Origin of the sequence: Streptomyces griseus subsp. griseus (genome assembly GCF_000720255.1) — a bacterium.
GTDB lineage: Bacteria > Actinomycetota > Actinomycetes > Streptomycetales > Streptomycetaceae > Streptomyces > Streptomyces griseus_I.
On sequence record NZ_JOJE01000007.1, the window covers coordinates 229,390 to 287,060 of the forward strand.

The following is a 57,671-nucleotide window of genomic DNA, read 5'->3' on the forward strand; positions in this document are numbered from 1 at the left end:
ACTGCTCGTGCCGGGGATCCCGGGGGCCGTCCTCGGCGTGGTCTGCGTCCAGATGTACCTGCTGCTGGACTGCGTCGACGGCGAGATCGCGCGCTGGAAGCAGCAGTACTCGCTGAACGGGGTCTACCTCGACCGGGTCGGCGCCTACCTGACCGACGCGGCCGTGCTCGTCGGCTTCGGCCTGCGCGCCGCCGACCTGTGGGGCAGCGGGCGGATCGACTGGCTGTGGGCCTTCCTCGGCACCCTGGCCGCCCTCGGCGCCATCCTGATCAAGGCCGAGACCGACCTGGTCGGCGTCGCCCGCCATCAGGCCGGCAAGCCGCCGGTCCAGGAGGCCGCCGCCGAGATGCGCTCCTCCGGCATGGCGCTGGCGCGCCGGGCCGCCGCCGCCTTCAAGTTCCACCGGCTGATCCTCGGCATCGAGGCGTCCCTGCTGATCCTGGTCCTCGCGATCGTGGACCAGTCGCGCGGCGACCTCTTCTTCACCCGGCTCGGCGTCGCCGTGCTGGCCGGCATCGCGCTCCTGCAGACCCTGCTGCACCTCGTGTCCATCCTGGCTTCGAGCAGGCTGAAGTGAACGCGCCCCTGAAGGTCGGCGCGGTCGTCATCACCATGGGCAACCGCCCCGACGAACTGCGCGCCCTGCTCGACTCGGTCGCCAAGCAGGACGGCGACCGCATCGAGGTGGTCGTCGTCGGCAACGGCTCGCCCGTCCCGGACGTCCCCGCGGGCGTCCGCACCGTCGAGCTGCCCGAGAACCTCGGCATCCCCGGCGGCCGCAACGTCGGCATCGAGGCCTTCGGCCCCGGCGGCCGCGACGTGGACATCCTGCTCTTCCTCGACGACGACGGGCTGCTCGCGCACCACGACACCGCCGAGCTGTGCCGCGCGGCCTTCGCCGCCGACCCGGAGCTCGGCATCATCAGCTTCCGCATCGCCGACCCGGACACCGGCGTCACCCAGCGCCGCCACGTCCCCCGGCTGCGGGCCTCCGACCCGATGCGCTCCTCGCGGGTCACCACCTTCCTCGGCGGCGCCAACGCGGTCCGTACGAAGGTCCTCGGGGAAGTCGGCGGGCTTCCGGACGCATTCTTCTACGCGCACGAGGAAACCGACCTGGCATGGCGGGCCCTCGACGCGGGCTGGATGATCGACTACCGGTCCGACATGGTGCTGTTCCACCCCACGACCGCGCCCTCACGGCACGCGGTCTACCACCGGATGGTCGCCCGCAACCGGGTGTGGCTGGCCCGCCGCAACCTGCCCGCGCCGCTCGTCCCCGTCTACCTCGGGGTCTGGCTGCTGCTCACACTGGCGCGCCGCCCCTCGCGGCCCGCGCTGCGGGCGTGGTTCGGCGGCTTCAAGGAGGGCTGGACCACGCCGTGCGGACCCCGCAGGCCCATGAAGTGGCGTACGGTGTGGCGGCTGACACGGCTGGGACGGCCCCCGGTCATCTGACAAGCTCGTTCCTGAGAGCATGCGGGACGGGGAGCGTGTGGGACCGTACCCCGGTCCCCGGCTCATGCCAGGCCCGCAGGCTGTGCATCTCGAAGACGAAAGTTTCCACTTGTGAGTGAGACAACGCATGACGGTGGAGTCGCGGTGAGTGCGCCTCCGTCGCCCCACGAGGGCCTCCCGGCGCGGCAGCTCGCCGCCAAGTACGGGCTGTCCGTGAGCGGCGCGCGGCCCGGGCTGGGGGAGTACGTCCGCCAGCTGTGGGGGCGCCGGCACTTCATCCTGGCCTTCTCGCAGGCGAAGCTGACCGCCCAGTACAGCCAGGCCAAGCTCGGACAGCTGTGGCAGGTGGTCACGCCGCTGCTGAACGCCGCCGTGTACTTCTTCATCTTCGGCGTGATCCTGGAGGCCGACCGGGGCATGCCGCGCGAGGTGTACATCCCGTTCCTGGTGACGGGTGTGTTCGTCTTCACCTTCACGCAGAGCTCGGTGATGGCGGGTGTCCGCGCGATCTCCGGCAACCTCGGACTGGTCCGCGCCCTGCACTTCCCGCGCGCCTCCCTGCCGATCTCCTTCTCATTGCAGCAGCTGCAGCAGCTGCTGTTCTCGATGGTCGTGCTGTTCGCGGTGTCGGCCGGCTTCGGCAGCTACCCGGACCTGTCCTGGCTGCTGATCGTGCCGGTGCTGGCCCTGCAGTTCCTCTTCAACACCGGCCTCGCCCTGATCATGGCCCGGGCCGGGTCGAAGACCCCGGACCTGGCGCAGCTGATGCCGTTCGTGATGCGCACCTGGATGTACGCGTCGGGCGTGATGTTCTCCATCCCGATCATGCTGGAGGGCAAGCCGCAGTGGGTGGCGAACGTCCTGCAGTGGAACCCGGCCGCGATCTTCATGGACCTGATGCGCTTCGCGCTCATCGACGGCTACGGCTCCGAGAACCTGCCCGACCACGTGTGGGCGGCCGCGGGCGGCTGGGCCGCGTTGTTCGCCGTCGGCGGTTTCGTGTACTTCTGGAAGGCGGAGGAGAGGTACGGCCGTGGCTGAGCAGCAGACCGAACTGGTTCCCACCGTCATCGCGGACGAGCTGCACATCGTCTACCGCGTCAACGGCGCCAAGACCGGCAAGGGCAGCGCCACCGCCGCCCTCAGCCGGATCGTCAAGCGAGGCTCCGACGACGCGGCGCGCGGCGTGCGCAAGGTGCACGCGGTGCGAGGCGTCTCCTTCGTCGCCTACCGGGGCGAGGCCATCGGCCTGATCGGCTCCAACGGCTCCGGCAAGTCCACACTGCTGCGGGCCATCGCCGGCCTGCTGCCCGCCGAGAAGGGCAAGGTCTACACCGACGGTCAGCCCTCGCTCCTCGGTGTGAACGCGGCCCTGATGAACGACCTCACCGGCGAGCGCAACGTCATATTGGGCGGGCTCGCCATGGGCATGTCCCGTGAGGAGATCAAGGAGCGCTACCAGGACATCGTCGACTTCTCCGGCATCAACGAGAAGGGTGACTTCATCACCCTGCCGATGCGCACGTACTCCTCCGGCATGGCGGCCCGGCTGCGTTTCTCCATCGCCGCCGCCAAGGACCACGACGTGCTGATGATCGACGAGGCCCTGGCCACCGGTGACCGCAAGTTCCAGAAGCGCTCCGAGGAGCGCATCCGGGAGCTGCGCAAGGAGGCCGGCACGGTCTTCCTGGTCAGCCACAACAACAAGTCGATCCGTGACACCTGCAACCGTGTGCTCTGGCTGGAGCGCGGCGAGCTGCGCATGGACGGCCCGACCGAAGAGGTCCTCAAGGAGTACGAGAAGTTCACGGGCAAGTAGCCCATTCGGCAAGGGCCCCGCCGGAACTGCTCCGGCGGGGCCCTTCGTCTGCAAAGGAAACGTCAACTCCGGTCAGGCTTAGGAATCTTGACGCCAATCGGTGTGTTCTTGTGATGCGCGGGACACCCCCTCGGACCTCGGCGCGTTGTACAACGTAAGCTGTACCGGTGCCGAAACGCGGCAAGTGGGGCGATAGTGCGCGACACCCTTCGACAGGGCCACCGCGCGGACGGCTGGGCGGCGTGTCCGAAATAGTGTGTATTGGGTCGGCAGTGTAGAACGGGAGATGTGACGGCGATGGCTACGGAAACTCCCCAGCTCAACGCAGCACGTGCCGTCCCCGCCCCGGGCAGCCCGCGGTGACGGGATCCGGCACGGCGCGCGCCGGCGCCGCGGAGCGCGGCACGCTCGACAAGGCCGCGGACGAGAACTTCCCCGTGGCGCCCTTCTTCCTGCCCCGCGCCTGGCGCACCGACCTCATGGCCGTCTACGGTTTCGCCCGCCTCGTCGACGACATCGGCGACGGAGACCTCGCCCGCGGCGGGGCCGACGCGGAGCTGCTCGGCGTGTCGCCGCGGGACGCCGAGGACCGGCTGGTCCTCCTGGATGCCTTCGAGGCCGACCTGCGCCGCGTCTTCGACGGCATCCCGCGCCACCCCCTGCTGCGCCGCCTCCAGCCCACCGTGCACCTGCGCTCGCTCACCCCCGAGCCGTTCCTCGGACTGATCGCCGCCAACCGCCAGGACCAACTCGTCGGACGCTATGAGACCTACGACGACCTCCTCGCCTACTGCGAACTGTCCGCCAACCCCGTCGGCCGGCTCGTCCTCGCCGTCACCGGCACCGCCACCCCGGAGCGGATCCGCCGCTCCGACGCGATCTGCACGGCCCTGCAGATCGTCGAACACCTCCAGGACGTGGCCGAGGACCTCGGCCGCGACCGCATCTACCTGCCCGCCGCGGACATGAAGCGCTTTCACGTCCAGGAGGCGGATCTCGCCACGGACACCGCGAGCGCGTCGGTGCGCGCACTGGTCGCGTACGAAGCGCAACGCGCCCGCGACCTCCTGAATGAAGGCGCCCCCTTGATGGGTAGCGTCCACGGCAGACTCAAGCTGCTGCTCGCGGGGTTCGTGGCGGGGGGAAGGGCGGCGATCCGAGCGATCACCGCCGCCGAATTCGATGTACTTCCCGGTCCGCCCAAGCCCGGCAAGCTCCGGTTGCTGCGCGAGGTGGGCCTGACTCTGCGAGGAGAGGGGTGATCCGGACCGTGGAGTCCGCACCGGACCTGTCCGCACCGGTACTCGCCGCCTACAGCTACTGCGAGGCCGTCACCGGACAGCAGGCCCGTAACTTCGCGTACGGCATCAGACTGCTGCCCACACCCAAGCGCCGGGCGATGTCGGCGCTCTACGCGTTCTCCCGGCGTGTCGACGACATCGGCGACGGCGCGCTGGGCGACGACGTCAAGGCCGCGCGGCTGGAGGACACCAGGGCGCTGCTCACCCGGATCCGCGAGGACGAGGTCGACGAGGACGACACCGACCCGGTCGCCGTCGCCCTCACCCACGCCGCCCGTGCCTTCCCGATCCCGCTGGGCGGCCTGGACGAACTCATCGACGGCGTGCTGATGGACGTACGCGGTGAGGCCTACGAGACCTGGGACGACCTGAAGGTGTACTGCCGCTGCGTGGCCGGCGCGATCGGGCGGCTCTCGCTCGGGGTGTTCGGCACCGAGCCGGGGGCGCGCGGCGCCGAGCGCGCGCCGGAGTATGCCGACACGCTCGGCCTCGCGCTGCAACTCACCAACATCCTCAGGGACATCCGTGAGGACGCCGAGGGCGGCCGTACCTATCTGCCCGCCGACGACCTCGCCAAGTTCGGCTGCTCGGCAGGGTTCCACGGGCCGACGCCACCGGAGGGCTCCGACTTCGCCGGCCTCGTGCACTTCGAGGTACGCCGGGCCCGCGCCCTCTTCGCGGAGGGCTACCGGCTGCTGCCCATGCTCGACCGGCGCAGCGGCGCCTGTGTCGCCGCCATGGCCGGCATCTACCGCCGTCTCCTCGACCGCATCGAACGTCACCCCGAGGCCGTCCTGCGCGGCCGGGTCTCACTGCCCGGCCGCGAGAAGGCCTACGTCGCCGTACGCGGGCTGTCCGGCCTGGACACCCGGCATGTCTCCCGGCAGACCGTCAGGAGGCGCGTGTGAAGAGCGCCCTGCGCCAGGGCGACGCCGGCGCCGAACCGTGCCGAGGTCGCCATAGCGGCGTCCGGCGTCGGGGCGGCCCTGCCCGGGGCTCGCACCGCGGCGGCCCGGCCGGGGCCGAACCGTGCCGAGACCACCGCACCGGTGTCCCGTGCCGAGGCGGCTGCGCCGCGGTACCGCACGGCGCGGGCCCGGTTGGCGCCGGGCCGGGTTGCCATGGCGGAGTCCTGTGCCGGCGCGGTTCCACCGAGGCCTCGCACGGCGCCGGGCCGATCGGCGCCGAGCCGGGTTGTCATGACGGAGTCCTGTGCCGGCGCGGTTCCACCGAGGCCTCGCACGGCGCCGGGCCGATCGGCGCCGAGCCGGGCCCCGGTCACCGCACCGGCGTCCCGGCCCGACGTACCTCCGCCGACGCCCCGCGCCCCGCGGGCCCGGTCGGCGGCATCCGGCACGCAACCCTCCGGCACGGCGCGGCGTCCCTGACTGCGACGGGTCGCCGCGCACGTTCGTCGCGGCTCGACGGGTCCGCAGGGGAGGGCGCACGATGACCGACGGCACGCGGCCCGACGGGCTGCACCCGGACACCTCCGGAGACGGTGTCCAGGAGCGCGGTACGCGTGGTGGGCGGCACGCCGTCGTCATCGGTGGCGGGCTCGCCGGCATCACCGCCGCGCTCGCGCTCGCCGACGCCGGTGTGCGCGTCACCCTGCTCGAAGGCCGGCCGCGACTGGGCGGCCTCGCCTTCTCCTTCCAGCGCGGCGAACTCACCGTCGACAACGGCCAGCACGTCTACCTGCGTTGCTGCACCGCGTACCGCTGGTTCCTCGACCGGATCGAGGGCACGGCGCTGGCACCGCTGCAGGACCGCCTCGACGTCCCCGTCCTCGACGTCACCAAGCCCGAGGGGCGGCGCCTTGGCAGACTGCGGCGCGACGCGCTCCCCGTGCCCCTGCACCTGGGCCGCAGCCTCGCCACGTATCCGCATCTCTCGCTCGCCGAACGCGCCAAGGTCGGCCGTGCCGCGCTCGCGCTCAAGGGGCTCGACCTCGCCGATCCGGCCCTGGACGCACAGGACTTCGGCAGCTGGCTGACCGCGCACGGTCAGTCGGCACGCGCCGTCGAGGCCTTGTGGGACCTGGTCGGGGTCGCCACCCTCAACGCGGTCGCGGGCGACGCCTCACTGGGGCTCGCCGCGATGGTGTTCAAGACCGGTCTGCTGTCCGACCCGGGCGCGGCCGACATCGGCTGGGCGCGGGTCCCGCTGGGTGAACTGCACGACCGGCTGGCCCGCAAGGCGCTCGACTCCGCCGGTGTGCGCACCGAAGTCCGTACACGAGTCACCTCCATCTCCTATGACGAGAACGGGACATGGAGCGTTCAGGTTCCCGGCGAGACACTGCGCGCGGACGCGGTCGTGCTCGCCGTACCGCAGCGCGAGGCGCACGGACTGCTGCCCGACGGAGCCCTCGACGCGCCCGAACACCTGCTGGAGATCGGCACCGCGCCGATCCTCAACGTGCACGTCGTCTACGACCGCACGGTGCTCGCGCGGCCCTTCTTCACCGCCCTCGGCACGCCCGTGCAGTGGGTCTTCGACCGCACCGAGGCGTCGGGCCTGCGCGAGGGCCAGTACCTCGCCCTGTCGCAGTCGGCCGCCCAGGACGAGATCGAGGAGCCCGTCGCCGTGCTGCGCGAGCGCTACCTCCCCGAACTCGAGCGGTTGCTGCCCGGCGCGCGCGGTGCCGAGGTGCGGGACTTCTTCGTGACCCGGGAGCGGACGGCAACGTTCGCCCCCACCCCCGGCGTCGGACGGCTCAGGCCCGGCGCCCGTACCAAGGCCCCCGGCCTCTACCTGGCCGGAGCGTGGACCGCCACCGGGTGGCCCGCGACCATGGAGAGCGCGGTCCGCAGCGGTGTGAGCGCGGCGGACGCCGCGCTGAACGCCCTGGGCCGCCCCCGCCCCCGCCACCTCTTCGACTTCGAGGAGGCGGCCTGATGATCGAACAGCACGGCTCGGCAGGTCGACGCACCTCCGGTACCGCAACAAGAGGAGAGACTGTGCCCACTGTGCCCCCGGCCCCGACGGCCGATCGGAGGACCGCGGTCGACGTGACCGCGTTGCTGGAGCGCGGGCGGACCCTTGCCACACCGGTCCTGAAATCGGCCGTCGATCGTCTGGCGCCCCCCATGGACACGGTGGCCGCCTACCACTTCGGCTGGATCGACGCCGCCGGGAACCCGGCGTCCGGTGACGGCGGCAAGGCCGTGCGCCCCGCCCTGGCCTTGCTGTCCGCGGAGGTCACCGGAGCCGCCCCCGAGGTCGGCGTGCCCGGAGCGGTCGCCGTCGAACTGGTCCACAACTTCTCGCTCCTGCACGACGACCTGATGGACGGCGACGAGCAGCGCCGCCACCGCGACACCGTCTGGAAGGTGCACGGCCCCGCCCAGGCGATCCTCGTCGGCGACGCCCTGTTCGCACTGGCCAACGAGGTCCTGCTGGAACTCGGCACGGTGGAGGCCGGCCGGGCCACCCGCCGCCTCACCACCGCCACCCGCGCCCTGATCGACGGCCAGGCGCAGGACATCTCCTACGAGCACCGCGACCGCGTCAGCGTCGAGGAGTGCCTGGAGATGGAGGGCAACAAGACCGGTGCCCTGCTCGCCTGCGCCAGCTCCATCGGCGCCGTACTCGGCGGCGCCGACGAGCGCACCGCCGACACGCTGGAGAAGTACGGCTACCACCTCGGCCTCGCCTTCCAGGCCGTCGACGACCTCCTCGGCATCTGGGGCGACCCCGAGGCCACCGGCAAGCAGACCTGGAGCGACCTGCGCCAGCGCAAGAAGTCCCTGCCGGTCGTGGCCGCGCTCGCGGCAAGCGGCAGCGCCTCCGAACGGCTCGGCGAGATGCTCGCCGACGACGCCAAGAGCAGTGACTTCGAGAACTTTTCCGAGGAGGAATTCGCGGCCCGCGCCGCCCTCATCGAGGAGGCCGGCGGCCGCGAATGGACCGCCGAGGAAGCACGTCGTCAGCACACCATCGCCATCGAAGCACTCGACGCCGTCGACATGCCCGACCCCGTGCGGGCCCGGTTCACTGCGCTCGCGGACTTCGTCGTCGTACGAAAGAGATGATCACTATCGGTCGAATACTCCTCGCGTAGTCGCCGGCCGGTGACGCGGACAGCCGCGCACCGGCCGACGGCGGACCCACAGCAGACAGCACCACTTGCACACTGCACGAAGGGGAAGCCATGACAGCGACGACCGACGGAAGCACCGGGGCCCTGCCGCCCCGCGCTGCCGCGGCCAGCGAAACCGACAGCACCGTTCCCGAGGCGGCCGGGATCCACGAAGCCGCCGCGCGCGCGGTCCGGCGCGCCACCGACTTCCTGCTCGCCCGGCAGGACGCCGAGGGCTGGTGGAAGGGCGACCTCGAGACGAACGTCACGATGGACGCCGAGGACCTGCTGCTCCGTCAGTTCCTGGGCATTCGCGACGAGTCGACCACCCGGGCCGCCGCACTCTTCGTCCGCGGCGAACAGCGCGAGGACGGCACCTGGGCCTCCTTCTACGGCGGGCCCGGCGAACTCTCCACCACCATCGAGGCGTACGTCGCCCTGCGCCTGGCCGGCGACGCGCCCGACGACCCGCACATGGCGAAGGCCTCGGCCTGGATCCGCGACCGGGGAGGCATCGCCGCGGCCCGTGTCTTCACCCGGATCTGGCTGGCCCTGTTCGGCTGGTGGAAGTGGGAGGACCTGCCCGAACTCCCGCCCGAGCTCATCTACTTCCCGAAGTGGATGCCGCTCAACATCTACGACTTCGGCTGCTGGGCCCGGCAGACCATCGTGCCGCTCACCATCGTCTCCGCGAAGCGCCCGGTCCGGCCCGCGCCCTTCCCTCTGGACGAGCTGCACACCGACCCGGCCCACCCCAACCCGATCAAGCCCCTGGCACCGGTCGCCAGTTGGGACGGCGCCTTCCAGCGCCTCGACAAGGCGCTGCACGCCCTGCGCAAGGTGGCCCCCCGCAGACTGCGCAGGGCCGCGATGAACACCGCGGCCCGCTGGATCATCGAACGCCAGGAGAACGACGGCTGCTGGGGCGGCATCCAGCCCCCGGCCGTGTACTCCCTCATCGCGCTGCACCTGCTCGGCTACGACCTCCAACACCCCGTGATGCGGGAGGGACTCGCTTCACTCGACCGGTTCGCCGTCTGGCGCGAGGACGGGGCGCGGATGGTCGAGGCCTGCCAGTCGCCGGTGTGGGACACCTGCCTGGCGACCATCGCGCTCGTCGACGCCGGGGTGCCCGCCGACCACCCCCAACTCGTCAAGGCCGCGGACTGGATGCTCGGCGAGGAGATCGTCCGGCCCGGCGACTGGGCCGTCAAACGCCCCCAACTGCCTCCCGGTGGCTGGGCGTTCGAGTTCCACAACGACAACTACCCCGACATCGACGACACCGCCGAGGTCGCCCTCGCGCTGCGCCGCGTCAAGCATCCGGACCAGGACAGTGTCGACCGGGCCATCGGGCGCGGGGTGCGCTGGAACCTCGGCATGCAGTCGAAGAACGGCGCGTGGGGCGCGTTCGACGTCGACAACACCAGCCCGTTCCCCAACCGGCTGCCGTTCTGCGACTTCGGGGAGGTCATCGACCCGCCGTCCGCGGACGTCACCGCGCACGTCGTGGAGATGCTCGCCGTCGAGGGCCTCGCCCGCGATCCGCGCACCCGGCGCGGCATCGACTGGCTGCTCGCCGAACAGGAGCCGGACGGTTCGTGGTTCGGGCGCTGGGGCGTCAACTACGTCTACGGCACCGGGTCGGTGGTGCCCGCCCTGACCGCCGCCGGACTGCCCGGCTCGCATCCGGCGATCCGGCGGGCGGTGGCCTGGCTGGAGCGCGTCCAGAACGACGACGGCGGCTGGGGCGAGGACCTGCGCTCCTACCGGCATGCCGAGGAGTGGAGCGGCCGGGGTGCCTCGACCGCGTCCCAGACGGCCTGGGCGCTGATGGCGCTGCTGGCGGCGGGGGAGCGGGACTCCGCAGTCGTCGAGCGGGGCGTCGCCTGGCTCGCGGAGACCCAGCGGGCGGACGGCTCCTGGGACGAGCCCCACTTCACCGGCACCGGCTTCCCGTGGGACTTCTCCATCAACTACCACCTCTACCGCCAGGTCTTCCCCCTCACCGCGCTCGGCCGCTATCTGCACGGGGAACCGTTCGCCGACCGGCACATCGGCACCGGGCAGCAGAACACGACCGGACAGCCGCTCGCCGAGGCCAAGGGGAGCTGATGACCGCCAAGCCCGCTCCGGCCCCGCTGCTGATCGCCTGCGCGCTCGGCATCGAGCACCTCGCGCTGCGCATGGGTGACCGTAGCGGGGCCGGCGGGCCGGTCACCGTCCTGCGCACGGGTATGGGCCCCCGGGCGGCCGAACGCTCCGTCGGCCGGGTGCTCGCCGACCCGGCGCTCAGCGAGGCCGCCGTGCTGGCCACCGGCTTCTGTGCGGGACTCGCCCCCGGCATGCACCCCGGGGACCTGGTCGTCGCCGAGGAGACCCGCGAGCCCCGCGGACACGTGCCCTGCGTGGCGACCGAGCTGCTCGTGAAGGAACTGGTGCGTACCCTGCCCGGGCGTACCGTCCACACCGGCCCGCTGACGGGCTCCGACCACGTCGTGCGCGGACACGAACGGTCCGCCCTGCGCGCGACCGGCGCGATCGCGGTCGACATGGAGTCCGCCGCCACGCTCCTGAGCGCCGTGCATGTGGGCGAGCGCCCGGTTGCGGCCGTCCGGGTGGTCGTGGACGCTCCAGAACATGAACTCGTCCGGATCGGCACGGTGCGCGGTGGAATATCAGCCTTCCGCGTCCTTCGCTCCGTCCTGCCTACTTTCTTCGAATGGCACCGTAATGTGCTGCTCCCCCGGAGGTGAGCCCCATGGCCATGCCGCTGCGCCAGTCCATCAAGGTCGCTACATACCTGGCCGAACAGAAACTGCGTAAGCGGGAGAAGTTCCCGCTGATCGTGGAGCTCGAACCACTCTTCGCCTGCAACCTGAAGTGCGAGGGCTGCGGCAAGATCCAGCACCCGGCGGGAGTGCTGAAGCAGCGCATGCCCGTGGCCCAGGCCGTCGGCGCGGTGCTCGAATCCGGGGCCCCGATGGTGTCCATCGCCGGCGGCGAACCCCTGATGCACCCTCAGATCGACGAAATCGTGCGCCAGTTGGTGGCCAAGCGGAAGTACGTCTTCCTCTGCACCAACGCCATGCTGCTGCGCAAGAAGATGGACAAGTTCAAGCCCTCCCCGTATTTCGCCTTCGCCGTGCACATCGACGGGCTGCGCGAGCGGCACGACGAGTCCGTGGCGAAGGAGGGGGTGTTCGACGAGGCGGTGGCGGCCATCAAGGAGGCCAAGCGGCGCGGCTTCCGGGTGACCACCAACTCGACCTTCTTCAACACCGACACCCCGCAGACGGTCGTCGAGGTGCTCAACTTCCTCAACGACGAGCTGAAGGTCGACGAGATGATGATCTCGCCCGCCTATGCCTACGAGAAGGCACCCGACCAGGAGCACTTCCTGGGCGTGGAGCAGACCCGTGAGCTGTTCAAGAAGGCCTTCTCGGGAGGCAACCGGCTGCGCTGGCGGCTCAACCACTCCCCGCTCTTCCTGGACTTCCTGGAGGGCAAGGTCGACTTCCCGTGCACCGCGTGGGCGATCCCGAACTACTCCCTCTTCGGCTGGCAGCGGCCCTGCTACCTGATGAGCGACGGGTACGTGCCGACGTACCGCGAGCTCATCGAGGACACCGACTGGGACAAGTACGGCCGGGGCAAGGACCCGCGTTGCGCCAACTGCATGGCGCACTGCGGTTACGAACCCACCGCCGTCCTCGCCACCATGGGCTCCCTCAAGGAGTCCCTGCGGGCCATGCGCGAGACCGTCTCCGGAAACCGCGAGTGACGTCGTGACGGCCGTCCCCCTGGGCGTTCCCGAGGTACCGGTCCGGCCGATCGCCGAGCGACGCCTGTCGCGGCGGATCCAGGTCGGGCCGGTGGCCGTCGGGGGCGGGGCCCCCGTGTCGGTGCAGTCGATGGCGACGACCCGTACGTCGGACATCGGCGCCACGTTGCAGCAGATCGCCGAACTCACCGCGTCCGGCTGCCAGATCGTCCGGGTCGCCTGCCCGACGCAGGACGACGCGGACGCCCTCGCGACCATCGCCCGCAAGTCGCAGATCCCGGTGATCGCCGACATCCACTTCCAGCCGAAGTACGTGTTCGCGGCGATCGAGGCGGGCTGTGCGGCCGTACGGGTGAATCCCGGCAACATCAAGCAGTTCGACGACCGGGTGAAGGAGATCGCGCGCGCCGCCACGGACCACGGCACCCCGATCCGCATCGGTGTCAACGCCGGATCGCTGGACCGGCGGCTGCTGCAGAAGTACGGCAGGGCGACCCCGGAGGCCCTCGTCGAGTCGGCGCTGTGGGAGGCGTCCCTCTTCGAGGAGCACGACTTCCGGGACATCAAGATCTCCGTCAAGCACAACGACCCGGTCGTGATGATCGAGGCGTACCGGCAGCTCGCCGCCCAGTGCGACTACCCGCTCCACCTCGGTGTGACGGAGGCGGGCCCGGCCTTCCAGGGCACCATCAAGTCCGCGGTGGCCTTCGGCGCGCTGCTGAGCGAGGGCATCGGCGACACCATCCGGGTGTCGCTGTCCGCGCCGCCCGCCGAGGAGGTCAAGGTCGGCATCCAGATCCTCGAGTCCCTGGGGCTCAGGCAGCGACGGCTGGAGATCGTCTCCTGTCCGTCCTGCGGGCGCGCCCAGGTCGACGTCTACAAGCTGGCCGACGAGGTCACCGCGGGCCTGGAGGGTATGGAGGTCCCGCTGCGGGTCGCGGTCATGGGGTGCGTGGTCAACGGCCCCGGCGAGGCGCGGGAGGCGGATCTGGGGGTCGCCTCCGGCAACGGCAAGGGCCAGATCTTCGTCAAGGGCGAGGTCATCAAGACCGTACCCGAGTCGAAGATCGTGGAGACCCTCATCGAGGAGGCGATGAGGATCGCCGAACAGATGGAGCAGGGCGGCGCCGCGTCGGGCGAACCGACCGTCACCGTGAGTTGAACGGCACGGACCGAGAGGGGGCCCGAGCGTGACGATTCTGGAGAACATCCGGCAACCACGCGACCTGAAGGCGCTGTCCGAGGCGGAACTCGGTGAACTGTCCGAGGAAATCAGGGAGTTCCTGGTGCACGCGGTCGCCAGAACCGGCGGCCACCTGGGCCCCAACCTGGGTGTGGTGGAACTGACCATCGCGCTCCACCGGGTCTTCGAGTCGCCGGTCGACCGCATCCTGTGGGACACCGGCCACCAGAGCTACGTCCACAAACTCCTGACCGGGCGTCAGGACTTCTCCAAGCTGCGCGGCAAGGGCGGCCTGTCCGGCTATCCCTCCCGGGAGGAGTCCGAGCACGACGTCATCGAGAACAGCCACGCCTCCACCGCGCTCGGCTGGGCCGACGGACTGGCCAAGGCCCGTCAGGTGCAGGGCGAGAAGGGGCACGTCGTCGCGGTGATCGGCGACGGTGCGCTCACCGGCGGCATGGCCTGGGAGGCGCTCAACAACATCGCGGCCGCCAGGGACCGCCCGCTGATCATCGTCGTCAACGACAACGAACGCTCCTACGCGCCGACCATCGGCGGCCTCGCCAACCACCTGGCCACCCTGCGCACCACGGACAGCTACGAGAGGGTCCTGGCCTGGGGCAAGGACGCGCTGCTGCGGACCCCCCTGGTGGGCGGCACGCTGTACGAGTCGCTGCACGGCGCGAAGAAGGGCTTCAAGGACGCCTTCGCCCCGCAGGGCATGTTCGAGGACCTCGGCCTGAAGTACGTCGGCCCGATCGACGGCCACGACATCAAGGCCGTGGAGTCGGCGCTGCGCCGCGCCAAGCGCTTCCACGGGCCGGTCCTCGTGCACTGCCTCACCGAGAAGGGGCGTGGCTACGAGCCCGCCCTCGCCCACGAGGAGGACCACTTCCACGCCGTCGGCGCCATGGACCCGCTCACCTGCGCGCCGCTCGTCCCCGCCGGCGGGCCGTCCTGGACGTCGGTGTTCGGCGACGAGATCGTCAGGATCGGCGAGGAGCGCGACGACGTCGTGGCGATCACGGCCGCCATGCTGCACCCGGTGGGCCTCGGCGCCTTCGCCGAACGCTTCCCGGACCGGGTGTGGGACGTGGGCATCGCCGAGCAGCACGCGGCGGTGAGCGCGGCCGGGCTCGCGACCGGCGGACTGCACCCCGTCGTCGCCGTCTACGCCACCTTCCTCAACCGGGCCTTCGACCAGCTGCTCATGGATGTCGCCCTGCACCGCTGCGGGGTCACCTTCGTGCTGGACCGGGCCGGAGTGACCGGCGTCGACGGCGCGTCCCACAACGGCATGTGGGACATGTCGGTCCTCCAGGTCGTGCCGGGCCTGCGGATCGCCGCCCCGCGCGACGCCGAGCGACTGCGCGCGCAACTGCGCGAGGCCGTCGCGGTGGACGACGCGCCGACCCTGGTCCGCTTCCCGAAGGAGTCGGTGGGGCCGGAGATCCCGGCGATCGACCACGTCGGCGGCATGGACGTACTGCACCGCGCTCAGCGGCCCGAGGTGCTGCTCGTCGCGGTCGGCGTGATGGCGCCGGTCTGCCTCCAGGCCGCCGACCTGCTTCAGGCGCGCGGGATCGGCTGCACCGTCGTCGACCCCCGCTGGGTCAAACCCGTCGACCCGGCTCTGCCGGGCCTCGCCGCCCGGCACCGGCTGGTGGCCGTCGTCGAGGACAACAGCCGCGCGGCCGGCGTGGGCTCCGCCGTCGCGCTCGCGCTCGGCGACGCCGAGATCGACGTGCCCGTACGGCGGTTCGGCATCCCGGAGCAGTTCCTCGCGCACGCCAAGCGTGGCGAGGTGCTGGCCGACATCGGCCTCACACCCGTCGAGGTCGCCGGCCGGATCAGCGCGAGCCTGGCCACGCAGGACGCCGGCCGGGCCGTCGAGGACGAGCCGTCCAAGGAGAAACAGGAATGACAACCGCCAAATCCGCGTCGCAGTCGTCGGGCCCGGCCGGGGACTTCGACCTCGGCGCCCTGCTCGCCGCGCGCGGGGCCGAGCGCTATGAGCTGCACGCCAAGCACCTCAATCACCAGCTCCCGCGCATGCTGCACACCATCGGCTTCGACAAGGTCTACGAGCGCGGCGAGGGCGCCTACTTCTGGGACGCGGACGGCGACGACTACCTCGACATGCTCGCCGGGTTCGGGGTGATGGGCCTCGGCCGCCACCACCCCGTCGTCCGCAAGGCGCTGCACGACGTCCTCGACGCGCAGCTCGCCGACCTCACCCGCTTCGACTGTCAGCCGCTGCCCGGGCTGCTCGCCGAGCGGCTGCTCACCCACAGCCCCTACCTGGACCGGGTGTTCTTCGGCAACAGCGGCACGGAGGCGGTCGAGACGGCGCTGAAGTTCGCCCGGTACGCCACCGCCAAGCCCCGGATCCTGTACTGCTACCACGCCTTCCACGGGCTGACCACGGGCTCGCTGTCCGTCAACGGCGAGTCCGGCTTCCGTGACGGCTTCGCACCCCTGCTGCCCGACACAGCCGTCCCGCTCGGCGACCTCGACGCACTGGCGAAGGAACTCAAGAAGGGCGACGTGGCCGCCCTGGTCGTCGAACCGATCCAGGGGAAGGGCGTCCTCGAGGCCCCGCCCGGCTACCTGCGCGCCGCGCAGGAACTGCTGCACCGGCACAAGGCGCTGCTGATCGCCGACGAGGTGCAGACCGGGCTCGGCCGCACCGGCGACTTCTACGCCCACCAGCACGAGGACGGCGTGGAGCCGGACCTGGTGTGCGTGGCCAAGGCGCTCTCCGGCGGCTATGTCCCGGTCGGCGCCACGCTCGGCAAGGACTGGATCTTCAAGAAGGTCTACTCGTCGATGGACCGGGTGCTGGTCCACTCGGCGAGCTTCGGATCCAACGCGCAGGCCATGGCGGCGGGTCTCGCCGTGCTGTCGGTCATGGAGAACGAGCAGGTCGTCGCCAACGCGCGAATGACGGGCGATCGCCTGAAGTCCCGTCTCGCGGCGCTGGTCGACAAGTACGAGCTGCTCGCCGATGTCCGCGGCCGGGGCCTGATGATCGGGATCGAGTTCGGCAGGCCGAAGTCGCTGAAGCTGCGCAGCCGCTGGACGATGCTGCAGGCCGCCCGCAAGGGGCTCTTCGCCCAGATGGTGGTCGTCCCGCTGCTCCAGCGGCACAGGATCCTGACCCAGGTCTCCGGCGACCACCTGGAGGTCATCAAACTGATCCCGCCGCTCATCATCGGCGAGCGCGAGGTGGACCGGTTCGTCGACGCCTTCACGGAGGTGATGGACGACGCGCACAGTGGGGGCGGACTGATGTGGGACTTCGGCAAGACATTGATCAAGCAGGCGGTGGCGAACCGATAGGCGCCGCCGGGCCCGCCGCTGCGGCCGGCCTGCCCCCCTCAAACGGAGTTTGCCTCTGAGGCAAGAGATTTGCCTCTGAGGCAAGCACCCGGCTCAATGGAGGCATGACCTCCTCCGAACCCGAGCCCACCGAGCCCGGCCCTGGAGCCGAGGCCGGTGCCGGCGGACCCGGCGTCGAAGCCGTCGTCGCTCCCCAACTGCGCGCCCTGCGCCGACGGGCCTCCCTCACCCTGGAGGCCGCGGCCCGGGCCGCCGGGCTGTCGCCCGCTCACCTCTCCCGGCTGGAGACCGGGCAGCGCCAGCCCTCCCTGCCCATGCTGCTCGCGCTCGCCCGCATCTACGGTACGACCGTTTCGGACCTGCTGGGTGAGAGCGCCGCCGACCGGGACGCCGTCGTCCGCGCCGCCGACATGGAGCCGACGGCGGCGGGCGGGTGGACGTACTGGCAGGCCGGTGCCCCCGGGCGCGGTATGCAGGCGCTGCGCGTCCATGTGCCGTACGGCTCGCAGGGTGACATCGTGCGGGTGCACCCCGGGGAGGAGTGGCTGCACGTCCTCAAGGGGCGGCTGCTGCTGCGCCTCGGCGACACCGCGCACCGGCTCGGGCCCGGGGACAGCGCGCACTTCGACTCGCTGACCCCGCACCGCATCGCCGCCCAGGACCCCGACGGGGTCGAGCTCCTCTTCGTCCACACGCTGCTGCAGAGCCCCACGACGACGCTCTGCCTGGGTTCACTTTCCGGAGACACACATGAGTGACATCGAGCAGAAGTTCCCCCGCGCCCTCTGGGTCCGGCTGATCATCTACATCGCCGTGGGACACGCCCTCGCGGCCTTCATCTGGCTGCTGTTCGAGGCGGGGGCCCGGCAGTAGGAGGGGTGCCCGATCAGTCCAGGAGCCGCTTGCGCAGGCGGTCCCGGGTCTCCGGGGTGAGGTTCAGGCCATGTTCCAGGTAGGGGTCGACGCCGCCCCAAGTCTGTTCGATGGTCTCGAAGGCCGCCGTCAGGTACTCGGCGCGGGCGTCGAACAGCGGGGTGAGGAGCTCCATGACCTCAGGGGTGTAGGCACCGGCGGAGGAGCCGCCGCGGTGCACCTTGTAGCGGCGGTGCTTGGCGTTCGACTCCAGGTAGTCGGCGACGATCGCGTCGCGTTCCACACCCAGGGCCAGCAGCGTCACGGCTATGGACAGGCCCGCGCGGTCCTTGCCGGCCGCGCAGTGCATCAGGGCCGGGACGCTGTCCTCGGCGAGGGTGTGCAGCACCCGGGAGTGCTCGGCCGTGCGCTCCTTGATGATCTTGCGGTACGAGGTGATCATCCGGTTCGCGGCCCTGCCGTCGCCGAGGATCTCGCGCAGCTGGTCGACATGTCCGTCGCGGACCATCTTCCAGAACTCGGCACCGTCGGCCGGGTCGGACAGCGGCAGGTTCACATTGCGCACGCCCGGCAGCTCGACGTCCTGCCCCTCCAGCTTCTGGTCCGCCGCGTTGCGGAAGTCGAAGATCGTGTGCAGGCCCAGGGAGGCGAGGAACGCGGCGTCCTCGTCCGTCGCGTGCGCGAGGTGGCCGCTGCGGAACAGCACCCCGTACCGCACCCGCCGTCCGTCCGCCGTCGGCAGTCCCCCCACATCGCGGAAGTTGCGCACTCCGGCCAGCTCGGGTTCGGTCGACGGGACCTGCTGCGTCACGGGGGCTCCTCCCAATCGGCCCCGCCGGCGCGGCTCGTCGAATGGCCGACGGGGTGTGGTCTCGACCATACGACACGGCTTCAGGGGCCAACGAGTTGTCCACAGGCCGATTCCGGGGCGGGTACCTGCGGCAATGAGTTGTCCACAGGCGTTGCCGGGAACGCCTCCGGGACTCGATGATGTTGGTGCTTGATCGCACCTGTTCGGATCTGTGAGGCCCTCATGCTGGAGATCGCGGAAAACGGCCGTACGTGGCTGCTCTCGGGAACCACGAGCAGCTACGCCGTTCATGTCACCGAGGACCACGAGTTCCTCCATCTGCATTGGGGCCCCCTCATCGCCCTGCCGGACGCCGAGGCCCTCGCCGTCCGCCCGCTGCCCGACTACCGGGGCTTCGAGTCCCCGCTCGACGGCCGCGAGGAGTACCCGGTCGAGGGTGGCCCCCGCTTCACCCGGCCGGCCCTGTCCGTGCGCACCGACGAGCGGCGCGGTACCGAGTGGCGCTTCGAGGCGTACGACACCGAGGGCGACCTCCTGCGGCTCCGCTTCCGGGACGCGGAGGCCGGGCTCGGCATCGCGCTGCACTACCGGATGCGGGGCGACGTGCTCGAGCGCTGGGTCACCCTCGACAACCAGGGGCCCGCCCCCTTGGAGCTGCTGCGCGCCGACTCCGCCACCTGGACCCTGCCCGACCGCGAGGGCTGGCGCCTGTCCCACCTGCACGGCCGCTGGGCCGCCGAGTCCCGGTTGGTCTCCGCCCCGCTCACCTACGGTGAGAAGGTCATCGGCAGCCGTCGCGGCCACACCGGCCACCAGCACCTGCCCTGGGTCGCCCTCGACACCGACGCGACCGAGGAACACGGCGAGGTCTACGGCTGCGCGCTCGGCTGGTCCGGCTCGTGGCGGATCGCCGTCGCCCAACTTCCGGACGCGCGCGTGCAGATCACCGGCGGCGCCGGACACGACGACTCGGGACTGCTGCGGCTCGCGGCGGGGGAGTCGTACACCACGCCGGTCTTCGCGGGACTGTGGAGCGATCAGGGCTTCGGCGGTGCCAGCCGGGCCTGGCACGCCTACCAGCGGACGTACGTCGTCCCGGACGCCGAGCGGGACCGGCCCGTGCTGTTCAACTCCTGGGAGGCCACCGAGTTCGACATCTCCGAGGAGCAGCAGGCCACACTCGCGCGGCGGGCCGCGGCCATCGGTGTCGAACTGTTCGTGGTCGACGACGGCTGGTTCGGGGCGCGCACCAGCGACCGTGCCGGGCTCGGCGACTGGCGGCCCAACCCGGACCGCTTCCCCGGCGGCCTGAAGCCGCTGGCCGACTACGTCCACGCGCTCGGGATGCAGTTCGGCATCTGGGTCGAGCCGGAGATGGTGAACCCGGACAGCGAGCTGTACCGGGCACACCCCGACTGGGTGCAGTATCAAACGGGACGAAATCGGACGGAATTCCGCAATCAACTCGTGTTGAACCTCGCCCGCCCGGACGTCCAGGACTACCTCTGGGAGCAGCTCGACACCCTCCTGTCCAGCGCCCCGATCGACTACGTGAAGTGGGACTTCAATCGCTGCTTCACCGACGCCGGCTGGCCCGGCGAGGGCTATCCGCAGCGCCTCTGGGTCGACCACGTGAACGCCCTGTACGGCCTGCTGGACCGGCTGCGGGCGGCGCACCCCGGTGTCGCCTTCGAGTCCTGCTCGGGCGGCGGCGGCCGGATCGACCTCGGCGTCCTCAGTCGCACGGACCAGGTGTGGACCTCCGACAACACCGACCCTCTCGACCGGCTCGCCATCCAGCACGGCTTCACTCAGATCCACCCCGCGCGGGTCATGGCCGCCTGGGTCACCGACAGCCCCAACACTCAGCTCAACGGCCGGGTCAGCTCGCTGCGCTTCCGGTTCGTCAGCGCCATGGCGGGCGTGCTCGGAGTCGGTGGCGACCTCGCCCAGTGGACCGAGGAGGAACTCGCCGAGGCCGGCGAGTGGGTGGAGCTCTACAAGAAGATCCGCCCGCTGGTCCAGCACGGCGACCTCTATCGACTGCGGCCGCCGCGGGGCGGACTCAGCGCCGTGCAGTACGTCCGCGGGGACGAGTCCGTCGTCCTGGCCTGGCTCCAGGCGCAGCACTACGGCGAGCCCGTACCGGCGCTGCGCTTGCGCGGGCTTGACCCGACGGCATCGTACGAATGTCTCGAAACGGGCGAAATTCATCGCGGGGCGGTGCTGTTGCATCACGGTCTGCGCACCGGTCTGCGTGGCGACCTGGATGCGGCAGTTCTCCGGCTGCGTCGCATCTGAGTGTTCTGTCCGAATTGCAGCATTGATTCCAAGTCGCTCCGAAAGAAAAGGGTCTGGAGCGGCGTCACGTGATTAGCGTCATATCCGTGACGATGCGTGGCCCGTCATGTCCATGTAATTCGCGTGGTTCTCAAGGGATTTCATGGAAAGCGATGCCTTCGTACTGCACGGAGTGTCACCGGGAATTCCCGCGGCGGATCACGAAAAAGGCATTCCCGCGCAACCCTCTGCTTGTCCCTTCGCGTCTTGGTCGCTTACGTTCGCCACCAATCCGGACGGACGCCCAATCCTGCCGCCGCCCGGAGATCCGCACACACTGACCCGTGCACGGCAGGAGCGGGGGACCCACAGGTAAGACCGCCTGTTCCGGTTCCCGGAACGGCTTGGGGTTAAGCCGCGCCTCGGCGCGACCGGGCATCTCCAGCCCGCACCCGACAGCTCACCTCGCAGGCGCCGGAGAGGAATTCGCCATGCCCGCGAAGGGTAAGCACCGCCGCCCGAAGTCTTCCCGTTTCACCCGCTCCATCGCCGTCGCCGGAACCGGCGGCGCCGCCCTCGCCCTTCCCCTTCTCGGGGCCACGGGCGCGCACGCCGCCCCGTATCGGTCCGCCCCGGAAAAGGCCGTACAGTCCGCTCCGGTGGCGGAGCAAAAGGCTGCAGAGAAGAAGTCCGCCGCGGACAACGCGGCCACCCGGATCTACACGGTGAAGGCCGGCGACTACCTCTCGAAGATCGCGGAGGACCAGCACGTCGCCGGCGGCTGGAAGAAGCTCTACGCCGACAACCGCGCGGTCATCGGCTCCGACCCGTCGCTCATCCACCCCGGTCTGAAGCTGTCGATCGGCAAGAAGGCCGCGTCGAGCGCGTCGTCCTCCCCGAAGCCCTCGAAGACCGCCACGTCCTCGAAGGCCTCCGCCGCCCAGGCCACGACGGCGACCCAGTCCGCCGGTGCCTCTACCGGCAGTGGTTACACGCTCCCCGTGGCCGGCGCCACCATCGGCACGCCGTACCACATGGCGGGCAGCATGTGGTCCAGCGGCTACCACACGGGCGTCGACTTCGTCGTCCCGACCGGCACGTCCCTCAAGGCCGTGGCCGCGGGCACGGTCGTCTCCGCGGGCTGGGGCGGCGCGTACGGCAACCAGGTCGTCATCAAGCTCGGCGACGGCTACTACGCCCAGTACGCCCACCTGTCCTCGATCTCCGTCTCCGCGGGTCAGACCGTGACCGAGGGGCAGCAGATCGGCCTCTCCGGCGCTACCGGCAACGTGACCGGACCGCACCTGCACTTCGAGATCCGGACCACGCCGGACTACGGCTCGGACGTGGACCCGGTCGCCTACCTCCGCTCGCACGGCGTCACCGTCGGCTGACGGACACCCACCCCCGCCTGACACGCTGCCGAAGGCCGGACCTCGATCCCCGGGTCCGGCCTTCGTTTTCGGTATGGCCGGGTCCGGCCATCGGCATGTGCGGGTCCGGCGTTCGCATGCGCGGACCCGGCCCCGCGGCGGCGCCGCCCGTGGGTGATCGGCCGCGTTGCGGTCCTGTGGCAGGGGTGCCCGGGGTGTCGACAGCGGGCGGGGAGCCGGGGGAGAGTGATCTCCGTCAGATGGCAAGCGCTTTCCATCCCGAAAGCCCAGCCCCCGCTGAGGAGTTGTTTCCCGTGACGACCACGCGCAGAGCGTTCGGTGCCCTGGCCGCCGGCGCCGCCCTGGCCACCCTCGCCCCCGCCGCCACCGCGAGCGCCGCGCCCCGCCACCGCCGTCTCATCACCCACGACGACTTCCGCCACGGCCTGCGCCGGTGGGCCGTCGAACTCGAGCGGGGCGGCACCGTCACCGCCTCCCGCGGGGTTCTGGACGTCGACGTCCCGGCCGGGGCGACGATCTGGTTCCGGCGACCGCTCGTAGGTGCGTACCTCCTGGAGTACACCGCCACTCCCGTCTCCGCCGGCGGCGCCAACGACCGTGTCTCGGACCTGAACAACTTCTGGAACGCCGTCGACGTCCGCTCCCCCGACGACCTCTTCGCCACCGCGCGCGGCGGCGCGCTCGCCGAGTACGACTATCTCCGGACCTACTACGTCGGCTACGGCGCCAACACCAACACCACCACCAGACTGCGCCGTTACGTCGGCGAGCCCGGAGTTCGGCCACTGGTCCACGACTACACCGAGCCCCTGCTCGTCGCGAACGAGCCGAACCGCGTCCGCATCGTCTCCGACGGCTCGACCGTGCGCTGGTGGAACAACGGCCGGCTGGTCTTCGACTACAGCGACCCCGAGCCCTACACCGGCGGCCACTTCGCGTTCCGCACCACGTGGAGCCACTTCCGCATCAGCGACTTCCGGGTGTGGTCCCTATTCCCTGATTGGCAAACTCTTTAAGAGTGGCCTTTCTCACCGCACGTCAACCCCTGCCTACGGTCGCGTAGGTCACATTCGGGGGTGAATCATGAACTGCTGTGGCAGACGATTCGAAGAATGACAGCAGATCAGTGATCGGGTCGTACGTGGCGGTGGGGGACAGCTTCACCGAAGGCGTCGGCGACCCCGGCCCCGACGGGGCGTTCGTCGGTTGGGCCGACCGGTTCGCGGTGTTGCTCGCGGACCGGCGACCCGAGGGCGACTTCGAGTACACCAACCTCGCGGTCCGCGGAAAACTCCTCGACCAGATCGTGGCGGACCAACTCCCGCAGGCCGTCGCGCTCGCGCCGGACCTGGTCTCCTTCTGTGCGGGCGGCAACGACATCCTGCGCCCGGGCACCGATCCGGACGAGGTCGCCGAGCGCTTCGAGCGGGCGATCACCGCGCTGACCGCCGTGGCCGGCACGGTGATGGTGACGACCGGCTTCGACACCCGTGGCATGCCCGTGCTCAAGCACCTGCGCGGCAAGATCGCCACCTACAACGGCCATGTCCGCGCCATCGCGGACCGCTACGGCTGTCCGGTGCTCGACCTGTGGTCCCTCAAGTCCGTCCAGGACCGCCGGGCCTGGGACCACGACCGGCTGCATCTCTCCCCGGAGGGACACACGCGCGTGGCGCTGCGCGCCGGACAGGCCCTCGGCCTGGAGATCCCCGCCGATCCGGAGCAGCCCTGGCCTCAGCTCCCGACGCGCGGCACGCTCGAGGTGCGGCGCGACGACGTCCACTGGGCGCGCGAGTACCTGGTGCCGTGGATCGGCCGCCGACTGCGCGGAGAGTCCTCCGGCGACCATGTGACCGCCAAGGGCACCCTGTCGCCGGACGACATCAGGATGCGGATCTCCGCGGTGGCGTGAAGGTCGGGAGGCCTGGCGGGACGAGTGCCGCGCGGGGTGCCGCTCAGCGCTCGGGCGCCGTCAATGCCTCCCGCTCCACGCCGAGTTCCCGGGCGAGCGCGTCGTCGACCCACTCCAGCGCGCGCGCCCGGGGCACCGCACCCTCGTACGACGTCATCTGTACGGCGAGCCCGTCGAGCAGGGCGGTCAGGCGCAGGGCGGCACCGGCGGGGTCGGGGCACACGAACTCGCCGGCTGCCACGCCCTCCGCGACGACCTCGGTGAGCGCCGCCTTCCACTGCCGGTCGAGGTCCTGGGTGACCTCCCGCAGGGCCGGCTCGCGCAGCGCCACCGCCCAGCCCTCGATCCACAGCCGCCAGCCCTCGGCCTGGCCCGTCGGGGCGTACCAGCGCACGGCCGCCCGCAGCCGCCGCAGCGCCGTCGTGCGGCGGCCGAGCAGCTTGCGCAGATGCGCGAGGTCGTCCTCGGCCGCCTGCGTGAACGCGGCGGCTACCAGCTTCTCCTTCGTCGAGAAGTGGTAGAGCACCAGCGCGTTGCTCACTCCGAGCACCGAGGCCACATCGGCGATCCGCACCGCCGCCACGCCCCGCGCCTCGATCTGTTCGACGGCCGCCCGCAACAACTCCTCGCGCCGCTCCGCCACGCTCAACCGCACTCTCGCCACCCGGTCACCCTAGCCCGACCTGCGCAGGTCCGCCCTCGGCGGGCGGAACCGACCGGAGCGCTCGACCGCCCTCAGCGGTACCAGCCGAACCGCTCCGCGATCACTGGCAGCCGGTCCGCGGCGATGGCGTGGGCGGCGGCCCTCGGAGTCGTTCCGTCGCTCTGCGCGCGGGTCAGCATCAGGTCGACCAGGGCCCGCATGGAGCGGCGCGTGTGGGCGAACGCCTCCTCCGCGTCCGCGCCGATGTCCCCGAACAGGGTCCACCACCACCAGGCGTTCGTCCCGGAGTTGACCACGACGTCCGGCAGCACGGTCACCCCGCGCGCGGCCAGCAGTGCCTCCGCCTCGGGCAGCACCGGCATGTTGGCCGCCTCGACCACCCAGCGCGCGGTGATCGACCCCTGGTTCACGGCGTCGACCGCGTACGACACCGCCGCCGGCACCAGTACCTCGGCGTCGGCCGACAGCCAGGCGTCGCCCGGCAGTTCGCGGTCACCGAGGCGCAGCGCACCCCGGTCGACCGTGCCGTGGGCGTCCCGTGAGTCCAGCAGTGCCTCGACGTCGAGGCCCGCAGGGTTGGCGACCGTGCCCTTGACGTCGGCGACGGCCACCACCGTCAGCCCCGCGCGGGCGAGGAACCGCGCCGTGGCCCCGCCCATGGTGCCCAGGCCCTGCACGGCGACCCGGGTGCCCGCGTACGGCACACCGGCCCGGTCCAGGGCCGCGAGTGCCGACTCGGCGACCCCGCAGCCGCCGACCAGTTCGTCCAGGCCGATGCCGTCCACCTCCACGGCGAACGCGTCCGCGAGCCGCCGCCGTGCGGTGACCTCGTCGTCGAGCAGCGGGTACACGGCCTGGATCGACGACACCAGGCCCGCCTCGGCGGCGGCCCGGTCGACCAGGTCCTGACTGAGACCGAGGTCCTCGCCGGTGGTCCAGAAGCTCTCGATGTACGGCCGCATGGCGCGCAGGTAGCGCACGAGCACCCCGTACGCCGCCGGGTCCCGCGGGTCGCAGTCGATGCCGCCCTTGGCCCCGCCCAGGGGGACGTAACGGCTCTCGGGGTCGTAGTGCAGCGCCTCTTTCATGGTCATGCCGCGTGCGAGCCCGGCGACCTCGTCCAGCGTGCAGCCCTCCCGCATCCGCAGCCCGCCGCTCGCGACGCCGCGCACCAGCCGGTCGACGACGAGGTGACCCCGGCGGCCGGTGACATGGTCGACCCAGGTGAGGGACATCAGGGGCGACGCGGTCATGCGGACTCCTCTTGTACTGAATGGGGATTCAGTATTCAAAGCCCGCGGACGCCGTGTCAACGCATTCGGGGATCTCCGGATCAGGGCTCAGGACCCGCCCGGGGCCCGCGTTGTCGGAGGGGCCGACAATAATGGGATGCCCCGACTCCATCTGGAGGTCCCGTGACCGGTTTCCGTCCTCCGAGCTCCGGGCTCCGCGCGCTGCGGCCCGCGGCCTTCGGCGCGGACCCGAGCGGTGAGCGCATGGCGCGCATCCGCAGATCGCCCCACTTCAAGGACGGGGTCTTCCAGAATCCCGGCGGCCCTTCCCGGATCCGTCCCTCCGGCTCCGCGTTGGACCTCGCCAAGCGCTATTTCGCCAAGGAGGACCGCGCCCGCCGCGCCCCGGCGGGCACGATCCCCGTGCACGCCACCACGCTCGCCGACATCACCGAGCCGCCCGCCACCGGACTGCGGCTGACCTGGATGGGCCACTCCAGCGTGCTCGCGGAGATCGACGGACACCGCGTCCTCTTCGACCCGGTCTGGGGCGAGCGCTGCTCGCCCTTCCCCTTCGCCGGGCCCCGGCGACTGCACCCGGCGCCCCTGCCGCTGACCGCGCTCGGCCCGGTCGACGTCGTCGTGATCTCCCACGACCACTACGACCACCTGGACCTGCCCACGATCAAGGCGCTGGCCGGCACGGACACCCTGTTCGCCGTCCCGCTCGGCGTCGGCGCCCACCTCGAACACTGGGGTGTGTCCGCCGACCGGCTGCGCGAGCTGGACTGGCACGAGGCGACCAAGGTCGGCGGCCTCACCCTGACGGCCACCCCGGCCCGCCACTTCTGCGGCCGCGGCCTGCGCAACACTCAGCACACCCTGTGGGCCTCCTGGACCGTCGCCGGGGACGAGCACCGGATCTTCCACAGTGGCGACACCGGGTACTTCGAGGGCTTCAAGGACATAGGCGCCGAGTACGGGCCGTTCGACGCCACGATGATCCAGATCGGCGCGTACTCCGAGTACTGGCCCGAGGGCCACACCGACCGCACCCCGCTTCCCGGGCAGTGGCCGGACATCCACATGTCGCCCGCCGACGGCGTGCGGGCCCACCTGGACCTCCAGGGCGGCCGGCCGCACGGCGTGCTGCTGCCGATCCACTGGGGCACCTTCAACCTGTCCCTGCACGCGTGGGCGGAGCCGGGGGAGTGGACGAGGGACGCCGCGGAGGAGGCCGGCCAGCCGGCCGCGTTCCCGCGCCCCGGCGAGCCCTTCGAGCCCGGCGGAACGCTCCCGACCGAGCCCTGGTGGCGAGCGGTGTCCGCGCCCCTGGCCCACCCGTGGCGTCCCGGTACCGCGAAGGTCGGTCCCGACGTGACCCCCGACGTCACCGCGGAGGTCACCCGGGGCGACGTCGACCTCGCGGGTGAGCGCTGACGCGGCTGCCCGGTCAACCGGGGGAGAGGGCATGAGGCGTCCCCCTATCGAGTGATGTGTGGTCGCGCCTGCAGGGAGCGCGCCTTCGGCGCGGCGCGCATCTCCGACCGATTCTGACCAGCCTCGATCGTTTCCCCTTGCTTCGAGGCTGGGCTCTTAGAGGTACTTGTCGTTCTGTCGTACCGGCGCATCTACCACAGCCGGAAGGGCCGCGGGGCACTTTGTCAACAGCACACCGCACCTGGCGCATCGGCGACTACTGTCAGTGGCCGTCAGGCGACGCAGGGCCCATTTCGTGGGTCCTCTCGACCGACACCGGCCCGACGGACCAGTACCAGTACGAGGACACCGATGTCTCACCTCCGCGCACCGGCCGCACGCGCAGACCGCCGTGAGGGCGGGCGGCACGGGCGGCCGGTCCCCCGTGCCGTTCCACCCCTGGCCGAGACACACATACGGCCCCAACTCCTGCGTCTCGCCGTGCTCCCGCCGATCGCGGTCGCCCTCAGTGCCTGCGCGGCCGTGCTCTTCACCGTCCGCTCCACCGGAGTACGCCCCAGCCTCACCCTGTGGGGTGTGCTGGCCGGCGCGGTCGCCGTCACCGGTGCGGGCATCGTGATCGCCGCCGTCGCCGCCGACCGCGCCGCCCGGTCCGTGAGCGACCGCGTCGGCGCCCTGCGCGAGAGCAGCGCCCGGGGTGAAACCGACCTGCGCGCCCTTGTCGAGGCGCTGCGGCGGGGCGAGGGCGCGCCCCAGCGCAGGCCGCGTGGCGGCCCCGCCGAGGACGCCGACGACTTCGAACTGCTCGCCGCGGACCTGTCCCGCGCGCACGACACCGCCGTCACCGCCGTCGTCCAGGCCGCCCAGCTCTCCAGCCAGACCGGCAGCGAACAGAAGCTCGAGGTCTTCGTCAACCTCGCGCGGCGGCTCCAGTCGCTCGTGCACCGGGAGATCTCGACCCTCGACGAGCTGGAGAACGAGATCGAGGACCCCGACCTGCTCAAGGGCCTCTTCCACGTCGACCACCTCGCCACCCGCATCCGCCGTCACGCCGAGAACCTCGCCGTCCTCGGCGGCGCGGTCTCACGTAGGCAGTGGAGCAACCCCGTCTCCATGACGGAGGTGCTGCGCTCCGCCATCGCCGAGGTCGAGCAGTACTCACGGGTCAAGCTCGTCCCGCCGGTCGAGGGCGACCTCAGCGGGCACGCCGTCGCCGACGTGATCCACCTGCTGGCCGAACTCATCGAGAACGCGACGCTGTTCTCGGCCCCGCACACCCAGGTGCTGCTGCGCGCCAACCTGGTCACCTCCGGGCTCGCCGTCGAGGTGGAGGACCGTGGCCTCGGTATGCCCGTCGAGGAGCAGAGCCGTATGAACGCCCTGCTCGCCGACCCCGACCAGGTCAGCGTCGCCCGCCTCCTCGCCGACGGCCGCATCGGCCTGTTCGTCGTCTCCCAACTCGCCCGCCGCCACGGCATCCGGGTCCGTCTCCAGACCAACATCTACGGCGGCGTACAGGCGGTGCTCGTCGTACCGCAGGCCCTGCTGGGCACGGCACCGGGAGCCTCCAAGACCGCGGCTGCGGGGAGCGCCGGGGGAGTGGCCCCGGGGACGCCGGTCGCGGCGCCCGGATCTCCGGTCACCGCGGTGCCGGGCGACATCGGCAGTGCCGTATCGCGGGAGGCGGCCGTATCCGGGGTGGTCTCACGCACAGGCGTCGACAGTCCCCTCGTACCGCCGTCCCCGGGGCTTTCCGCCGCACCGCTCCGCCCGCAGGAGCCCACGCGCCCCGGGTCTCCCACGCCTGATTCGGCGGCGGAGGGCAACCGGTCCTGGCCCGCCGCGCCGGACGCCGGTCGGCCCGCGCCGCTTCCCCGGCGGGGAGCTCGTGGGCAGCGGCCCAATCCGGCGGAGGCGGTGCCCGGGATCCGGCCGGCCGATCGGGAGGTCGTCGCGCAGCACACGGGGACGCTGCCCACACCGCGGGTGGGGACCGTGCGCGGGACGATGGGCAGGCCACCGCAGCTGCCCCGGCGAAGGGCGCAGGAGCACATCGCACCGCAGTTGCGCGGCGGTCCGGCGCCTCGACAGGACAGCGACCGGCAGCTCGTCGGCCACGACCCGGGGTTGATGGCGGCCTTCCAACGCGGCATCGGGCTCGCCGAGGCCCAGCAGAGCCTGGAGTCGGACGGCATCCACCCGGACCCGGCGCCCGTGAACGCCCCCGTCCCACCGCCGCGCACGGAATCAACGCCCCGCATCGCGCCCCGGGATGTGCCGCCCCTGGAGGTCCGCCGACCGGACGCGAGCGGCATAACCGGAGCGCGCCCCGGGCGCCCGGTCGTGTCACCGGCCTCACCGGCCTCACCGGCCTCACCGGCCTCACCGGCCTCACCGGTCTCACCGGTCTCCTCCACCTCACCGGAGACGCGGGACACGCATGACACGAACGACCTGCCCGAGCCGCGTCCTCCGCGGGACGGCCTGGCCGCTCCGGCCCCCGACCACCACACCACCCGGCACGACGGGAGCGCACCCGCCGGATGAGCACCCCCCTCTCCACCCCCACCCCGAGCGCTCCCGCAGACCTTCGTACCCCAAGGAGTCGATCCACCATGGCGAGCGATGCGCCGACGACCGGCCACGTATCCGATCTCGACTGGCTGATGAGCGGCCTCGTGCAGCGCGTACCCCACACCACCAGCGCGGTCCTCCTCTCCTGCGACGGCCTGGTGAAGTCCGTCCACGGCCTCGACCCGGACAGCGCCGACCACATGGCCGCCCTCGCCTCCGGCCTGTACTCCCTCGGTCGCAGCGCCGGCGTCCGCTTCGGCGACGGCGGGGACGTACGGCAGGTCGTCGTGGAACTCGACTCGACCCTGCTGTTCGTCACCACCGCCGGATCCGGCACCTGCCTCGCCGTGCTCGCGGGCCGCGAGGCCGATGCCGCGGTGCTCGGTTACGAGATGGCGATGCTGGTCAAGAGCGTGCGCCCGTACCTCATGACGGCGCCTCGGCAGCATGCCGTCGAACCCCCGGCGATGAGGCGTTGAGCGTGGCGGCGGCCGGCGACGGGCCCTGGCTCGACGACGCGGCCGGACGGCTGGTGCGCCCGTTCACGATCAGCAACGGCCGCACCCGGCCCACCATCGCGCTGGACCTGATGTCACAGGTGAGAGACACCGGGGCCACCCCCCTCGGCTACCTCGGCCCCGAGCACGCACAGGCACTCGACCTGTGCCGCTCACCCGTCTCGGTCGCCGAGGTCGCCGCCCACCTGAAGCTGCCGGCGGCGGTCACCAAGGTGCTGCTGTCCGACCTCGTCGACTGCGGGGCGCTGACCACCAAGCCCCCCGAGTTCCACCACAACCCGACAGACCGGGCTCTTCTGGAGGCAGTGCTCGATGGACTACGACGACAGCTCTGAGTACGACGACACCTCCGACCCCTTTCCCACCGCTCTGAAGATCCTGGTCGCGGGCGGGTTCGGGGTCGGCAAGACGACGTTCGTCGGCGCGGTGAGCGAGATCGCGCCGCTCAGTACGGAGGAGCTGCTCACCACGGTCAGCGCCGCGACCGACAACCTCGACGGGATCGAGAACAAGGTCGAGACGACCGTCGCCATGGACTTCGGCCGGATCACCCTCGATCCGGAACACGTGCTGTACCTGTTCGGCACACCCGGGCAGGAGCGGTTCTGGTTCATGTGGGACGAGCTCTCCGAGGGAGCGCTCGGCGCGGTCATCCTCGCCGACACCCGCCGCCTCCAGGAGTGCTTCGCGGCCGTCGACTTCTTCGAGGAACGCGGTCTGGGCTTCATCATCGCGATCAACCAGTTCGACGGCGCCCACCGCTACGAGGCGGACGAGGTCCGAGCCGCCCTCGACCTCAACCCGGAGGTTCCGGTCGTCCGCTGCGACGCGCGCATCTCCGCCTCCGGCGTCCAGACCCTGCTCACCCTCGTCCGGCACCTCATCGCCCATGCCCCGGCCGCGCCCCAGCCGAGCCGCGGCGCCCACATGTGACACCCGCACACCAAGCACCGGAGCCGCATATGAAGCACGCCCACAGCCACGGAGTCCGCCCATGAGCTACGACCCGCCGCGTCCGGCCGGTCGACTGCTGCTCACGCCCGAGGACAAGGATGCTCCCGCCCGCAGCCTGAGGCTGCGCCGACTCGGACTCGGGGAGCAGCCGGAGCCCGCCCTCGACTCCTTCGCGGACCGGCTCGCCGAGGTGACCGGCGCGCCGTACGCCATGGTCAACTTCATCGACGAGCAGCGGCAGTTCTTCGCCGGGCTGCATACCCCGGCGGGCGGCGGGGCCGCCCGTGGCGGCAAGCCCGAGGTGGGCCGCCGGCTGGCCCGGGAGTACGGCTACTGCCCGTACGTGGTCGTACGGCGCAAGGCGCTGGTCCTGGAGGACGTACGCGACTACCCGAGGTTCGCTGGCAACCCGGTGGTCGACGAGTACGGAATCCGCTCCTACCTCGGTGCCCCGGTGATCGACACCGCCGGCATGGTGCTCGGCACGGTCTGCGTCGCCGACCTGGCGCCCCGGCCCTGGGGCAGGGCCGGCCTGGAGACCATCAAGGCGACGGCGGCCGACCTCGCCGGACGACTGGAACGCCGAGAGGCAGACGGGCTTCCGCTGTGAGCCCTGCGTCGCCATGAGCCGCCGGCCCTCGGGTTCCGTCAGGCGCCCCGCCAGATGTTGTCGAAGGCCTGCTTCTCGATGGTCCGGCGCTGCCGCACGGCCTCCAGTTCCGCCACCGCGTCACCGACCGCGGCCAGGACCGTCTCGGCCGTGTCCGTGAGGGGCGCAGAGAAGCCGTCGGCCGGCTCCTCGCGCAGACCGACGGTGGCGGCCAGGACGGCGAGGACCGGTTCGTCCGACGCCCAGCGTTCGCCGGCGTGCTGCCGGACCGGTGAGTCCGCGGGCTCCGTCCGGTCGGACCGGACCGCGAGGACGCGGCGGCGCGACCGGGTGATCAGCCCGTCGGCCTCCATGCGCGCGGCGTAGGCCGAGGACAGCCCCCGGCCGCGGCGCCACAGCCAGTCCTCCACCGACTCGTACGGCTGCACCCGTACGAGGGAAGACGCGGCCTCCGCCAAAAGGTGGTCGTCCGGTGTCGGCGGCAGGCGGGGGACGATGCGGTCGTCCTCGACGGAGAGCGCCTCGGCCTCGACCAGGTCGATCAGTTCGGCCCCCGCGAGGGCGAGCGACAGATCGCCCTGTCCCACGGGGCGCACGGGCGTCACGTCCAACGAGACGATCATCAGATCCTGTGCTGTGGTCATCAGTGGCTCCAGGTCGGTCGGCCGTGCCGTGTCCAGCGTGACACGTGAAGGAAAGCTGCGGCGCCGCTTAAGAAATCCTCGATGGACCCGGGGCCCGCGGTACGGCAGATTGCTGATCACATCCACTCCTCTCCCGGCACGGGGTTACTCAGCACGTCCGCGCCCGGGACCTCACCCACGGGAGCCGTAGCGTGAAGGCGCTGATCAAGGAGAAGGCGGAGCCGGGGCTGTGGCTCGCGGACGTCCCGGAGCCCACGGTCGGCCCCGGAGACGTACTGATCAAGGTGCTGCGCACCGGCATCTGCGGCACGGACCTGCACATCCGGAACTGGGACGGCTGGGCGCGGCAGACGATCCGCACCCCGCTCGTCATCGGCCACGAGTTCGTCGGCGAGGTCGTCGGGACGGGCCGTGACGTCACCGACATCGGGATCGGCGACCGGGTCAGCGGCGAGGGCCATCTGGTGTGCGGCAAGTGCCGCAACTGTCTCGCCGGACGACGTCACCTCTGCCGGGCCACGGTGGGGCTCGGCGTCGGCCGGGACGGGGCGTTCGCCGAGTACGTCGTGCTGCCCGCCACCAACGTCTGGGTGCACCGCATCCCCGTCGACCTCGACGTCGCCGCGATCTTCGACCCGTTCGGCAACGCCGTGCACACCGCGCTGTCCTTCCCGCTGGTCGGGGAGGACGTGCTGATCACCGGGGCCGGTCCGATCGGGCTGATGGCGGCCGCGGTGGCCCGGCACGCCGGGGCCCGCAACGTCGTCATCACCGACGTGAGCGAGGAGCGGCTCGAACTGGCCCGCAAGATCGGTGTGAGCCTCGCGCTGAACGTGGCGGAGACGCCCATCGCCGACGGGCAGCGCGAGCTCGGCCTGCGCGAGGGCTTCGACGTCGGTCTGGAGATGTCCGGCCGCCCCGAGGCGATGCGCGACATGCTCGCCAACATGACGCACGGCGGCCGCATCGCCATGCTCGGCCTGCCCGCCGAGGAGTTCCCGGTCGACTGGGCCCGGATCGTCACCTCGATGATCACCATCAAGGGCATCTACGGCCGGGAGATGTTCGAGACCTGGTACGCGATGTCGGTCCTCCTGGAGGGTGGCCTCGACCTCGCCCCGGTGATCACCGGCCGCTACGGCTACCGCGACTACGAGGCGGGTTTCGCCGACGCGGCGAGCGGCCAGGGCGGCAAGGTCATCCTCGACTGGACTGCGTGACCTTCCTTTCGTTTCAGTCCCTTTAGGAGCTTCCCGATGTTCGACTCCGTCCGCGACGACCTGCGCGCCACCCTCGACGAGATCCGCGCCGCCGGTCTGCACAAGCCCGAACGCGTCATCGGCACCCCACAGTCGGCGACCGTCGCCGTCACCGCGGGCGGCCGCCCCGGCGAGGTGCTCAACTTCTGTGCCAACAACTACCTCGGTCTCGCCGACCACCCCGAGGTGATCGCCGCCGCCCACGAGGCCCTCGACCGCTGGGGCTACGGCATGGCGTCCGTGCGCTTCATCTGCGGTACGCAGGAGGTGCACAAGGAGCTGGAGGCGCGGCTGTCCGCCTTCCTCGGCCAGGAGGACACGATCCTGTACTCCTCCTGCTTCGACGCCAACGGCGGCGTCTTCGAGACGCTGCTCGGCCCGGAGGACGCGGTGATCTCCGACGCCCTCAACCACGCGTCGATCATCGACGGGATCCGTCTGTCCAAGGCCCGCCGCTTCCGCTACGCCAACCGTGATCTGGCCGACCTGGAAAGGCAGTTGAAGGAGGCCGACGAGGGCGGTGCGCGCCGCAAGCTGATCGTCACCGACGGCGTCTTCTCCATGGACGGCTATGTCGCCCCGCTCGCCGAGATCTGCGACCTCGCCGACCGCCACGACGCCATGGTCATGGTCGACGACTCCCACGCCGTCGGCTTCGTCGGCCCCGGCGGCCGCGGCACCCCCGAGCTGCACGGCGTGATGGACCGCGTCGACATCATCACCGGCACCCTCGGCAAGGCCCTCGGCGGCGCCTCCGGCGGTTACGTCGCCGCCCGCGCCGAGATCGTCGCCCTGCTGCGCCAGCGCTCCCGGCCGTACCTCTTCTCCAACACCCTCGCCCCGGTGATCGCCGCGGCCTCCCTGAAGGTGCTCGACCTGCTCGAGTCGGCCGACGACCTGCGCGTACGGCTCGCCGAGAACACCGCGCTGTTCCGCCGCCGGATGACCGAGGAGGGCTTCGACATCCTGCCCGGCGACCACGCCATCGCACCGGTGATGATCGGTGACGCGTCCAAGGCGGGCCGGATGGCCGAGCTGCTGCTGGAGCGCGGGGTCTACGTGATCGGCTTCTCCTACCCGGTGGTGCCGCAGGGGCAGGCCCGTATCCGCGTGCAGCTGTCGGCCGCGCACTCCACCGACGACGTCAACCGCGCGGTGGACGCGTTCGTGGCGGCGCGGGCCGAGCTGGAGGCCTGAGCACCCCCGCATACCTGGGAGAATCGGCCCCGTGATCGAAGCGCGGCGGCTCCACATCCTCCGTGCGGTGGCGGACCACCGCACGGTGACGGCCGCTGCCGCCGCGCTCTACCTCACCCCGTCGGCCGTGTCGCAGCAGCTGACCGCCCTGGAGCAGGAGACCGGCCACCGTCTGGTGGAGCGCGGCGCGAAGGGCGTACGGCTCACCCCGGCCGGCGAGATCCTGCTCAGCCACACCCACGCGGTCCTGGCCCAGCTGGAGCGGGCCGAGGCCGAGCTGGCCGCGTACAGCTCGGGCGCGGCCGGCACGGTCACCGTCGCCTCCTTCGCGACCGGCATCGCGCTGGTCGTCGCACCCGCCGTGGCCCGCCTCGCCGAGACCTCGCCCGGCATCCGGCTGCGCGTCCAGGACGCCGAGGGCGACGCCAGCCTGCCCATGGTCCTCGACCGGCAGGTCGACGTCGCGGTCGCCGTCGAGTACCGCGGCGCCCCACCCGCCGACGACCCCCGCCTCACCCACGTACCGCTGTACGCCGAGCCCTTCGACGCGGTCGTCCCGGTCACCCACCGACTGGCCGACGCGGCCGAGGTACCGCTCGCCCAGCTGGCGAAGGACGCGTGGATCGGGCCGTACCCCGGTAACCCCTGTCACGACGTGGTGGTGCTGGCCTGTGAGAGCGCCGGTTTCCAGCCACGCCTCGAGCACTCCTCGGACGACTTCCGCGCCGTGGTGGCCCTGGCATCGGCCGACGCGGGGGTGGCGCTCGTGCCGCGGTCGGCGCTGCACGGCATGGACCTGACCGGCGTGGTCGTCCGCCCGGTCGACGGCGTCGCTCCCACCCGGCGGGTCTTCGCGGCCATCCGGCGCGGAGCGGAGCAGCATCCCCTGATCCAGCCCGTCCTCGCTGCGCTGCGCGAAGCCGCCGAGGGATAGGAGGGGGGCGGGAACCGGCCACCCCGCGCGCGCTGTCTGGGTTTGCATGCGTGTGACGATGATCCTTCCGGCCCTGACCGAGGCGACCGGCCCGCTGTTCCGGCCCATCAAGTACTCGCTGTTCCCGCCCCTGGGCCTGGCGACCCTGGCCGGCTACCTGGACCCCGACGACGAGGTCACCCTCCACGACGAACACGTGGAGCGCGTCGATCTGGAGGCCCTTCCGGCCCCTGAGCTCCTGGTGATCCAGCCCTACATCACCTCCGCCCGCCGCAGCTACGAGATAGCCGACCACTTCCGCGCCCGGGGGGGGGTCCACGTGGCCATGGGCGGCCTGCACGTCACCTCCCTCCCCGACGAGGCCGCGGCCCACGCCGACACGATCTTCACCGGCCCCGGAGAGGACACCTGGCCCCTGTTCCTCAAGGACTTCCGCGACGGCGTCCCCGCCCGCCGCTACGACTCGACGCGGCGCACCCTGGCCGGACTCCCGCCGGTGCGCCGAGACCTGATCAAGCGTCACCTCTATCTCGTCCCCAACTCGATCGTGGTCTCGCGCGGTTGCCCGCACCACTGCGACTTCTGCTACAAGGACGCCTTCTTCGAGGGTGGCAAGTCCTTCTACACGCAGGCCGTCGACGACGCCCTCTCCGAGATCGACCGCCTGCCCGGCCGCCATCTCTACTTCCTCGACGACCACCTCTTCGGCAACCGTCGTTTCGCTCAGTCCCTGTTCGACGGCATGAAGGGGTCGGGGCGGCTGTGGCAGGCGGCGGGCACGGTCAGCTCCGTACTGAGGCCGGACCTGTTGGAACGGGCCGTGGAGGCGGGACTGCGCAGCCTCTTCGTCGGCTTCGAGACCGTCAACGACGCCAACCTCGCCGAGCGCCGCAAGAACCAGAACATCGGCACCGACTACGCGGCGGCGGTACGGCGCCTGCACGACGCCGGCGTCATGGTCAACGCCAGCTTCGTCTTCGGCCTCGACCAGGACGGTCCGGACGTCTTCGACCGGACGGTGGAGTGGGCCGTCGAGCAGGGCATCGAGACGGCGACCTTCCACATCATGACGCCGTACCCGTCGACCGGTCTGTGGAAGCAGCTGGAGGCCGAGGACCGCATCGTGCACCGCGACTGGGACCTCTACGACACCCGGCATGTCGTGCACCGCCCCAAGGGGATGACCCCCCGTCAGCTGGAGGACGGCTACTGGCGGGCCTACCGCGACTTCTACCGCTGGTCGAACATCTGGCGCGGCTCGGCGGCCCAGCCAGGCCGGCCCGAGCGGCTGCGGCACCTCGCGTACGCGGGCGGCTGGAAGAAGTTCGAGCCGGCCTGGGACCTCCTGATCCGCTCGAAGCGCGTGGTGCGGGCGCTGCCCGCGCTGGAACGCACCCTGGCGGCTTTCGGGGGCCGTGAGTGACCGGAAACACTCCCTCTTGCGTCTCGAATGCGGGATAACATCCCGAATATGAAACAGAATGTGTCCGCTCCGGACCCCGTCGACACCCGGCTCGGCGCCCGCCTGGCCGAGCTGCGGGCCGAACGCGGCTGGTCCCTGGGAGAGTTGGCGGAGCGCAGCGGCGTCAGCCGGTCGACCCTCTCCCGGGCCGAGCGCGCGGAGATCAGCCCCACGGCCTCCCTGCTCAACCGCCTGTGCGCGGTCTACGGACGGACCATGTCGCGGTTGCTCAGCGAGGTGGAGGCGGAGCCGGCGCCGCTGGTGCGCGCCGCCGACCAGCAGGTGTGGGAGGACCGGGCCTCCGGCTTCCTGCGGCGGTCCGTGTCCCCTCCGCATCCCGGGCTGCGCGGCGAACTCGTCGAGGGACGGCTCGCCCCGGGCGCCGACCTCGTCTACGACCGACCGCCCGTGCCCGGCCTGGAACAGCACATCTGGGTGCTGGCCGGCTCCCTCGCCGTCACGGCACAGGACGTCGAGCACACCCTGGACGCGGGCGACTGCCTGCGGCTGCGGGTGTGGGGGCCGACGCGGTTCCGGTGTGCGGGTGAGGGGGAGGCGCGGTACGTGCTGGCGGTGGTGCTGCCGTGACCGTGACCGTTCGATCGGTCGACGCACTCCAAGTGCGCCTGCTCGCGGAGGAATTGGCGGACCTGCTGACCGATACCGTCCACGGCGGCGCCTCGGTCGGGTTCCTCGCGCCGCTCGACCGCGCGGTGGCCGTCGCCTGGTGGAAGGAGCGCGCTGCCGCCGTGGCCGCGGGTGACCTCGCGGTGTGGGTGGCCCGATTCGACGACCGGCTGGTCGGTACCGTCAGCCTGGCCTTCCCCGACAAGCCCAACAGCCGTCACCGCGCCGAAGTCGTCAAGCTGATGGTGCACCGCGGCGCCCGCGGACTCGGTCTCGGTCGTCGGCTCCTGACCACCGCCGAGGAGTTCGCCGCCGCGGCCGGCCGAACCCTCCTGCACCTGGACACCGAGTCCGACAGCCCCGCCGAACGGCTCTACCGCTCCGCCGGATGGACCCGGGCGGGGGAGATCCCCGACTACGCGGCGAGCCCCGACGGGGTGCTGCGGCCGACGACGCTCTACTACAAGTCCATCACCCGGTGATTGTCAGTGGCAACGGCTACGGTGCGTGTCATGCCCGATGCCGAAGACGTACGCAGAGTCGCCCTCTCCCTGCCGGACACCACGGAGAAGGAGGCATGGAGCATGCCCACGTTCCGGGTCGCGGGGAAGATGTTCGCCACCTTGCCCGAGGAGGAGACCTCCATCGCCGTGCGCTGCCCGAAGGAGGAGCGCGACGAACTGGTCCTCGCCGAGCCGGAGAAGTTCTGGATCGCCGACCACGAGGCGCAGTTCGCCTGGGTGCGGGTTCGCCTCGTCGCCGTCGAGGACGAGGCGGAGCTGCGTGACATCCTCGCCGACTCCTGGCGCCAGGCGGCCCCGCCCCGCCTCCTCGACGCCTACCCCGAGCTGGGCCTGCCGACCGCGGAATAAACCGGTGCGCGATCACCGAGCCGAGTGCGGTATTGTTTCCATGCGCGCTCGGCCAGGGGAAACCCCAGGTCAGACGGGCAACGGGACGTGGCGCAGCTTGGTAGCGCACTTGACTGGGGGTCAAGGGGTCGCAGGTTCAAATCCTGTCGTCCCGACGGTGCGAAGGGTCTTCGTGGGCGAGAGCCCGTGGGGGCCCTTTTCGTATGGCTCGATTCTCAGCGGCGCGGCGCGATGGAGTTCCGGGGCAGTACTCGGCCTGACAACTGCCACTCGGGGTCGAGGCCGATGCCCAGGCGGTCCAGGACCGTGGGGGCTATGTCGACGAGCCGGGGATCGTCCAGGCGGGTGCCGGCCGGCGTCCCGGGTTCGGCGAGGATGACGAAGACCTCCCGCTCGGCACGCGTGTCGCCGCCGTGACCGCCGGAGTCGAGATGGCCGTGGTCCGTGGTGACCAGCACGGTCCAGTGCTCGTCGGTGCGGCCGGGACGGGAGCGGCGGGCTTCCACCGCTTCCAGGAGGCGGCCCAGGTGGGCGTCCTGGTCCCGCAGAGCCCGGTCGTAGGCGGGACTGAGGGGCCCTGTGTCGTGACCGGCCTCGTCGGTGGCGCCGAAGTACACGAACACGGCGTCCGGGTCGTCCTCGGTGAGCCGGCGCAAGGCGTGGTCGGCGACGAGGGCGTCCGAGGGACCGTAGCCGTCGCGGTCGCCGTCGTGGTGCACCAGGTGGCCGATGGCGGAGCCGAGCGTGCCGCGGCGTACCAGTTCCGCCCAGGACACCGCGGCCGCGGTGCGCAGACCGGGCCGGAGGGTGGCCGCGCGGGTGAGGAAGTCGGGGTACCGGAGGTAGTCGGCTCCGGTGAAGTCGTTGCCCCTCACGCCGTGCCGGTCGGGCCACACCCCGGTGAGCACGCTCGACCAGCCGGGCCCGGAGTCGGTGTAGGCCATGCTGGTCGTCGGCCCGTGGTCGGCCTGCCCGTCCGCCTCGCCGTAGGGCAACAGGCTGGTGCCGTGGGCGCCCGAGGCCATGAGGCCGTGCAGGACGGGCGCGACGGACGGCGAGCGGATCAGCCGGTCGTAGCGCAGCCCGTCCATACCGACGACGAGCACCTTGCCGTGCGGGCGGCGGTGATGCGCGCGGGACATGGCGGAACTATAGAGGCACACGGCCCCGGCACCGCCGCTGTGCCGCCGGCAAGGTGCACGTCTCAGTCCACGATCAACCCGGCCGCCGCCGGTGCCCGCCCGACGATACCGCCGTCGAAGTTCCCCTCGACCTCCGCCTTCTCGGCCGCGTTCGGATAGGGGTTGGTGCACGCGGTGCCCGCGCTGGAGCCGGACATCAGGCTCGAGCACGGGCCGGGCTTGCGGTCGGGCAGACCCAGGATGTGCCCGAGTTCGTGGGCGGAGATACGGACCGTGTCGTAGCCCTGGTCGACGGCCTGGCGCCCGATGTAGACGGTTCCGTTGCCCGGAGTCGTGGGCAGGGCACGCGGCCAGCCGTTGTCCGCGAGTACCCGGATGTTCGCGCGTTGCCCGGCGGCGGCCGGCCGCAGCTCGACGGCGTCGACACTCTCGTTCCAGATCGCCGCGCCCCGGTCGACCGCGCTCCTGAACTCCGCGGAGCCGCCGGCGTCGTAGGTGAGGACCCGGGCGGCGACGGGGGCGCCTGCCACGTCAGGGGGAGCGGCCACGGCCTGGCCGCCCGTCAGGGGCAGGGACACCATCAGGACCGCGGCCAGGCCGCCGGTCAGCGTACGGACGTGCATGATCGACCTCCTCGTGGGGGCAGGGGGGTCGTGCTCATGACATTATCCGCAGGCGGGGCGCGGATGTTCCTTCCTGGCGTCCGCGAACAACGCCAACATTCGATATTTCGTACACAGTTCGAAGTTTCGTTGCCGAAGATAGAGTCGCGCTCCAGGCGCGTCAACCCCTTTTGGCCGGGGGCTTTGTCTCGGGGGAATGGTGACCCCGTAACGGGTTGGCGTCTTCAACCCCGCTCTCGTGGCGCGTTATTCAACCGTGACGACTTCCCGTTGCAACACTCTTGACCGCCATGAATTGTTAGCGCTCACAATGACGTCCGCATTCATCAGTCGGCAGCCGACGACATCCGAGGAGGTGTGACCGTCGTGACCGTAAGGCCCCCGTTCCCCCTCCCGGCCGAGTCGGCCTCAACCGCGGACGACCGCCGTGGAGGTGCCGCAGTGGCGCCGGTGCGGCTTCGGCGGCCCACCATGGCCGACGTCGCGCGACTGGCGGGCGTGTCCCACCAGACCGTGTCCCGGGTGCTGGGCGACCACCCCAACGTCCGGGACGAGACCAGGGTGAAAGTGCTGCGGGCCATCGAGGAGATGGGCTATCGTCGCAACTCCTCCGCCCGAGCCCTGGCCACCCGACGCACCCGCACCCTGGGTGTGGTCGCCTCCGACACCACCCTCTACGGCCCGGCCAGCACCCTCTTCGCGCTGGAGGAGGCTGCACGGGCCCAGGGCTACCTCGTCTCCACGGTCAGCCTGCGAAAGCTGACCGTCGACACCCTCTCCGAGGCGCTGGACCACCTCGGAGACGGCGGGGTGGAGGGAGTCGTCGCCATCGCCCCCCAGCGGTCGGCGGTCGAGGCCCTCGCCGGACTGCGTCATCCGTTCCCGGCGGTGGTCGTGGGGAGCGGGCTCGGCGTGGACACCCCCTGCGTCACGGTGGACCAACACCTGGGCGCACGGCTGGCCACGGCACACCTGCTGGCGGCCGGGCACCGCACGGTCTGGCACCTCGCCGGACCCGAGGACTGGCAGGAGGCCGCCGACCGGGCGGCCGGCTGGCGGGCCACGCTCGAAGCGGACGGCATCGAACCGCCGTTGCTGCTGAGGGGAGACTGGAGCCCGCTGTCGGGCTATCGTGCCGGCCAGGAACTGGCAGGCTGGGTGGGACGGGGACTGACCGCGGTCTTCGTCGCCAACGACCAAATGGCACTGGGGGTGTTGAGAGCCCTGCGGGAGGCGGGGGTACGGACTCCGGAGGACGTGGCGGTGGTCGGCTTCGACGACATCCCGGAGTCGGAGTTCTTCGCACCTCCGCTCACCACGGTCCGGCAGGACTTCTCGGCCGTGGGCAAGCACAGCATCGCCCTGCTCCTCGACCTCATCGAGGGCAGGGAGATCTCCCAGACCCCCCGCATCGCCATCGAACCCCAACTCGTCGTCCGCGCCAGCACCTTCCCGCAGACGGCACAACGAGCCCCGCAACCGGGGGCGCCCCCCACCTGACGTGATACGGACCGTTGGTCTTACACACCCGTACGGTCGATATCTCGAACAATGATCGACAGGCTGGACGCAGTGCGGCCGGTCCCACGAGTACCTGGTCCATCCCGGGCCCGGCTCTTCAAAGGAGAAGAAACATGCTCAACAGAAGGAACTTCCTCACTGCGGCGGTCGGCGTTGCGGCTGCGGGCGGACTCGCGGCCTGCGCCAAGGAGGACAAGGCCTCCACCGGTACCTCCGGGGGCGGTGGCAGCAAGACCATCACCCTCGGCTTCTCCCAGGTCGGCTCGGAGAGCGGCTGGCGCAGCGCCAACACCGACTCGGTGAAGTCGGCCGCCAAGGAGGCCGGCTACAACCTCAAGTTCTCCGACGCCCAGCAGAAGCAGGAGAACCAGATCTCCGCGATCCGCAGCTACATCGCGCAGAAGGTGGACGTCATCGCCTTCTCCCCGGTGGTCGTCACCGGCTGGGACGCGGTGCTCAAGGAGGCCAAGGCCAAGAACATCCCGGTCGTCCTGACCGACCGCTCCGTCGAGACCTCCGACCAGTCCCTGTACGTGACCCTGGTGGGCTCCGACTTCACGGACGAGGGCCGGCGCGCGGCCAAGATCCTCGAGAAGGTCCTGGAGAAGGCCGGCCACAAGGGCGCCGTGAAGATCGCCCAGCTGGAGGGCACCACCGGTGCCGCCCCCGCGATCGAGCGCGCCAAGGGCTTCAAGGAGGTCATGGACGCCTCACACAAGGACGACTGGAAGATCGTCGTCAGCCAGACCGGTGACTTCACCCGCGCCGGCGGCAAGCAGGTCATGGCGGCCTTCCTGCAGTCCAACCCGGACATCAACGTCCTCTTCGCGCACAACGACGACATGGCCATCGGCGCCATCCAGTCCATCGAGGCGGCCGGCAAGAAGCCCGGCAAGGACATCCTCATCGTCTCGATCGACGGTGTGAAGGACGGCTTCGTCGCCATGTCCGAGGGCAAGATCAACGCCATCGTCGAGTGCAACCCGCTGCTCGGCCCCCAGCTGATGGACGTCGTGAAGAAGGTCAAGAACGGCGAGCCGGTCGAGCGCTGGATCAAGACCAAGGAGGGCGACTTCATGCAGGACCAGGCGAAGGCCGCGCTCCCCAGCCGCAAGTACTGACCGACCGCACCCACCGGCAGGGAGCCTCCGGCCGACCGAGAACGCCTCGGTCCAGGTGGCTCCCCGCGGGCCTGAACCCATTTCATGAGGAGCGCTGCCATGGCAGAGCCGCGGCCCGTCCTGGAGATGACGGGCATTGTCAAAGAATTTTCGGGGGTACGGGCTCTGTCGGGCGTCGACTTCCGGCTCTTCCCCGGGGAGATCCACGCCCTGATGGGCGAGAACGGTGCGGGGAAGTCCACCCTCATCAAGGTGCTGACGGGCGTCTACTCCCTCGACGGCGGCACCATCACCCTCGACGGGAAGTCCGTGCTGTTCGGCAGCCCGCTGCAGGCGCAGCAGGCCGGGATCAGCACGGTCTACCAGGAGGTGAACCTCTGCCCCAACCTCTCGGTGGCGGAGAACATCTTCATCGGACGCGAACCGACCCGCGCCGGCCGCATCCAGTGGAAGCGCCTGCGCCGCGAGGCGGCGGAGTTGGTCGACCGGCTGGGCCTCGACATCGACGTGACCGCCCCCCTGTCCTCGTACCCGCTGGCCGTTCAGCAACTGGTCGCGATCGTGCGGTCGGTGAGCACCGGCGACAACCTCGGCGGAGGATCCGGCACCAAAGTGCTGGTCCTCGACGAGCCGACGTCCAGCCTCGACCGCGGCGAGGTCCAGGAACTGTTCCGCCTGATGCGGCAGTTGAAGGACGAGGGCGTGGCGATCCTGTTCGTCTCGCACTTCCTCGACCAGATCTACGAGGTCTGCGACCGGATGACCGTGCTGCGCAACGGCACCCTCGTCGGTGAGCACATGGTCGCCGACCTCGACCAGGTCGGCCTGGTCCAGCTGATGATCGGCAAGGAGCTCGACCAGCTGGAGGAGCTCCACGACCAGCAGCTGCGGGCCGATGTCGGCGAGTCGCTGCTGCACGCCGAGGGGCTCGGCAGGGTCGGTGCCATCGACCCGTTCGACCTGGAGATCAAGAAGGGCGAAGTCGTCGGTCTGGCGGGCCTTCTGGGCTCCGGCCGTACCGAACTCGCCCGGCTGCTCTTCGGAGCGGATCAGCCGGACAGCGGCAAGGTGACGATCGGCGGCAAGCAGGTGTCGATGAGCGCCCCGAACGACGCCATCGGCGCCGGCGTCGCGTTCTGCTCGGAGAACCGCAAGACCGAGGGCCTGGTGCCGGACCTCACGGTGCGTGAGAACATCATCCTCGCGCTGCAGGCGGCCCGCGGCTGGACCCGCCCGATCCCGGCGTCCCAGCGGGACGAACTGGTCGCCAAGTACATCAAGGCGCTGGACATCCGCCCCGCCAACCCCGAGGCCCGCGTCGGCCAGCTCAGCGGCGGCAACCAGCAGAAGGTTCTGCTCGCCCGCTGGCTGATCACCCAGCCGAAGCTCCTCATCCTGGACGAGCCGACACGCGGTATCGACGTCGGCGCCAAGGCCGAGATCCAGAAGCTGGTGGTCTCCCTCTCCGAGGACGGCATGTCCGTCCTGTACATCGCGGCCGAGCTGGAGGAGGTACTCCGGCTCAGCCACACCATCGGAGTGCTGCGCGACCGCCGGCTGGTGGCGCAGATCGCCAACGGCCCCGAGATCACCCCCAGCCGGATTCTGGAGACCATCGCGAGCGGAGAACACGAGTGAGCACCCCGTCCCGATGGCGAGCGCTGACGCACCACCACCTGTTCTGGCCGACAGCGGTGCTGGTCCTCCTGCTGCTCGTCAACGTTCCCTTCACACCCGACTTCTTCTCGATCAAGATGACCGGCGGCCACCTCTACGGCAGCCTCGTCTCGATCGTGCTGTTCGGCTCGCCCCTGATCCTGGTGGCGGTCGGCATGACCCTGGTCATCGCCACCGGCGGCATCGATCTCTCCGTCGGCGCGGTGGTCGCCATCACCGGAGCCCTCGCCTGCTCGTACATCAGTGACCAGGCCGACCAGAGCGCCCTCTCCGGCGTGCTGCTCGCCATGGGCATCGGACTGCTGGCCGCGGTCGTCTGCGGCCTCTGGAACGGCTTCCTCGTCGCCAGGATGGGCATCCAGCCGATCATCGCCACGCTGATCATCATGGTCGCCGGACGCGGTGTCGCCCAGCTGATCACCGACGGCCAGATCATCACCATCAACAGCGAGCCGTACAAGCTGATCGGCGGCGGCTACTGGCTGACGCTGCCCTTCTCCATCTTCGTGGTCGCCGTGGTCGTCGCCATCACCGTCGCGCTGACCCGGAAGACGGCCCTCGGTCTGCTCGTCGAGTCGGTCGGCGGCAACGCCGAGGCCAGCCGCCTGGTGGGCATCAGGTCCCGGCGAATCAAGATCATGGTGTACGTGTTCTGCGCCCTGTGCGCGGGCATCGCGGGCCTGATGATCAGCTCCAACACCTCGGCCGCGGACGGCAACAACGCCGGCCTGTGGATCGAGCTCGACGCGATCCTCGCCGTGGTGATCGGCGGTACCTCGCTGCTGGGCGGCCGGTTCTCCATCGGCGGCACGGTCGTCGGCGCCCTCGTCATCCAGACCCTGACCACCACGATCTACACCATCGGCGTGCCCACCCAGACCAACCTGGTCTTCAAGGCCGCCGTCGTCATCGTCGTCTGCCTGCTGCAGTCCCCGAAGTTCCGTGCCAAGGTCTTCGGCGCGAAGTTCGGCGCCAGGTTCGGGCCCAAGTCCGGCTCCACCCCCGGCGCCAAGGACGGCGGCAAGCCGGCCGCGGCTCCGTCGGAGACCGCCGCGACGACCGAGGCCGCTCCCCAGATGGAGGTGTCGTGATGACCACGACCACCCAGCCCCCCGCCGCCACGGACAGCCGTACGCCGTCCAGGGCCGCGCGTCTGCTCGGCGACCGGCGGCTGCCCGTCCTGGTGACGGCGCTGCTCTTCCTCGTGATGTACGTGGCGGGACTGAGCCGGTACGTGAACTACGGGTTCGCCGAACCGCAGGTCTTCATGAACCTGTTCATCGACAACAGCTACCTGCTGGTCGCCGCCGTCGGTGCCACGTTCGTCATCCTGTCCGGCGGGATCGACCTGTCGGTGGGGTCCCTGATCGGCTTCACCACCATGCTGACGGCATGGCTGGTGGAGCGCCAGGGGCTGCCCCTCGTCGTGGTCGTCCCCATCGCGCTGGGCGTGGGCGCGTTCGGCGGCTTCCTGATGGGCTACGTGATCCACAACTTCGAGATCCAGCCCTTCATCGTCACCCTCGCCGGCCTCTTCCTCTTCCGCGGACTGTGCCTGGTCATCAGCAAGGAGTCGATCTCCATCGGCGACTCCACCGTGAGCAGCCTCGCCCAGACCCAGGTGTCGCTCGGGGCGGGTTTCCTGTCGGTCGGGGCCGTGATCGCCCTGGTCGTCCTCGCGGGGGCGTTCTACGTGCTGCACTACACGCGCTTCGGGCGCCGGGTGTACGCCATCGGAGGCAACGAGCAGTCGGCGATGCTGATGGGTCTGCCGCAGGGCGGCACGAAGATCGCCGTGTACACGGTGAGCGGATTCTGCTCGGCGCTGGCCGGTCTGCTGTTCACCCTGTACATCCAGTCCGGTGACCCGCTGCACGCGACCGGCATGGAGCTCGACGCGATCGCCGCGGTCGTCATCGGCGGCACGCTGCTGACGGGCGGCTCCGGCTATGTCGTGGGTACCCTGTTCGGCGTTCTCGTCCTGGGCCTGATCAAGAGCATCATCCAGTTCGAGGGCACGCTCAGCTCCTGGTGGACGAAGATCGCCACGGGTGTGCTGCTGTGCGCCTTCATCCTCATCCAGCGCGCGATGACGGCCCGCAAGAAGACCTGAGCCGTCGTCCCGGTCACCGCCCGAGCGGCCCGTCGCACGAGACACGCCCCCCGCGTGCCGTGCGACGGGCCGCTTCGGCGTTCAGCGCATCGGCCTGCTCTTGGTGACGACGGCGCCCCACCGGGCGAGGCCGCTGATGACGATGCGTGGGGCGCCCGTCCTCGCCCGGTGGGCCCCGCGCTTGCCGAACAGACCGAAGAGACCCAAGCCCTTGACCTGGACCTCGACATCGTCGGGAACCACGATCTGGGTACCGCCCCAGAGAGCGACGGCGAGGACCCGCGTCTCCTTGCCGGTGAAGCGGGCCTCGCTCAGGTCGAGGCGGCCGCCGCCGAACATCGACCAGGCGGTGAACCTGGGCGGGACGACCCACTCGCCTCGGCGATGGAATCCCCCGAACATCGCCAACGCGAAACGGGACGACGGCGGGCGGTCCACCACGAGCGCGTCCCGGTGACCGGGCCGGGGGAGACCGCGGGTCGCGAGCTGCAGTTCCCCGCGGGTCTTCGCCTGGTAGATCCCGGTGAGCCGCTGGTCGAGCTCGGCCATCTCGATCCGACCGGAGCCGAGCGCGTCACGGACCCGCTCGGCCGCCTGGTCCCGCTCGTCGTCCGAGGCGAGCAGCCCCCGTTCAAAATCCCCTATTTCCTCGGTCACGCGCGGATTCTCGCACGTCCCGAGTGCCGGTCTGTGATCGAGTTCGGCTCAACTCGTCATCACGAAGGTCTGGTTGGCAAAAAGCGGCGCCCGGGGCGTGGGTGCCCCGGGCGCCGCTCGGTGGGTCTCGGCGTCAGCCGAAGATGATGCCGTAGGCCTTGCTGCCGGTGCGGTTGTCGTAGACGACGTCGCCGGTGGACTTCTTCCAGATCTTGATGCGGAAGGTGTCCGGGGAGTCGGTGACGGTGAGGCGGAAGCCGTAGCCGCTCGTGCCGTTCACCGTGCCCGAGCCCTGGTACTGGGCCTCGGAGTCGGTGACGACCAGCCAGTCGGACGCCGTGGCCCGGAAGGACAGCTTGGCCGCCGCGTAGTCGAAGGTCGCGTTGCCGCTGGGGACGGTGGCGCCCTTCTTGTACGCGGCCCCGAAGGAGAAGCCGGCCGGAGCGGTCAGGGTCGGCTTCGCCGGGTAGGCGCCCGCCGGGGAGGAGATGATGCCGACGCCCGCGACGGGACCCGCCGCGCGGTCGTAGACGATCAGCTCGGGCAGCTCCGCGCTGTCCGTGCCCCCGTCGTCGTCGGTGACGGTGATCTCCGGCCGGTGGATGCCCGCCCCGGCGTAGGTGTGGGTGGCCTGGCAGCGGGAGGCCGTGACCTTGCCCGTGGTGGGCGCGGTGCCGTCCTTCCAGTCGACCCGGCAGGTCTGGGTGTCTGCCGTGCCCAGGTCGGTGAAGGCCGCGTTGACCACCGCGGCCTGGCCGGCGGCCACCGGTCCCGGTCCCGCGGCCGCCGTGATCACCGGGGCCGCGTTGGCGACCGTGACGGTGAGCGAGTCGCTGCTGCGACCGCCGGTCAGTGTGACCTGGTAGGTGCCGTCGTCCTCGCAGGTGAGCGCGGTGAGGATGGCACCGGGGTCGGAGAAGGCGCAGGGCGCCCCGTCCTGGACCGTCCACTTGGGGCCGCCGGCTCCGGAGATGGTGCCGGTGAGGGAGATCGCGCTGCCCTCGGTGCCGCTCGCGTCCGGACCCGCGTGGACGATGGTGACCGGGTCGATGCTGGTCAGCGTCGGGACGACCTTCTTGATCAGGCCGTCGGAGTCGAACTCCAGCTTGTCGATGGTGGTTTCGCGGTGGGTGCCGTCACCGCCCGGGATGGCGAAACGGTGGTAGGCGATGTACCAGTCGTCGGTGTTCGGGACATGGACCACCGAGTGGTGGCCGGGGCCCTTGATGCCGAGCGAGAGGTCCTTCTCGAGGATCACGCCCTGCTTGGTCCAGGGGCCGGTCGGGGAGGGGCCGGTGGCGTAGGCGACCCGGTAGTTCTCGTCCCGGGTGTCGTTCTCCGACCACATGAGGTAGTAGGTGCCCTTGCGCTTGATGACGAAGGAGCCCTCGTTGTAGCCGCTCGGGGTGATGTTGGTGACCTTGGCGGCGTCGAACGAGACCATGTCGTCGTTCAGCGGCACGACGTAGGCCCGGCCGTTGCCCCAGTACAGGTACGACTGGCCGTCGTCGTCGGTGAAGACGGCCGGGTCGATCATCTGTCCGGTGTACTGGCCGGCCTTGAGCAGCGGCTTGCCCAGGGCGTCCTTGAACGGGCCGGTGGGCGAGTCGGAGACGGCGACACCGATGTTCGCGTCGGCGCAGAAGTAGAAGTAGTACTTGCCGTCCTTCTCGGCGATCGTCGGCGCCCACGCCCTGCTGTCCGCCCAGGACACGTCCGGCCCCAGGTCGAGGATCACGCCGTGGTCCTTCCAGTGGACCAGGTCCGTGGAGGAGTACGCCTTGAACTGCGTGCCGCTCCAGCCCTCGAAGCCGTCGGTGGTCGGGTAGATGTAGAAGGTGTCGCCGAAGCGGACGATGTTCGGGTCGGCGTTGAGCCCCGGCAGCACCGGGCTCTTCATGATCAGCGCCGAGACCGTCCAGGTGCGCTTCGCGCCGTCCGAGCCGGTGACCTCGTAGGTCTGCGGCTTGGTGAAGTCGCGCAGCGTGCCGGAGGCGGGGCTGATGGTCGCGCCGTGGGCGAGGGTGAACTCCGGTGCCAGGGCGCCCGGCTCACTGCCCTCGGTCAGCGGCAGCGTGACGGTGCTGTGCGCGTCGTCGATGATGGCGTCGACCTTCAGCGCCGGGTGGGTCGCCGCGGCGATTCCCGTGGTGTTGCCGCTGAGTTCGAGGACCTCGGCGGGCGTGAGGGCCCGGTTGTAGACGCGGAAGTCGTCCACTTCGCCGCCGAAGTATGGGTCGGGGGAGTAGAGGGACTTGCCGATGTAGCCGGAGTAGCCCTTCGACGCGTCGTAGAGCTCGCTCGGCTTGATGGTGACGCCGGTCGCGCGGGCGGCCTCGACGCCGTCCACGTAGAGGACCGCCGTCTCGCTCGCGCCGTCCACGGTGACGGTCACGTGCTGCCACTTGCCCGCGGTGAGCGGGGAGCCGGCCGTCATCTGCTTCTCACCCGACCAGGTGGCCCTGGTGATGGCCGAGAACGTCTTGCCGCCGCCGTTGGAGGGGGTGGCGAAGAGGTACTTGTTGTTGTCCGGGCCCAGCCCGAACAGCCACTGGAAGTTGTCCCCGCCCTTCCACTTGACGTACGTGGAGACGGTGACGCTCTCCGCGCCCTTCAGAACGCCGTTCGGGATCCGGACGTAGGGCGCGGTGGTGGAGGAGCTGGAACCGCCGGACATCTTGAAGGAGTTGCCCTCCACGCCCGTTCCGAAGTCGGGCGTCCGGACGTAGGTGCCGTGGTAGCCGCGGCCGCTGGAGTCACGGACGATGTTTCCGCCGGCCTCGTCGAACCTGTAGTCCAGGACGAGGTCCGACGGTACGTCGGAGCCCTCCTCGGAGACGGTGACCTCGGCCTCGACCTTGAGTGCGGAGCCGTCCGGCAGAGCGCCCTGCACCGTGAACGTGCCCGCCTGGGCGTACGCCGAGGCCGGGACGTCGTCCCAGGTGACGGAGACGGGGCGCTCGGCGCCGTCGGCGTACTTCGCGATGACGGTGGCCGGCAGGACCGGCGCCTGACCGATGCGCGTCTTCACCGAGACGTCCTCGGCGCTCTGAACGAGCTGGTCGGACTGGTATGCGCGCAGCAGCCGGTCGTACTCCGCCTGGGTCACCGGGAGCACCGTGCCGTGGCGGGGCTTGGCGGGCAGGTCGTAGCCGGTGGACGGGGTCCACTGGCCCGAGTCGAGGTCGGTCGACTCGAACGGGATGTAGCCGCGGCCGCCGAACTCGTCCGCGAACAGGTACCACTTCTCCTCGGTGTTGGACTTGAAGACCAGCGGTCCCTCGGCGGCGCTCATCGTCCCCTTGCCGATGCCCGCGACGACCGGGTCGTACGACGGGTTGAGGATCGAGTCGCTCTTCTCCTCGAAGATGAACTTGCTGTCGGGGGTGGAGGAGGTGTTGTTCCGCTCGTCCTTGGAGAAGCGGTAGTACTCACCGTCGTGCTTGATCATCGTGGAGTCGATGACCGAGTAGCCGCGGTCGATCCACACCTTGGGCTCGCTGAAGGTGTAGAAGTCACGGGTGGTGGCGTACATCATGCGGTTGTACGTGTCCCCGGAGTGCTCGGGGTTGTCGTACAGCTTCGACGCCCAGAAGACCACGTACTCGCCGAGCTTCTCGTCGTAGAAGGCCTCCGGCGCCCAGGTGTTGCCGGCGCTGTCGGGCGAGACCTTCACCAGGCGCTGGTTGGTCCAGTGGACCAGGTCGGTGGACTCCCACACCATGATGGACTTGCTGCCGGTGCGCTGGGAGGCGTCCCAGTTGCCGTTGCCGTAGATCCTGAGGTCGGTGGCGATCTGGTAGAACTTGTCGCCCTCGGGGGAGCGGATGATGAACGGGTCGCGCAGGCCCTTCTCGCCCAGCGTGGACGTCAGTACGGGCTTGCCGTCGTTCAACTCCCGCCAGTGCAGCGGGTCGTTGCCCTTGCTCAGGGCGGCGTAGAGCTGCTCGCCGTCCGCGGTGCCCTCGCCGGTGAAGTAGCTGAACATGTAGCCCTTGAGGGCTTCCCTGACGGGGAGTTCGGGCACCTTGGCGGTGAAGGCGCGGGTCGCCTTCGCGTCACCCTTCGTGACCGTGGCGGTCAGCTCGACGGTGGTGTCCCCGGCACCGTGCGCGGGGCGGTGCACCACGCCGTCGGCGGAGACGACGTCCGGGTCCGCGGAGGACCAGGCGACCTTCGTGTCGTAGGCGCCGGTCGCGGGCAGCGTCAGGTTTCCGCGGACGTCGTCGAGGTTGTGGACGCTCAGCGCGTCGGCGGCCTGACGGGTCGCCGTGGCGTCGTCGAACGCGGCCGGGACCGTGACGTCGAAGCTCTTGGTGGCGGTCACGGTGCCCTTCGTCAGGGTCGCCGTGAGCGTGGCGTGTCCGTCCGGCTCACCGGAGGGCGGGCGGGTGACCTTGCCGGCGGCGGACACCACGGAGGTGTTGTCGCTGGCCCAGGCGATCTTCGAGCCGCCGGCCGTGCCGGTGGTCGGCAGGCTCAGGTCCGAGACGACGGCACTGGTGTCGCCGAGAGTGAGGGCGGCCTTGTCGTCGGCGACGCCCTGGGTGGCCGCGGGGAGGGAGAGCTGCTCGACCTCCGTACCGGCCAGCGCGCGGTCGTAGACCCGGAAGTCGCGGATGCGGCCCTTGAAGAGCTTGTCGCCGGGATACACGGACTTGCCGACGTAGTTGGCCGTCGTGGTGCCGGAGCCGATCGCGCCGGGGGTGATGGTGACCGCCGTGTTGCGGCCGACCTCGACGCCGTCCTCGTACAGCACCCCGGTGTTGCCGGTCTGGGTGTAGGTGAGCGTCTTCCAGACGGCGCGGGTCAGGGCGTGCGAGTCGCCGGGCTTCGTCGTCTGCTCCGTCGACCAGTTGCCGGTGGCTATGGAGGTCCGGAACCCGTCACCGGTGGTGAAGAGGTAGCCGTTGCCGGCGGTGCCGCTCGTGTTGCCGAAGCCGTAAATGAAGTACGGGGTCGGCTGCGCGGAGTCGATCTTCACGTCCATGGAGACGGTGATCGAGTTCATGCCCTTCATGATGTCGTTCGGCACCTTGATGTAGGTGTCCGAGCCGTTGAAGGCGAGTCCCTCACCGGTGCCGGACCAGCCGGCGGCGCCGTTCACGAGGCCGTCCCGGCCGTGGCCGGAGGCATCGGTCGCGACGGTGCCCGAGGCCGCGTCGAGCTTGTACCAGAGGGCCAGGCCGTCGGTGATGTCCGCCGCCCGCGCGGGGGCGAGGGGACCGGCGAGTCCCAGGAGCAGCGAGGCCGTGGTCAGTCCGGCGAGCCGGACCGCCCTACGTCTCGCGCGGCCGCGGGGCCAGGGGGTGTGCAGCATGGACAGGTCTCCTCGTCGAGACATGCTTGAAGGAACGACAGGTCGGGACGGCGGGATCTGAACTCCCTGGGTGCCCCTCCGGTTTCGTCTGTATGACGTCGTGTTGCGCGAGTGTCAGACGTGACACACCACCGGGTCAAGAGGTCTCGAACAATGTCCGACCTGTCGAACGGCCATGGGGCGGACTGGCCGGTACGGGTTATTTGATGCTGTATGTGCTTTGTCTTCCGTTATATGGCGTCTAGCGTTCGCCGGGTGAGAGTCGCCGCGGGGCCCGGCCCCGCGTCACCGTCCCGGAAGCGAGGTGTGGAGCGCGTGCACGTGAGGTGCGGCTGCCGGCCGATTTCGGGGAAGAGAGCACGTCCCCGCAGACGGCGTGGGCTGCGGTTGCTCGCCGTGCTGCCGTTGCTCGCGTCGATGCTCGCCGCGTGCGGCAGCGACGAGGGCGGCGGAGCGCCCACCCTCAACTGGTACAACTTCCCCGACGACTCCGGCGCGCTCCAGACGGCCGCGGACCGGTGCAGCAAGGCGTCGGGCGGCCGCTACCGGATCAGCTACAACAAGCTTCCACGCGCCGCCGACGGCCAGCGCCAGCAGATGGTCCGCCGGCTCGCCGCCAAGGACAACTCGCTCGACATCCTGGGCCTGGACGTCACCTGGGCGGCGGAGTTCGCCGAGGCGCGCTGGATCCGCGAGTGGACCGGCGCGGCGAAGCGGCGGGCCGTCGAGGGCACCCTGCGGGTACCGCTGCAGACCTCGACCTGGAAGGGCAGGCTGTACGCCGTCCCGTACAACACCAACACCCAGCTCCTCTGGTACCGCAAGGACCTGGTCCCCACCCCGCCCAAGACGTGGGCCGAGATGATCGCGATGGCGCGCGTCCTCGCCCGGCAGGGCAAGCCGCACTACGTGGAGATCCAGGGCGCCCAGTACGAGGGCCTGACCGTCTGGTTCAACACGCTGATCAACAGCGCGGGCGGCTCCATCCTCAACCCGAGCGCGACCGAGCCCTCCCTCGGCCCGCCGGCCGTCAGGGCCGCCGAGGTCATGCGCAGGCTGGCGAACTCCCCGGGCGCTGACCCCTCCCTGTCCAACCAGATGGAGGACCAGAACCGCCTCGCCATGGAGTCGGGAACGGCGGCGTTCGAGATCAACTACCCGTTCGTCTATCCATCGATGAAGGAGAACAACCCGGCCCTGTTCAAGAACTTCGGCTGGGCCCTCTACCCCCGGGTCGAAGCGGGCCGCCCGGCCAGGCCCACCATCGGCGGCATCGACCTCGCCGTGAGCGCCTACTCGCGCCACCCCGGCCTGGCCTTCGAGGCGGCCCTGTGCCTGCGCAACCGGGAGAACCAGCTCACCGCCGCGCTCAAGGGCGGACTGCCGCCCACGCTGCGCGCCCTGTACGACGAGCCGGAGTTCATGAAGGCGTACCCGTTCTCCCGGGAGGTGCTGACTTCCTTGCAGGCGGCGAGCGTACGGCCGATCACTCCGGCCTACCAGAACATCTCGATCGCGATCTCCCACACGCTGTCCCCGCCGTCGGCGATCAATCCGGTGAGCTCGATCGAGACCATCAGGGGCCAGATCGACGATGCCCTGCGATCCGAGGGTGTGATCCCGTGAGCATGCAAGCCGAACCGGCCGGAGCCCCGCAGCCCCCGGAGGCGGAGCCGCCGAAGCAGGACCAGGCGGCGATCTCGGCGGGCGCCCGGCAGGAGCGCCGGCTCGGCTGGCTGCTGTGCGCACCCGCCGTGATCATCATGCTCGCCGTGACCGCCTATCCCATCGGATACGCCGTCTACCTGTCCCTCCAGCGGTACGACCTGCGGTTTCCGGGGCAGGCGAAGTGGGTGGGCCTGAGCAACTACGGGGCCGTGCTGACCTCCTCGTTCTGGTGGCAGGCGTTCTGGGTGACGCTGTTCATCACCGCCGTGTCCGTGGCCATCGAACTGGTCCTCGGCATGGGCCTCGCCCTGGTCATGCACCGCACGATCTTCACGCGCGGCGTCGTCCGTACGTCCGTCCTCATCCCGTACGGCATCGTCACCGTGGTCGCCGCCTTCTCCTGGCAGTACGCCTGGACCCCGGACCTCGGCTACCTCGCCGCGCTGCTGCCCTCGGGTGACGCCCCGCTGACCGAGCAGTGGTCCGCCCTGTGGCTGATCATCCTCGCCGAGGTGTGGAAGACGACGCCGTTCATGGCCCTGCTGCTGCTCGCGGGCCTCGCCCTGGTCCCCGAGGAGACCCTGAAGGCGGCCATGGTGGACGGCGCGACGTCCTGGCAGCGGTTCACCAAGGTCATGGTGCCGCTGATGAAGCCGGCGATCCTGGTGGCGCTGCTCTTCCGCACCCTGGACGCGTTCCGGATCTTCGACAACATCTACATCCTGACCGCGGGCGCCCAGGACACCGGCTCCGTGTCGATCCTCGGGTACGACAACCTGTTCACCGCGCTGAACCTGGGCATCGGGTCGGCGATCTCGGTCCTGATCTTCATCTGTGTCGGGATCATCGCCTTCACCTTCGTCAAGCTGTTCGGCGCGGCCGCACCGGGCGCGGAGGTGAAGCGCTGATGGCCGCCGTAGGCAAGACGCACGCGACCCGATGGGCCGTCGTCAACATCGTGGTGGTGCTGTACGCCCTGTTCCCGGTGTGGTGGATCGCCGCGCTGTCGTTCAAGGACCCGAGCACCCTCACCGACGGCGACTACATCCCGAGGGACTGGACCTGGGAGAACTACCGGGGCATCTTCCAGACCTCGGAGTTCACCAGGGCGCTGATCAACTCGATCGGCATCGCCCTGATCGCCACGGTCATCGCGGTGGTGCTCGGCACCATGGCCGCCTACGCGGTGGCCCGGCTGCGGTTCCCCGGCAAGCAGGTCCTCATCGGCATGTCGCTGCTGATCGCCATGTTCCCGCCGATCTCCCTGGTGTCACCGCTGTTCAACATCGAGCGGAACATCGGGATCTTCGACACCTGGATCGGGCTGATCATCCCGTACATGACCTTCTCGCTGCCGTTGGCGATCTACACCCTGTCGGCGTTCTTCCGGGAGATCCCCTGGGACCTGGAGAAGGCCGCCAAGGTGGACGGGGCCACGCCCGCGCAGGCGTTCCGCATGGTCATCGTGCCGCTGGCCGCCCCGGGCGTCTTCACCACGGCGATCCTCGTGTTCATCTTCTGCTGGAACGACTTCCTGTTCGCGATCTCGCTGACCTCCACGGAGGCCGCGCGGACGGTGCCGGCCGCGATCGCGTTCTTCACGGGCAGTTCGCAGTTCCAGCAGCCGACCGGGTCGATCGCCGCCGCCGCCGTGGTGATCACCATCCCGATCATCCTGTTCGTTCTGTTCTTCCAGCGGCGGATCGTCGCCGGACTGACCTCCGGGGCCGTCAAGGGATGACCCGCGAGGCATAGGCAAGGAGGCACCACCCATGGCCGAGATCGTCCTTGAGGGAGTCACCAAGCGTTTCCCCGACGGATCCCTCGCCGTCAAGGACGTGGACCTCGACATCGCCGACGGCGAGTTCGTGATCCTCGTCGGGCCGTCCGGATGCGGCAAGTCCACCACCCTGAACATGATCGCCGGGCTCGAGGACATCACCGAGGGCACGCTGCGCATCGGGGAGCGGGTCGTCAACGACCTCGCCCCCAAGGAGCGCGACGTCGCCATGGTGTTCCAGAGCTACGCCCTCTACCCGCACATGAGCGTCCGGGAGAACATGGGGTTCCCGCTGCGCCTGGCCAAGGTGGACAAGGACACCATCAACACCAAGGTCGAGGAGGCCGCGCGCGTTCTCGACCTGGGCGAGCACCTGGACCGCAAGCCCGCCAACCTCTCGGGCGGGCAGCGCCAGCGCGTCGCCATGGGGCGGGCGATCGTCCGCGACCCCAAGGCGTTCCTGATGGACGAACCGCTGTCCAACCTCGACGCCAAGCTCCGCGTGCAGATGCGCACCCAGATCTCCCGGCTGCAACGACGTCTGGGCACCACCACCGTGTACGTCACCCACGACCAGACCGAGGCGATGACCCTCGGCGACCGCGTCGTGGTCATGAGGCAGGGCCTGGTCCAGCAGATCGGCACGCCCGCGCAGCTCTACGACCTGCCGCGCAACCTCTTCGTCGCGGGCTTCATCGGCTCCCCGGCGATGAACTTCCTGAACGCGACCCTGGAGCACGGCGCCCTGCGTTCCCCCCTGGGGGAGATGCCCCTCGACAACCGCATGCGGCAGGAGTTGGAACGGCAGGACGCGCCCCGCG

General features: G+C 70.5%; 51 protein-coding genes, 1 tRNA gene and 1 riboswitch (2 of these 53 only partly in view). Of the genes, 44 read left to right on the forward strand and 8 right to left on the reverse strand.

What is annotated here, in order from left to right; all coding sequences use genetic code 11:
* The 17 genes from IG99_RS13625 to IG99_RS13700 all read left to right on the forward strand — a co-directional run.
* Positions 1-577 carry the 3' portion of a CDP-alcohol phosphatidyltransferase family protein gene (locus IG99_RS13625; RefSeq protein ID WP_199815510.1) on the forward strand. 203 nt of this gene lie to the left of the window's left edge, so only the last 577 of its 780 coding nucleotides appear in the window; its start codon lies beyond the left edge, outside the window; the stop codon is at positions 575-577.
* Between the two features lie 35 nt (positions 578-612).
* Complete coding sequence (locus IG99_RS13630) at positions 613-1,458, forward strand: glycosyltransferase family 2 protein (protein ID WP_394298010.1); 846 nt, start codon at positions 613-615, stop codon at positions 1,456-1,458.
* A 111-nt stretch (positions 1,459-1,569) separates the two neighbouring features.
* A complete protein-coding gene (locus IG99_RS13635) occupies positions 1,570-2,499 on the forward strand; it encodes an ABC transporter permease (protein ID WP_037673399.1) in 930 nt (309 codons plus the stop codon).
* The gene (locus IG99_RS13640) at positions 2,492-3,277 is read left to right on the forward strand and encodes an ABC transporter ATP-binding protein (protein WP_037673402.1); all 786 of its coding nucleotides are present in this window, start codon (positions 2,492-2,494) and stop codon (positions 3,275-3,277) included. The genes IG99_RS13635 and IG99_RS13640 overlap by 8 nt, the downstream gene beginning before the upstream one ends.
* A 359-nt stretch (positions 3,278-3,636) precedes the next feature.
* Positions 3,637-4,539, forward strand: a complete 903-nt coding sequence (gene hpnC / locus IG99_RS13645; RefSeq protein ID WP_037673403.1) for a squalene synthase HpnC — start codon at positions 3,637-3,639, stop codon at positions 4,537-4,539.
* Complete coding sequence (gene hpnD / locus IG99_RS13650) at positions 4,536-5,486, forward strand: presqualene diphosphate synthase HpnD (RefSeq protein WP_037673406.1); 951 nt, start codon at positions 4,536-4,538, stop codon at positions 5,484-5,486. The genes hpnC and hpnD overlap by 4 nt, the downstream gene beginning before the upstream one ends.
* A complete protein-coding gene (locus IG99_RS51995) occupies positions 5,483-6,031 on the forward strand; it encodes a DUF6380 family protein (protein ID WP_394298009.1) in 549 nt (182 codons plus the stop codon). The genes hpnD and IG99_RS51995 overlap by 4 nt, the downstream gene beginning before the upstream one ends.
* Entirely contained in the window at positions 6,028-7,479 is a 1,452-nt protein-coding gene (hpnE, locus tag IG99_RS13655; protein ID WP_037673408.1) for a hydroxysqualene dehydroxylase HpnE, read from the forward strand. The genes IG99_RS51995 and hpnE overlap by 4 nt, the downstream gene beginning before the upstream one ends.
* 71 nt (positions 7,480-7,550) lie before the next feature.
* Positions 7,551-8,615: a polyprenyl synthetase family protein gene (locus IG99_RS13660; protein WP_078947691.1), complete on the forward strand. Its 1,065-nt coding sequence runs from the start codon at positions 7,551-7,553 to the stop codon at positions 8,613-8,615.
* Between the two features lie 119 nt (positions 8,616-8,734).
* Complete coding sequence (shc, locus tag IG99_RS13665; protein ID WP_037673412.1) at positions 8,735-10,777, forward strand: squalene--hopene cyclase; 2,043 nt, start codon at positions 8,735-8,737, stop codon at positions 10,775-10,777.
* Positions 10,777-11,418, forward strand: coding sequence for a phosphorylase family protein (locus tag IG99_RS13670; RefSeq protein ID WP_037673413.1), 642 nt, complete (start codon positions 10,777-10,779; stop codon positions 11,416-11,418). The genes shc and IG99_RS13670 overlap by 1 nt, the downstream gene beginning before the upstream one ends.
* Positions 11,419-11,423: 5 nt before the next feature.
* Entirely contained in the window at positions 11,424-12,446 is a 1,023-nt protein-coding gene (gene hpnH / locus IG99_RS13675) for an adenosyl-hopene transferase HpnH (protein ID WP_037673416.1), read from the forward strand.
* Between the two features lie 4 nt (positions 12,447-12,450).
* On the forward strand, positions 12,451-13,608 hold the full coding sequence (gene ispG, locus IG99_RS13680; RefSeq protein ID WP_037673418.1) for a flavodoxin-dependent (E)-4-hydroxy-3-methylbut-2-enyl-diphosphate synthase: 1,158 nt from the start codon (positions 12,451-12,453) through the stop codon (positions 13,606-13,608).
* Positions 13,609-13,636: 28 nt separating this feature from the next.
* Positions 13,637-15,553: a 1-deoxy-D-xylulose-5-phosphate synthase gene (dxs, locus tag IG99_RS13685; RefSeq protein ID WP_037673420.1), complete on the forward strand. Its 1,917-nt coding sequence runs from the start codon at positions 13,637-13,639 to the stop codon at positions 15,551-15,553.
* Positions 15,550-16,971 carry an aspartate aminotransferase family protein gene (locus IG99_RS13690; protein WP_037673423.1) on the forward strand — a complete coding sequence of 474 codons (1,422 nt, stop codon included), beginning with the start codon at positions 15,550-15,552 and terminating at the stop codon, positions 16,969-16,971. Before dxs ends, IG99_RS13690 begins: the two co-directional genes overlap by 4 nt.
* 104 nt (positions 16,972-17,075) lie before the next feature.
* Complete coding sequence (locus IG99_RS13695; protein ID WP_037673426.1) at positions 17,076-17,729, forward strand: helix-turn-helix domain-containing protein; 654 nt, start codon at positions 17,076-17,078, stop codon at positions 17,727-17,729.
* Positions 17,722-17,844: a DUF6126 family protein gene (locus tag IG99_RS13700; protein ID WP_037673429.1), complete on the forward strand. Its 123-nt coding sequence runs from the start codon at positions 17,722-17,724 to the stop codon at positions 17,842-17,844. Before IG99_RS13695 ends, IG99_RS13700 begins: the two co-directional genes overlap by 8 nt.
* A 13-nt stretch (positions 17,845-17,857) precedes the next feature.
* On the opposite strand, the gene IG99_RS13705 is transcribed toward IG99_RS13700, so the two are convergent.
* Complete coding sequence (locus IG99_RS13705) at positions 17,858-18,655, reverse strand: tyrosine-protein phosphatase (protein WP_037673431.1); 798 nt, start codon at positions 18,653-18,655, stop codon at positions 17,858-17,860.
* 222 nt (positions 18,656-18,877) lie between these two features.
* Between IG99_RS13705 and IG99_RS13710 the strand changes: the two genes are divergently transcribed.
* The 4 genes from IG99_RS13710 (at position 18,878) to IG99_RS13725 (ending at position 24,241) form a co-directional block, all read left to right on the forward strand.
* On the forward strand, positions 18,878-20,956 hold the full coding sequence (locus IG99_RS13710) for an alpha-galactosidase (RefSeq protein ID WP_037673434.1): 2,079 nt from the start codon (positions 18,878-18,880) through the stop codon (positions 20,954-20,956).
* A 304-nt stretch (positions 20,957-21,260) separates the two neighbouring features.
* A riboswitch (cyclic di-AMP (ydaO/yuaA leader) is annotated at positions 21,261-21,422 on the forward strand.
* 4 nt (positions 21,423-21,426) lie between these two features.
* Positions 21,427-22,329, forward strand: a complete 903-nt coding sequence (locus IG99_RS13715; protein ID WP_037673437.1) for a M23 family metallopeptidase — start codon at positions 21,427-21,429, stop codon at positions 22,327-22,329.
* A gap of 293 nt (positions 22,330-22,622) precedes the next feature.
* Positions 22,623-23,345, forward strand: coding sequence for a DUF6250 domain-containing protein (locus tag IG99_RS13720; RefSeq protein ID WP_037673440.1), 723 nt, complete (start codon positions 22,623-22,625; stop codon positions 23,343-23,345).
* Between the two features lie 110 nt (positions 23,346-23,455).
* Positions 23,456-24,241, forward strand: a complete 786-nt coding sequence (locus tag IG99_RS13725; RefSeq protein ID WP_037673442.1) for an SGNH/GDSL hydrolase family protein — start codon at positions 23,456-23,458, stop codon at positions 24,239-24,241.
* 43 nt (positions 24,242-24,284) lie between these two features.
* Here IG99_RS13725 and IG99_RS13730 read toward each other — a convergent pair whose 3' ends face one another.
* Complete coding sequence (locus IG99_RS13730; RefSeq protein WP_199815511.1) at positions 24,285-24,905, reverse strand: TetR/AcrR family transcriptional regulator; 621 nt, start codon at positions 24,903-24,905, stop codon at positions 24,285-24,287.
* 71 nt (positions 24,906-24,976) lie between these two features.
* Positions 24,977-26,158, reverse strand: coding sequence for a Glu/Leu/Phe/Val dehydrogenase dimerization domain-containing protein (locus IG99_RS13735; protein ID WP_037673448.1), 1,182 nt, complete (start codon positions 26,156-26,158; stop codon positions 24,977-24,979).
* Between the two features lie 162 nt (positions 26,159-26,320).
* Here IG99_RS13735 and IG99_RS13740 point away from each other — a divergent pair, with 162 nt between their 5' ends.
* The 6 genes from IG99_RS13740 to IG99_RS13765 all read left to right on the forward strand — a co-directional run bounded on the left by IG99_RS13740 (position 26,321) and on the right by IG99_RS13765 (position 32,233).
* On the forward strand, positions 26,321-27,577 hold the full coding sequence (locus IG99_RS13740) for an MBL fold metallo-hydrolase (RefSeq protein ID WP_037673451.1): 1,257 nt from the start codon (positions 26,321-26,323) through the stop codon (positions 27,575-27,577).
* Between the two features lie 351 nt (positions 27,578-27,928).
* Positions 27,929-30,124: a sensor histidine kinase gene (locus tag IG99_RS13745; protein ID WP_051865340.1), complete on the forward strand. Its 2,196-nt coding sequence runs from the start codon at positions 27,929-27,931 to the stop codon at positions 30,122-30,124.
* 68 nt (positions 30,125-30,192) lie between these two features.
* Positions 30,193-30,630 carry a roadblock/LC7 domain-containing protein gene (locus IG99_RS13750; RefSeq protein ID WP_037673453.1) on the forward strand — a complete coding sequence of 146 codons (438 nt, stop codon included), beginning with the start codon at positions 30,193-30,195 and terminating at the stop codon, positions 30,628-30,630.
* A gap of 2 nt (positions 30,631-30,632) precedes the next feature.
* A complete protein-coding gene (locus IG99_RS13755; RefSeq protein WP_037673455.1) occupies positions 30,633-31,004 on the forward strand; it encodes a DUF742 domain-containing protein in 372 nt (123 codons plus the stop codon).
* Positions 30,982-31,602: a GTP-binding protein gene (locus tag IG99_RS13760; protein WP_037673457.1), complete on the forward strand. Its 621-nt coding sequence runs from the start codon at positions 30,982-30,984 to the stop codon at positions 31,600-31,602. Before IG99_RS13755 ends, IG99_RS13760 begins: the two co-directional genes overlap by 23 nt.
* A 61-nt stretch (positions 31,603-31,663) precedes the next feature.
* Positions 31,664-32,233 carry a GAF domain-containing protein gene (locus tag IG99_RS13765; protein ID WP_037673458.1) on the forward strand — a complete coding sequence of 190 codons (570 nt, stop codon included), beginning with the start codon at positions 31,664-31,666 and terminating at the stop codon, positions 32,231-32,233.
* Positions 32,234-32,271: 38 nt separating this feature from the next.
* On the opposite strand, the gene IG99_RS13770 is transcribed toward IG99_RS13765, so the two are convergent.
* Entirely contained in the window at positions 32,272-32,877 is a 606-nt protein-coding gene (locus IG99_RS13770) for a GOLPH3/VPS74 family protein (RefSeq protein ID WP_037673460.1), read from the reverse strand.
* A gap of 191 nt (positions 32,878-33,068) precedes the next feature.
* Between IG99_RS13770 and tdh the strand changes: the two genes are divergently transcribed.
* The 8 genes from tdh (at position 33,069) to IG99_RS13810 (ending at position 39,383) form a co-directional block, all read left to right on the forward strand.
* The gene (gene tdh / locus IG99_RS13775; RefSeq protein ID WP_037673462.1) at positions 33,069-34,097 is read left to right on the forward strand and encodes an L-threonine 3-dehydrogenase; all 1,029 of its coding nucleotides are present in this window, start codon (positions 33,069-33,071) and stop codon (positions 34,095-34,097) included.
* 36 nt (positions 34,098-34,133) lie between these two features.
* Entirely contained in the window at positions 34,134-35,333 is a 1,200-nt protein-coding gene (locus IG99_RS13780) for a glycine C-acetyltransferase (protein WP_037673464.1), read from the forward strand.
* 31 nt (positions 35,334-35,364) lie between these two features.
* Positions 35,365-36,267 (forward strand): LysR family transcriptional regulator, encoded by a 903-nt coding sequence (locus IG99_RS13785; RefSeq protein ID WP_037673466.1) that lies wholly within the window; start codon positions 35,365-35,367, stop codon positions 36,265-36,267.
* Between the two features lie 58 nt (positions 36,268-36,325).
* Positions 36,326-37,690, forward strand: a complete 1,365-nt coding sequence (locus tag IG99_RS13790) for a B12-binding domain-containing radical SAM protein (protein ID WP_234311843.1) — start codon at positions 36,326-36,328, stop codon at positions 37,688-37,690.
* Positions 37,691-37,738: 48 nt separating this feature from the next.
* Complete coding sequence (locus IG99_RS13795; protein WP_037673470.1) at positions 37,739-38,317, forward strand: helix-turn-helix domain-containing protein; 579 nt, start codon at positions 37,739-37,741, stop codon at positions 38,315-38,317.
* 2 nt (positions 38,318-38,319) lie between these two features.
* Positions 38,320-38,838, forward strand: coding sequence for a GNAT family N-acetyltransferase (locus IG99_RS13800; protein ID WP_037673589.1), 519 nt, complete (start codon positions 38,320-38,322; stop codon positions 38,836-38,838).
* A gap of 30 nt (positions 38,839-38,868) precedes the next feature.
* Complete coding sequence (locus IG99_RS13805; protein ID WP_037673472.1) at positions 38,869-39,228, forward strand: MmcQ/YjbR family DNA-binding protein; 360 nt, start codon at positions 38,869-38,871, stop codon at positions 39,226-39,228.
* Between the two features lie 81 nt (positions 39,229-39,309).
* Positions 39,310-39,383 (forward strand) — tRNA-Pro (locus IG99_RS13810).
* A gap of 60 nt (positions 39,384-39,443) precedes the next feature.
* Here IG99_RS13810 and IG99_RS13815 read toward each other — a convergent pair.
* Positions 39,444-40,370, reverse strand: a complete 927-nt coding sequence (locus IG99_RS13815; RefSeq protein ID WP_037673473.1) for an alkaline phosphatase family protein — start codon at positions 40,368-40,370, stop codon at positions 39,444-39,446.
* A gap of 62 nt (positions 40,371-40,432) precedes the next feature.
* Entirely contained in the window at positions 40,433-40,993 is a 561-nt protein-coding gene (locus IG99_RS13820) for a snapalysin family zinc-dependent metalloprotease (RefSeq protein WP_037673474.1), read from the reverse strand.
* 471 nt (positions 40,994-41,464) lie between these two features.
* On the opposite strand from IG99_RS13820, the gene IG99_RS13825 reads away from it, so the two are divergent.
* The 5 genes from IG99_RS13825 (at position 41,465) to yjfF (ending at position 47,425) form a co-directional block, all read left to right on the forward strand.
* Complete coding sequence (locus tag IG99_RS13825; protein ID WP_037673592.1) at positions 41,465-42,493, forward strand: LacI family DNA-binding transcriptional regulator; 1,029 nt, start codon at positions 41,465-41,467, stop codon at positions 42,491-42,493.
* Between the two features lie 134 nt (positions 42,494-42,627).
* Positions 42,628-43,635, forward strand: a complete 1,008-nt coding sequence (locus tag IG99_RS13830) for an ABC transporter substrate-binding protein (protein ID WP_037673475.1) — start codon at positions 42,628-42,630, stop codon at positions 43,633-43,635.
* 99 nt (positions 43,636-43,734) lie between these two features.
* Positions 43,735-45,273 (forward strand): sugar ABC transporter ATP-binding protein, encoded by a 1,539-nt coding sequence (locus IG99_RS13835; protein ID WP_037673476.1) that lies wholly within the window; start codon positions 43,735-43,737, stop codon positions 45,271-45,273.
* Entirely contained in the window at positions 45,270-46,403 is a 1,134-nt protein-coding gene (locus IG99_RS13840; protein WP_037673477.1) for an ABC transporter permease, read from the forward strand. Before IG99_RS13835 ends, IG99_RS13840 begins: the two co-directional genes overlap by 4 nt.
* Positions 46,403-47,425, forward strand: a complete 1,023-nt coding sequence (gene yjfF, locus IG99_RS13845; protein WP_037673479.1) for a galactofuranose ABC transporter, permease protein YjfF — start codon at positions 46,403-46,405, stop codon at positions 47,423-47,425. The genes IG99_RS13840 and yjfF overlap by 1 nt, the downstream gene beginning before the upstream one ends.
* Positions 47,426-47,506: 81 nt before the next feature.
* Here yjfF and IG99_RS13850 read toward each other — a convergent pair whose 3' ends face one another.
* Both IG99_RS13850 and IG99_RS13855 read right to left on the reverse strand, forming a co-directional pair.
* Positions 47,507-48,082: a DUF1707 SHOCT-like domain-containing protein gene (locus IG99_RS13850; RefSeq protein ID WP_037673482.1), complete on the reverse strand. Its 576-nt coding sequence runs from the start codon at positions 48,080-48,082 to the stop codon at positions 47,507-47,509.
* Positions 48,083-48,215: 133 nt separating this feature from the next.
* On the reverse strand, positions 48,216-53,402 hold the full coding sequence (locus tag IG99_RS13855) for a family 43 glycosylhydrolase (RefSeq protein WP_037673483.1): 5,187 nt from the start codon (positions 53,400-53,402) through the stop codon (positions 48,216-48,218).
* Between the two features lie 381 nt (positions 53,403-53,783).
* Between IG99_RS13855 and IG99_RS13860 the strand changes: the two genes are divergently transcribed.
* The 4 genes in view from IG99_RS13860 to IG99_RS13875 are tightly spaced (at most 31 nt apart) and all read left to right on the forward strand, a layout consistent with a single transcriptional unit that may run on beyond the window.
* Entirely contained in the window at positions 53,784-55,028 is a 1,245-nt protein-coding gene (locus IG99_RS13860) for an ABC transporter substrate-binding protein (protein ID WP_051865377.1), read from the forward strand.
* A 2-nt stretch (positions 55,029-55,030) separates the two neighbouring features.
* Positions 55,031-55,978, forward strand: coding sequence for a carbohydrate ABC transporter permease (locus IG99_RS13865; protein ID WP_037673484.1), 948 nt, complete (start codon positions 55,031-55,033; stop codon positions 55,976-55,978).
* Complete coding sequence (locus IG99_RS13870) at positions 55,978-56,811, forward strand: carbohydrate ABC transporter permease (protein ID WP_037673485.1); 834 nt, start codon at positions 55,978-55,980, stop codon at positions 56,809-56,811. Before IG99_RS13865 ends, IG99_RS13870 begins: the two co-directional genes overlap by 1 nt.
* 31 nt (positions 56,812-56,842) lie before the next feature.
* Positions 56,843-57,671, forward strand: the 5' portion of a protein-coding gene (locus IG99_RS13875; protein WP_037673487.1) for an ABC transporter ATP-binding protein. Its footprint extends 368 nt past the window's final position; 829 of the gene's 1,197 nt are visible here — the first part of the coding sequence; the start codon lies at positions 56,843-56,845; its stop codon lies beyond the right edge, outside the window.

Bases quoted from the DNA above. Each gene is read 5' to 3' on its own strand.
- IG99_RS13690 (WP_037673423.1), top strand. From the start codon at position 15,550: ATGACAACCGCCAAATCCGCGTCGCAGTCGTCGGGCCCGGCCGGGGAC.
- IG99_RS13700 (WP_037673429.1), top strand. From the start codon at position 17,722: ATGAGTGACATCGAGCAGAAGTTCCCCCGCGCCCTCTGGGTCCGGCTG.
- IG99_RS13820 (WP_037673474.1), bottom strand. From the start codon at position 40,993: ATGCACGTCCGTACGCTGACCGGCGGCCTGGCCGCGGTCCTGATGGTG.
- shc (WP_037673412.1), top strand. From the start codon at position 8,735: ATGACAGCGACGACCGACGGAAGCACCGGGGCCCTGCCGCCCCGCGCT.
- IG99_RS13815 (WP_037673473.1), bottom strand. From the start codon at position 40,370: ATGTCCCGCGCGCATCACCGCCGCCCGCACGGCAAGGTGCTCGTCGTC.
- IG99_RS13750 (WP_037673453.1), top strand. From the start codon at position 30,193: ATGGCGAGCGATGCGCCGACGACCGGCCACGTATCCGATCTCGACTGG.
- IG99_RS13835 (WP_037673476.1), top strand. From the start codon at position 43,735: ATGGCAGAGCCGCGGCCCGTCCTGGAGATGACGGGCATTGTCAAAGAA.
- IG99_RS13855 (WP_037673483.1), bottom strand. From the start codon at position 53,402: ATGCTGCACACCCCCTGGCCCCGCGGCCGCGCGAGACGTAGGGCGGTC.
- IG99_RS13710 (WP_037673434.1), top strand. From the start codon at position 18,878: ATGCTGGAGATCGCGGAAAACGGCCGTACGTGGCTGCTCTCGGGAACC.
- yjfF (WP_037673479.1), top strand. From the start codon at position 46,403: ATGACCACGACCACCCAGCCCCCCGCCGCCACGGACAGCCGTACGCCG.
- IG99_RS13715 (WP_037673437.1), top strand. From the start codon at position 21,427: ATGCCCGCGAAGGGTAAGCACCGCCGCCCGAAGTCTTCCCGTTTCACC.
- IG99_RS13770 (WP_037673460.1), bottom strand. From the start codon at position 32,877: ATGACCACAGCACAGGATCTGATGATCGTCTCGTTGGACGTGACGCCC.
- IG99_RS13865 (WP_037673484.1), top strand. From the start codon at position 55,031: ATGCAAGCCGAACCGGCCGGAGCCCCGCAGCCCCCGGAGGCGGAGCCG.
- IG99_RS13670 (WP_037673413.1), top strand. From the start codon at position 10,777: ATGACCGCCAAGCCCGCTCCGGCCCCGCTGCTGATCGCCTGCGCGCTC.
- IG99_RS13695 (WP_037673426.1), top strand. From the start codon at position 17,076: ATGACCTCCTCCGAACCCGAGCCCACCGAGCCCGGCCCTGGAGCCGAG.
- IG99_RS13780 (WP_037673464.1), top strand. From the start codon at position 34,134: ATGTTCGACTCCGTCCGCGACGACCTGCGCGCCACCCTCGACGAGATC.
- IG99_RS13825 (WP_037673592.1), top strand. From the start codon at position 41,465: ATGGCCGACGTCGCGCGACTGGCGGGCGTGTCCCACCAGACCGTGTCC.
- IG99_RS13805 (WP_037673472.1), top strand. From the start codon at position 38,869: ATGCCCGATGCCGAAGACGTACGCAGAGTCGCCCTCTCCCTGCCGGAC.
- IG99_RS13630 (WP_394298010.1), top strand. From the start codon at position 613: ATGGGCAACCGCCCCGACGAACTGCGCGCCCTGCTCGACTCGGTCGCC.
- IG99_RS13765 (WP_037673458.1), top strand. From the start codon at position 31,664: ATGAGCTACGACCCGCCGCGTCCGGCCGGTCGACTGCTGCTCACGCCC.
- IG99_RS13790 (WP_234311843.1), top strand. From the start codon at position 36,326: ATGATCCTTCCGGCCCTGACCGAGGCGACCGGCCCGCTGTTCCGGCCC.
- IG99_RS13760 (WP_037673457.1), top strand. From the start codon at position 30,982: ATGGACTACGACGACAGCTCTGAGTACGACGACACCTCCGACCCCTTT.
- hpnE (WP_037673408.1), top strand. From the start codon at position 6,028: ATGACCGACGGCACGCGGCCCGACGGGCTGCACCCGGACACCTCCGGA.
- IG99_RS13795 (WP_037673470.1), top strand. From the start codon at position 37,739: ATGAAACAGAATGTGTCCGCTCCGGACCCCGTCGACACCCGGCTCGGC.
- hpnH (WP_037673416.1), top strand. From the start codon at position 11,424: ATGGCCATGCCGCTGCGCCAGTCCATCAAGGTCGCTACATACCTGGCC.
- IG99_RS13830 (WP_037673475.1), top strand. From the start codon at position 42,628: ATGCTCAACAGAAGGAACTTCCTCACTGCGGCGGTCGGCGTTGCGGCT.
- IG99_RS13870 (WP_037673485.1), top strand. From the start codon at position 55,978: ATGGCCGCCGTAGGCAAGACGCACGCGACCCGATGGGCCGTCGTCAAC.
- IG99_RS13745 (WP_051865340.1), top strand. From the start codon at position 27,929: ATGTCTCACCTCCGCGCACCGGCCGCACGCGCAGACCGCCGTGAGGGC.
- IG99_RS13735 (WP_037673448.1), bottom strand. From the start codon at position 26,158: ATGACCGCGTCGCCCCTGATGTCCCTCACCTGGGTCGACCATGTCACC.